This is a genomic window from Bilifractor sp. LCP21S3_A7 (assembly GCF_052118825.1).
Taxonomy (GTDB): Bacteria; Bacillota; Clostridia; order Lachnospirales; family Lachnospiraceae; genus Bilifractor.
The window spans coordinates 57672-115342 of record NZ_JBQKGL010000007.1 but is presented as its reverse complement, the minus strand read 5'-3'; the positions used below and the strand labels follow the sequence as shown (position 1 = coordinate 115342).

47 protein-coding genes and 2 pseudogenes (2 of these 49 cut by a window edge) are annotated in these 57671 nt (G+C 51.8%); 13 read left to right on the top strand and 36 right to left on the bottom strand.

All coding sequences use genetic code 11. The features are described from left to right. On the bottom strand, positions 1–1404 hold the 5' portion of the coding sequence (locus ACTQ1O_RS08145; protein WP_441486849.1) for a flavin reductase. The gene continues 387 nt to the left of window position 1, outside the view; only the first 1404 of its 1791 coding nucleotides appear in the window; the start codon lies at positions 1402–1404; its stop codon lies beyond the left edge, outside the window. A gap of 373 nt (positions 1405–1777) precedes the next feature. Here ACTQ1O_RS08145 and ACTQ1O_RS08140 point away from each other — a divergent pair, with 373 nt between their 5' ends. The 3 genes from ACTQ1O_RS08140 to ACTQ1O_RS08130 all read left to right on the top strand — a co-directional run bounded on the left by ACTQ1O_RS08140 (position 1778) and on the right by ACTQ1O_RS08130 (position 6216). Next, on the top strand, positions 1778–2911 hold the full coding sequence (locus tag ACTQ1O_RS08140; protein WP_441486848.1) for a cation diffusion facilitator family transporter: 1134 nt from the start codon (positions 1778–1780) through the stop codon (positions 2909–2911). Between the two features lie 264 nt (positions 2912–3175). Next, the gene (locus ACTQ1O_RS08135) at positions 3176–4045 is read left to right on the top strand and encodes a LytTR family transcriptional regulator DNA-binding domain-containing protein (protein WP_441486847.1); all 870 of its coding nucleotides are present in this window, start codon (positions 3176–3178) and stop codon (positions 4043–4045) included. 227 nt (positions 4046–4272) lie between these two features. Continuing rightward, positions 4273–6216 (top strand): hypothetical protein, encoded by a 1944-nt coding sequence (locus ACTQ1O_RS08130; protein ID WP_441486846.1) that lies wholly within the window; start codon positions 4273–4275, stop codon positions 6214–6216. Positions 6217–6340: 124 nt separating this feature from the next. Here ACTQ1O_RS08130 and ACTQ1O_RS08125 read toward each other — a convergent pair whose 3' ends face one another. From ACTQ1O_RS08125 to ACTQ1O_RS08050, 16 genes are all read right to left on the bottom strand, one after another. Next, complete coding sequence (locus tag ACTQ1O_RS08125) at positions 6341–7483, bottom strand: ABC transporter substrate-binding protein (protein ID WP_441475696.1); 1143 nt, start codon at positions 7481–7483, stop codon at positions 6341–6343. Positions 7484–7505: 22 nt separating this feature from the next. Next, on the bottom strand, positions 7506–9098 hold the full coding sequence (locus ACTQ1O_RS08120; protein ID WP_441486845.1) for a sensor histidine kinase: 1593 nt from the start codon (positions 9096–9098) through the stop codon (positions 7506–7508). 154 nt (positions 9099–9252) lie between these two features. Beyond that, positions 9253–10902, bottom strand: a complete 1650-nt coding sequence (locus ACTQ1O_RS08115) for a response regulator transcription factor (protein WP_441475694.1) — start codon at positions 10900–10902, stop codon at positions 9253–9255. Positions 10903–11301: 399 nt separating this feature from the next. Further along, positions 11302–12354 (bottom strand): ABC transporter permease subunit, encoded by a 1053-nt coding sequence (locus ACTQ1O_RS08110; protein ID WP_441475693.1) that lies wholly within the window; start codon positions 12352–12354, stop codon positions 11302–11304. Beyond that, positions 12351–13400, bottom strand: coding sequence for an ABC transporter permease (locus ACTQ1O_RS08105; protein ID WP_441475692.1), 1050 nt, complete (start codon positions 13398–13400; stop codon positions 12351–12353). Before ACTQ1O_RS08105 ends, ACTQ1O_RS08110 begins: the two co-directional genes overlap by 4 nt. Beyond that, positions 13397–14920: a sugar ABC transporter ATP-binding protein gene (locus ACTQ1O_RS08100; RefSeq protein ID WP_441486844.1), complete on the bottom strand. Its 1524-nt coding sequence runs from the start codon at positions 14918–14920 to the stop codon at positions 13397–13399. The genes ACTQ1O_RS08105 and ACTQ1O_RS08100 overlap by 4 nt, the downstream gene beginning before the upstream one ends. Before the next feature lie 328 nt (positions 14921–15248). Then, positions 15249–16409, bottom strand: coding sequence for an ABC transporter substrate-binding protein (locus ACTQ1O_RS08095; protein ID WP_441099412.1), 1161 nt, complete (start codon positions 16407–16409; stop codon positions 15249–15251). A gap of 261 nt (positions 16410–16670) precedes the next feature. Beyond that, entirely contained in the window at positions 16671–17417 is a 747-nt protein-coding gene (locus ACTQ1O_RS08090; RefSeq protein WP_441486843.1) for a metallophosphoesterase, read from the bottom strand. 203 nt (positions 17418–17620) lie between these two features. Then, positions 17621–18604, bottom strand: a complete 984-nt coding sequence (locus ACTQ1O_RS08085; protein WP_441099410.1) for an alpha-hydroxy-acid oxidizing protein — start codon at positions 18602–18604, stop codon at positions 17621–17623. Positions 18605–18767: 163 nt separating this feature from the next. Beyond that, entirely contained in the window at positions 18768–19697 is a 930-nt protein-coding gene (locus tag ACTQ1O_RS08080) for a site-specific integrase (protein ID WP_441486842.1), read from the bottom strand. A gap of 49 nt (positions 19698–19746) precedes the next feature. Then, a complete protein-coding gene (locus ACTQ1O_RS08075) occupies positions 19747–22929 on the bottom strand; it encodes a type I restriction endonuclease subunit R, EcoR124 family (RefSeq protein WP_441486841.1) in 3183 nt (1060 codons plus the stop codon). After that, positions 22930–23478, bottom strand: coding sequence for a restriction endonuclease subunit S (locus ACTQ1O_RS08070; RefSeq protein WP_441486840.1), 549 nt, complete (start codon positions 23476–23478; stop codon positions 22930–22932). Then, a complete protein-coding gene (locus ACTQ1O_RS08065; protein WP_441486839.1) occupies positions 23453–23998 on the bottom strand; it encodes a restriction endonuclease subunit S in 546 nt (181 codons plus the stop codon). The genes ACTQ1O_RS08070 and ACTQ1O_RS08065 overlap by 26 nt, the downstream gene beginning before the upstream one ends. A gap of 161 nt (positions 23999–24159) precedes the next feature. Continuing rightward, on the bottom strand, positions 24160–25395 hold the full coding sequence (locus ACTQ1O_RS08060) for a restriction endonuclease subunit S (protein WP_441486838.1): 1236 nt from the start codon (positions 25393–25395) through the stop codon (positions 24160–24162). After that, entirely contained in the window at positions 25388–27979 is a 2592-nt protein-coding gene (locus ACTQ1O_RS08055) for a type I restriction-modification system subunit M (RefSeq protein ID WP_441486837.1), read from the bottom strand. Before ACTQ1O_RS08055 ends, ACTQ1O_RS08060 begins: the two co-directional genes overlap by 8 nt. A 248-nt stretch (positions 27980–28227) precedes the next feature. Then, complete coding sequence (locus ACTQ1O_RS08050; protein WP_441486836.1) at positions 28228–28503, bottom strand: hypothetical protein; 276 nt, start codon at positions 28501–28503, stop codon at positions 28228–28230. Between the two features lie 222 nt (positions 28504–28725). On the opposite strand from ACTQ1O_RS08050, the pseudogene ACTQ1O_RS08045 reads away from it, so the two are divergent. From ACTQ1O_RS08045 to ACTQ1O_RS08030, 4 genes and pseudogenes are all read left to right on the top strand, one after another. Continuing rightward, a pseudogene (locus ACTQ1O_RS08045) lies at positions 28726–29246 on the top strand (terminase TerL endonuclease subunit); the annotation flags it as partial. Positions 29247–29307: 61 nt separating this feature from the next. Beyond that, on the top strand, positions 29308–29589 hold the full coding sequence (locus tag ACTQ1O_RS08040; RefSeq protein WP_441099407.1) for a type II toxin-antitoxin system RelB/DinJ family antitoxin: 282 nt from the start codon (positions 29308–29310) through the stop codon (positions 29587–29589). 7 nt (positions 29590–29596) lie between these two features. Further along, on the top strand, positions 29597–30022 hold the full coding sequence (locus ACTQ1O_RS08035; protein WP_441486835.1) for a putative toxin-antitoxin system toxin component, PIN family: 426 nt from the start codon (positions 29597–29599) through the stop codon (positions 30020–30022). A 69-nt stretch (positions 30023–30091) separates the two neighbouring features. Next, positions 30092–30217: a hypothetical protein gene (locus ACTQ1O_RS08030; protein WP_441486834.1), complete on the top strand. Its 126-nt coding sequence runs from the start codon at positions 30092–30094 to the stop codon at positions 30215–30217. 249 nt (positions 30218–30466) lie between these two features. Here the strand turns inward: ACTQ1O_RS08030 and ACTQ1O_RS08025 are convergent, their stop codons facing one another. From ACTQ1O_RS08025 to ACTQ1O_RS07990, 8 genes are all read right to left on the bottom strand, one after another. After that, the gene (locus tag ACTQ1O_RS08025) at positions 30467–30772 is read right to left on the bottom strand and encodes a hypothetical protein (protein ID WP_441486833.1); all 306 of its coding nucleotides are present in this window, start codon (positions 30770–30772) and stop codon (positions 30467–30469) included. Continuing rightward, positions 30769–31179 carry a peptide deformylase gene (locus ACTQ1O_RS08020; protein ID WP_441486832.1) on the bottom strand — a complete coding sequence of 137 codons (411 nt, stop codon included), beginning with the start codon at positions 31177–31179 and terminating at the stop codon, positions 30769–30771. The genes ACTQ1O_RS08025 and ACTQ1O_RS08020 overlap by 4 nt, the downstream gene beginning before the upstream one ends. Beyond that, positions 31176–31619 (bottom strand): Rrf2 family transcriptional regulator, encoded by a 444-nt coding sequence (locus tag ACTQ1O_RS08015; RefSeq protein ID WP_441475198.1) that lies wholly within the window; start codon positions 31617–31619, stop codon positions 31176–31178. Before ACTQ1O_RS08015 ends, ACTQ1O_RS08020 begins: the two co-directional genes overlap by 4 nt. Positions 31620–31729: 110 nt before the next feature. Beyond that, on the bottom strand, positions 31730–32578 hold the full coding sequence (locus ACTQ1O_RS08010; RefSeq protein ID WP_441486831.1) for a protein-ADP-ribose hydrolase: 849 nt from the start codon (positions 32576–32578) through the stop codon (positions 31730–31732). A gap of 48 nt (positions 32579–32626) precedes the next feature. Continuing rightward, positions 32627–33577 (bottom strand): SIR2 family NAD-dependent protein deacylase, encoded by a 951-nt coding sequence (locus ACTQ1O_RS08005; protein ID WP_441486830.1) that lies wholly within the window; start codon positions 33575–33577, stop codon positions 32627–32629. Between the two features lie 44 nt (positions 33578–33621). Beyond that, a complete protein-coding gene (locus ACTQ1O_RS08000) occupies positions 33622–34428 on the bottom strand; it encodes an ABC transporter ATP-binding protein (protein ID WP_441486829.1) in 807 nt (268 codons plus the stop codon). A gap of 3 nt (positions 34429–34431) precedes the next feature. Further along, complete coding sequence (locus ACTQ1O_RS07995) at positions 34432–35970, bottom strand: ABC transporter permease/substrate-binding protein (RefSeq protein WP_441486828.1); 1539 nt, start codon at positions 35968–35970, stop codon at positions 34432–34434. Between the two features lies 1 nt (position 35971). Continuing rightward, complete coding sequence (locus tag ACTQ1O_RS07990; RefSeq protein ID WP_441486827.1) at positions 35972–36637, bottom strand: 4Fe-4S binding protein; 666 nt, start codon at positions 36635–36637, stop codon at positions 35972–35974. 138 nt (positions 36638–36775) lie between these two features. Here ACTQ1O_RS07990 and ACTQ1O_RS07985 point away from each other — a divergent pair, with 138 nt between their 5' ends. Then, positions 36776–37288 carry a class I SAM-dependent methyltransferase gene (locus ACTQ1O_RS07985; protein WP_441486826.1) on the top strand — a complete coding sequence of 171 codons (513 nt, stop codon included), beginning with the start codon at positions 36776–36778 and terminating at the stop codon, positions 37286–37288. 66 nt (positions 37289–37354) lie between these two features. Then, positions 37355–37510 (top strand): annotated as a pseudogene (locus ACTQ1O_RS07980) (ATP-binding cassette domain-containing protein); the annotation flags it as partial. A gap of 162 nt (positions 37511–37672) precedes the next feature. Here the strand turns inward: ACTQ1O_RS07980 and ACTQ1O_RS07975 are convergent. The 11 genes from ACTQ1O_RS07975 to ACTQ1O_RS07925 form a co-directional block, all read right to left on the bottom strand. Next, a complete protein-coding gene (locus ACTQ1O_RS07975) occupies positions 37673–38401 on the bottom strand; it encodes an MmcQ/YjbR family DNA-binding protein (protein WP_441486825.1) in 729 nt (242 codons plus the stop codon). A 136-nt stretch (positions 38402–38537) separates the two neighbouring features. Beyond that, on the bottom strand, positions 38538–39104 hold the full coding sequence (locus ACTQ1O_RS07970; protein ID WP_441486824.1) for a flavin reductase family protein: 567 nt from the start codon (positions 39102–39104) through the stop codon (positions 38538–38540). 397 nt (positions 39105–39501) lie between these two features. Then, complete coding sequence (locus ACTQ1O_RS07965; protein WP_441486823.1) at positions 39502–41700, bottom strand: family 78 glycoside hydrolase catalytic domain; 2199 nt, start codon at positions 41698–41700, stop codon at positions 39502–39504. A 15-nt stretch (positions 41701–41715) separates the two neighbouring features. Further along, positions 41716–44118, bottom strand: coding sequence for a glycoside hydrolase family 3 N-terminal domain-containing protein (locus tag ACTQ1O_RS07960; protein ID WP_441486822.1), 2403 nt, complete (start codon positions 44116–44118; stop codon positions 41716–41718). Between the two features lie 304 nt (positions 44119–44422). Next, positions 44423–45127, bottom strand: a complete 705-nt coding sequence (locus ACTQ1O_RS07955; RefSeq protein ID WP_441486821.1) for an SGNH/GDSL hydrolase family protein — start codon at positions 45125–45127, stop codon at positions 44423–44425. Further along, the gene (locus ACTQ1O_RS07950; RefSeq protein ID WP_441486820.1) at positions 45117–45380 is read right to left on the bottom strand and encodes a hypothetical protein; all 264 of its coding nucleotides are present in this window, start codon (positions 45378–45380) and stop codon (positions 45117–45119) included. Before ACTQ1O_RS07950 ends, ACTQ1O_RS07955 begins: the two co-directional genes overlap by 11 nt. Further along, positions 45377–46618: a helix-turn-helix domain-containing protein gene (locus ACTQ1O_RS07945; protein WP_441486819.1), complete on the bottom strand. Its 1242-nt coding sequence runs from the start codon at positions 46616–46618 to the stop codon at positions 45377–45379. The genes ACTQ1O_RS07950 and ACTQ1O_RS07945 overlap by 4 nt, the downstream gene beginning before the upstream one ends. A 108-nt stretch (positions 46619–46726) precedes the next feature. After that, a complete protein-coding gene (locus ACTQ1O_RS07940; protein WP_441486818.1) occupies positions 46727–48094 on the bottom strand; it encodes an MFS transporter in 1368 nt (455 codons plus the stop codon). 110 nt (positions 48095–48204) lie between these two features. After that, complete coding sequence (locus tag ACTQ1O_RS07935) at positions 48205–50301, bottom strand: hypothetical protein (RefSeq protein WP_441486817.1); 2097 nt, start codon at positions 50299–50301, stop codon at positions 48205–48207. A gap of 96 nt (positions 50302–50397) precedes the next feature. Continuing rightward, positions 50398–51246, bottom strand: coding sequence for an alpha/beta hydrolase fold domain-containing protein (locus tag ACTQ1O_RS07930; protein WP_441486816.1), 849 nt, complete (start codon positions 51244–51246; stop codon positions 50398–50400). A 3-nt stretch (positions 51247–51249) separates the two neighbouring features. Then, complete coding sequence (locus ACTQ1O_RS07925; protein WP_441486815.1) at positions 51250–53589, bottom strand: alpha-L-rhamnosidase-related protein; 2340 nt, start codon at positions 53587–53589, stop codon at positions 51250–51252. A 195-nt stretch (positions 53590–53784) separates the two neighbouring features. Here ACTQ1O_RS07925 and ACTQ1O_RS07920 point away from each other — a divergent pair, with 195 nt between their 5' ends. The 4 genes in view from ACTQ1O_RS07920 to ACTQ1O_RS07905 are tightly spaced (at most 16 nt apart) and all read left to right on the top strand, a layout consistent with a single transcriptional unit that may run on beyond the window. Further along, positions 53785–55359: a family 43 glycosylhydrolase gene (locus ACTQ1O_RS07920; RefSeq protein WP_441486814.1), complete on the top strand. Its 1575-nt coding sequence runs from the start codon at positions 53785–53787 to the stop codon at positions 55357–55359. Next, complete coding sequence (locus tag ACTQ1O_RS07915; protein ID WP_441486813.1) at positions 55356–56219, top strand: SGNH/GDSL hydrolase family protein; 864 nt, start codon at positions 55356–55358, stop codon at positions 56217–56219. Before ACTQ1O_RS07920 ends, ACTQ1O_RS07915 begins: the two co-directional genes overlap by 4 nt. 16 nt (positions 56220–56235) lie before the next feature. Next, the gene (locus ACTQ1O_RS07910) at positions 56236–57201 is read left to right on the top strand and encodes an alpha-L-rhamnosidase N-terminal domain-containing protein (protein ID WP_441486812.1); all 966 of its coding nucleotides are present in this window, start codon (positions 56236–56238) and stop codon (positions 57199–57201) included. Further along, on the top strand, positions 57202–57671 hold the start of the coding sequence (locus tag ACTQ1O_RS07905) for a family 78 glycoside hydrolase catalytic domain (protein ID WP_441486811.1). 1168 nt of this gene lie beyond the right edge of the window; the window shows 470 of its 1638 coding nt (coding positions 1–470); the start codon lies at positions 57202–57204; its stop codon lies off the right edge, out of view.

Genomic DNA, 57671 nt, shown 5'->3' with positions numbered 1-57671 from the left:
CGGTGCCTCCACAGACAGACAGTTCACATTCAGCTTTCCAGTCTGCTTGATCACGTGATAGGTGTAGTTTCTCTTGTTGATATTCACGGCAATCCGGTTCGGCGTATCTGTCAGCTGCGTCACCGTATTGCAGATCATTCCGTTATCCTTCTTGCCGTCGTTGGTGGTAATTACATACAGGCCGTATCCGATCCGGAACAAAGCGGTCATATCGTTCTTCGCTGCTTTTTCCGTAGACAGAGCCTTATAATCCATCGTCAGCTCCTCCGCCATCTTCTTCAGCGCATCCTTGCTGTCCGCCTTCAGTGCGGAATGGATCGTGACACTGGTATTGACATATGTCATCTTCTTGCAGCCAGCCAGCTTCTCTTTCATCAGCTTCAGCGCAAGCGGAGACCAGGTTCCGTTCTCGATAAAAGCAACCGTGCGGTTCTGGAAATTTCTCTCGGTCAGATGATCAATGAACTGACGCATGAACGGGAAGAGCTCCGCATTGTAAGTCGTCGTCGCCAGAACCAGCTTGCTGTAACGGAACGCATCCGCAACGGCAAGAGACATATCCGTTCTCGCCAGATCGTGAACCACAACCTTCGGCGCACCGCCCTCACGAAGCATCTCGGCCAGCTGCTCCACCGCGGCTCTGGTGTGACCATAGACGGAAGTGAACGCAATTACGATTCCCTCTTCCTCCGGTGTATAGGAAGACCACTTGTCATACAGATCAATATAATGTCCCAGATTCTCCGACAGAACCGGTCCGTGAAGCGGGCAGATCATCTGGATGTCAAGCGTCGCAGCAGTCTTCAGAAGCTTCTGAACCTGCGCGCCGTATTTTCCGACAATGCCAATGTAATAGCGGCGGCTTTCATCATCCCACGGCTCCTCCTCATCGAGAGCACCGAATTTGCCGAAACCGTCAGCAGAGAACAGAACCTTATCCGTACTGTCATAGGTGACCATAACCTCCGGCCAGTGTACCATCGGCGCAAACACAAAGGTCAGAGTGTGCTTTCCAAGGCAGAGCGTTCCCCCGTTTTCTACTTCTTCCGTGTGAATGGACGGATCCATGTCAAAGAACTGATTCATCATCGCGAACGTCTTCTTGTTCGCCACGATAACGGTGTCCGGATAAATCTTCATGAAATTCATGATGTTCGCGGAATGATCCGGTTCCATATGCTGTACAATCAGGTAATCCGGCTTGCGCTCTCCCAGCACCTCCGCCAGATTGTCCAGCCACTCATGCGTGAACCTGATATCCACAGTGTCCATGACCGCAATCTTCTCATCCATGATAACATATGAATTGTAAGACATTCCGTGGGGAACTTTATACTGCCCCTCGAAAAGGTCAATCTTGTGGTCATTGACTCCGATGTAGCGGATGTCCTCTGTAACCTTCATTTCAGTAAGCCTCCTTCATTCAGAATGCAGAATTTCAGTATAATATACAACTTCGTTCATTTTTTATCATACTATAGAAAGCTAGGTTTTTCCACTGGAAGAATAAATTTCAGCACCGCACTCAATATCATTCTTCATTTTCCAACTTATGGGACCATGTCTCAATCAGATACAGCGGAATTTTGCCCCGCAGGCGGGGCCCCACATGCTGTATTGGCTACGGATTGCTCGCTGCTCTGCATTTTTGCCATCAAAGGCGTTACGATATAACTCGTTGACGAAAAAACAGATAGCGCGATGATTTTCAAGATGCTATAGTGGGGAAGAACTAATTGGGAAAGAAAAAAAGATAAGAAATGGAGCGTTTTTATATATGACCCATCAGAACACAAGAACCCGGGAAATCGTCCGCGTCGGACGCACAGCCATCCTTGTCAGTGTTGTCCTGGCACTCCTCGAGGCATTGGAGGGTGTCTTTTCCGGATCTGTTTCCATGATCCTCGACGGCCTGAGCCATATCACCGAAGCAAGCAATGCCGTCATCACGGTTCTCGGCGCAAAGCTTGCCGGAAAGCCCGCAGACCGCAAGCACCCCTTCGGATATGGAAGAGTAGAGTATCTCAGCGGACTTCTCATTGCCGGCCTGACAGCCTATGCGGGAATCACCGGTATTCTCGGCGGCATTCAGTCCGTCCTGCATCCGTCGCGCCCTCGCTTCACCGTTTATTCCTTCTCGATTATTATCATCAGCATGATCGCACGGATTGTTGTGGGGCGCCATGATATTCACACCGGTCAGCACACAGACTCCAGAGCTCTCACACAGACCGGAAAATCCGAGCTCAAGCATTCTCTGCTGTCCCTGGTAACCGTCGCCGGAATGCTGGTTTACACCGTTTTCCATGTCTCCATTGAGTCCTGGCTTGCCATCGTGATTTCAGCGGACATTCTGTTCGGGGGCCTGATCATGGTGCGGGATATGCTGTCCTCCATGCTCGGCGAGAGAATGGAAGAAGAACTGGCTCAGGACGTCGAAAGAACGATTCTCGAAGAAGAACAGGTCCTTGGCGCATATGATATGTCCCTCAATAATTATGGTCCGGGACGTCACACCGGTTCAGTTCATATCGCAATCCCGGATACTCTCTCGGTGGTCGAACTGGACAAGATCACACGCAGAATCACACAGCGTGTATATCAAAAGCACGGCGTATTCCTGACCGGCATCGGTATCTATACGCAGAACACGACAGATCCTGAAGTCATCCGGATCCGCGAGGATATCACCGCTCACGCCATGAGCCATCCCTATGTCGAACAGGTGCACGGCTTCTATCTGGATCCGGACGAGAAGAAAATCCGCTTCGATACCGTCGTGAGCTTTGACGCGCCCGACCGCATGCAGGTAAGAGACCAAATCCGCAGTGAAACCGCCGAAAGATACCCGGAATACTCCGTTCAAGTATCGCTCGACACCGATTTTGGAATGCTCCCCGCTAAAAAGTAAGGCACCTGTGAAATCCTTCAGGTAAACCACTCCCCTGATTCGTGCGAAACGCTGTCACAGAAAACAGATGCGCAGAGAACCGCTCTCACAGTTCACGGTCCAGGTTTCCCACCCAGCTGACATTTTCCTCCTCTTACCTTCGAAATCTGAAAGAATAAGATCAGAAATTAATCTGCCCCAGCTGCAATCGGCATCGCATATTCCGGAAGCCGGCCCGGTGGTATCGCGAGCTTCGGGTAATCCGTGAAAAGGAGAAAGTAATAAATGAAAAGACAGGAATTGATTCAGCGATCAATATCCATCATCACCGAATATTACAAGAACAATCTCGAGCCCTTCTTTGATTGCCTCGCCGAGGATGTGCTGTGGTTCGGTCCCAGGAAAGACCAGATCCTGCGCGGCAGAGAAACGATAATCCGCACATGGCGTTCCGTGGATCAGCATCCAACCTTTTCCATGGGAAATATCACGGAACACAGCGTCTCCATCGGAACAAACGTCCTGGAGGTCATGCTGGAATATGACGTCTACACCTACTTTGAAAACGGTGAGGTTGACCGTCACCATCAGCGGCTGCACATGTCCTGGGGATACCGGAGGGAGCAGACTGACAGCGGAAACCGGGAACTGATCCCCCGGGTTTACATGATCCACATATCCAATATCATTGAGGAGGAGCCAGCGGCACCTGAAAGCGGCAATGCTCAGAACCGCTCTGCCCTCCCGAAAGTCTACGCCGGCTCCTCCTCCGAATCTCATATCGATGCCGCCGGTACCGGCTATTCGGGGCTCTCCTTCCGAAGCGTCATGGGAAAGGGTGACAACATCATCACATACATTTTCAACTCCGCTACGGTTCTGTGGATTGAAAGCACGGACAACGGACGTCATTCTCTGATCCATGCCCTCGACGGCACCTACAAATCCATTGAGCCGCTCCGGTATTATGAGTCGGGCTTCTCGGGCTCACTTCTTCGCGCACACGTGAGCTACCTGGTCAACCCGCTGTACGTGCGTTCCCTGAAGCGCTTCGAAATAACAATGACCGACGGCACCATTCTGCCGGTGCCCGAGAAAAAATACACCGCCTTCCGCGACCGTCTCCTGAACTGGAAACCGGAGGTTCCCCGGTGAAGCGCTCGTCCCGAACCATCCCCGGAGGTACCTTAACCGCATAATACTCAAACTGCTTCCGGCCGGCATGAATTCTTATTCTGCCTCACAAACCGGACACCAGGATGTGTGAAAATTTTGCGTTATGAAAGTACTTCCTTCTTTCGTATTGCTATAGTGTCTGATAGAATAAAAGAAAAGAAAAATCTGTCGCACATCTTACGATTGAATCGGGAGGAGGGAAAGAAATGAGAAGATGGTTTTACGTCATGACATCCGGCATGCTTGCTGCTGTCTTTGTGATGGGAGGATGCGGCGCGGCGCAGGATCCGGCAGGCATTTCTGCCGGCAGTTCCACAGACGCGAAAAGTGTGAAGCCTGTTCACGCCTCTTCCACGGACAGCCGGCAGGCTCTGTCTGCTTCCTCCGCGGAAACTCTCACGGCATCGTCTTCCTGTTCCGCTTCTTCCACAGGTGGCAGTGAGAAGGATCCTTCCGCTGTCCGTGACCCATCCGCTGTCTATGACCCGGTCTCCGGGCCGTCTGCAAACCCTGCGGCCGTTTCCGATCTTCAGCTGGTCTGTGAAACAACCTTCAATGGTGTCTGGGACGGGGATGTGACCTGGGTAGATGCATCCTATCAGCAGCTGTCATTTGACGAGACCGATTACAGCGGCCCCCTGACCGGCACGGACGATCTCTCCTCAGCGGCGGAATCCTTGCTCAGCCGCGCCGCAGACACCCTGAACCGCGATGTTGCGGCAAAGGCAGACAGCGCGGTCGAAGATCTGCGGGTCATGGCACAGAGCGAGTATGAGGAGCCTGCGCCGGAGGGCAGCGACCCATATTACCATAATTACGAGAAGCTCTATGTCCAGCGTGCGGACGCATCCGTGCTGAGTGTGCTGTCGCTTACAGATGTCTACAGCCACGGCGCGCACGGCAGTGTCATTCTCAGGGGATGCAATTACGATCCTGCAACCGGAAACGAGCTGAAAATCGATGATGTCTTCACGGATAAGAACGCGTTGCCGGACATCATAGCCTTCGCACTCACAGATCAGTACCCGGATCTCATTCTTTTCTCGGCAACGGATTCAAGAGATACCGCCTCACTGATCCGAGAAATCATGAACAATACCGACAGCTATGGAGGTCTTCAATTTACTCTCGACCCGAAGGGCGTCACCTTCTGGTTCAGCGCCGGAGACATCACAGCCTATGCATCCGGCGCCCAGACACCTTCTGTCAGGTATGCGGATCTCTCCGGCATCATTGATCCGTCTTTCGTACCGGAGACGGACGACAGCTATGCCGTTGCCGTTCCGGAATACGTGCCGATGAGCATCACGGACGACAGCGGCCGCGGATTCAGCAGCTTTCAGGTTGAGTCTGATCCTGCAACAACTGAGGAAGGCTATGATGCCGGGGCAAGAAATATAACGGTTTTGGTGAACGGGCAGTCCAGAACCTTTGAGCTCCCGGGCCATTATGCACCCGATTATTATCTGATCACGCGCGGCGAGAGGCGTTTTCTCCTCATCAACACACATCAGGAAGACGACTGGGAAACTGTTCACCTCTATGAACTTCCGTCCGCCTCATCCGACGGCGTTGCTCCGCACATGGTCTGGACCCCGGATGATACAGATTCTGTGAATGATACAGGTTCGACCAATCACGAATCTTCAACATATCCGTCATCGACGGATACTTCTGCACATGACAGTTCCGACGATGGCGGCATGACGGCTGAATATTCATGCGGGCTTTACTATCATGTTCTTCTGAACCCCGACCGTTTTCTCCTGTCCACGAGATCGCAGCTCCTCGGAACCACTGCCTGCGCAAATCTCTTCCGGCTCGACGATGACGGAAACCCTGTCGCCGGAAGCGCATGGTACACTGCATCTCCCATATCGGAGGATGACATCATACTGCGCGAAACACGCACTCTCGACACTGCTTCCGACCGGTCCGGATCCCCGGAGAATCTGACCTTCCGCCAGGCGGAGATCCCGGGCGGTACTGTGCTCCAGTATTACCGGACCAATCTGACAGACAGCGTCGATTTCCTCACACCCGATAACCGGATTGTCCGCATCCGCGTCGACAATAGCGACGCTTATCCGCAGACAGTAAACGGCATCGACGCTGAAAATATGTTCACCGGCATTGCCTATTCCGGATGAACAGCACCGCCAATTACGGATGATCCGGAACGGTATTGTCCTGATCGCGTAAACGGACCAGCGGTATCGCTGGTCCGTAAAAGCCGGTCACAATATTATGCGTCCTGTGTGGATTAACAAATCTTTAATAGACTCTTTTCTCCAGAAGATCCTGTGTTACCGGCGTCACAGGATAGGTCTTCCCATCTACAATTACAGAGTGAATCTCCTGGTTTCCGGCATATATTCCTTCATCTACATACCGGATCTTCTCGACGCTCTTTCCCTCTTCCAGAGCGAGGATCATCTTCTCAATTTCCGGCCCGAGAAAAGGATTGCACTCACCGTCACAGGCAATGAGTCCCTTTCTTACATACGACAGTGCCTTCTTCGCCGCGTCAAATGCGACAATCATGATCTCTCCGTTATTGATGTCTGTTCCTATGGTTTTCCCTGCGGCCTCCAGTGCCTCAATCGCGCCGTAAGCCTCATTGTCATTGTCGCAGTAGACAATATTCAGATCCGGATATTTTCCCAGCAGCGCATCCATTGCCTCTCTGCCCTTAGCCTGCGTAAATTCACCTCTTTCTGAACCCACGATCGACCATCCATAGTCCGACGCCGCCTCACGAAGTGCTTTTTCACGACCGATCTGCGGACTGGACCCGATTGTTCCCTGAATGATCCCAACACGAAACTGTGATTCGTCCAGTCCTCTTTTCTCTGCAAGAGCGTGCAGCCAGGCACATACTTTATCCCCTTCCAGTTCCGGATCGGAGCCGACCCAGGCTGTATAAAGCGAATCATCCTCCAATGTCAGCTGCCTGTCGGCAACGATAACAGGAATTCCTGCTTTTTGCACATCTCCCAGTACCTTATCCCATCCCGTTTTCACAATTGGTTCCAGGACAATATAATCCACACCCTGCTGAATGAACCGGCTGACCGCACTCACCTGTGCGTCCGGGTCGTTCTGTGCATCCTCAAACAGCAGATTATATCCTCTGTCCGTTGTAAAGGTATTACGCACGGAATCAGAATTTGTTCTTCTCCAGTCCGATTCCTCACCGACCTGCGCAAATCCGATGGTGATCGTATGCCCGTCATCTGCGGCAAACTGGCCAGTGCTGTCATCCTGGGAAAAAGAGATGGAAGTTACCGCTTCATTGTGTTCCGTGCCGCAGCCCGTGAAGCCGCAGAGAGCAGCCAGCAGAAGTCCGCAGAATGGAGCAATTCGATGCTTATTGCGTTTGTGGTACTGCTTATAGCATGACAATTTATTTTGCATAATCACCCCTGTCCCTTCTTTCCTAAATCCGGAATTTTCTGATACCTCTCTTATGGATAATTTCCCCAGCTCCGGACTGATCTGAATTTGTATCCGGATCCGCTATTCTGGATAATTCCCCCGGTCCGGGCAGATCTGAATTTCCCGGTGACGTCAGCGCCGGAATCCTCACGCGCACACAAGTACCTTCTCCATACACGCTCTCCACCGTGACCCCGTATTCCGGACCGTATCGCAGCTGAATCCGCTGCTGTACATTGGCAACTCCAAACCCATGATCAGATTCATCCCTGGCCCGCCCCGAAATCAGTTCACGCATATGCTCCAGCTCCTCAGGCTTCATGCCAATGCCATCATCCTTTACGGTGAATACAAGATCACCGCCATCCTTCTCCCCTATGACAAGAATGTGACCCATTGCGCGGCGGTTTTTAATACCGTGATACAGCGCATTTTCCACGATCGGCTGCAGCATCAGCCGCATCATATAATATCCACCGATTTCCTCCGGAATTCTGATTTCATAGCTCAGGATATCCTGATAGCGAAACTGCTGGATCTCCAGGTAGCTCCTGGTATGACTTTCCTCATCCCTTACCGTGATCCAGTCCCGCCCCTTCGAGAGACCGGTCCGGAAAAATGTCGACAGCGAACTCACCATCTTCACAGCAAGCGCATTTTCCCCTGCCTCTGCCAGCCACATGATGGCATCCAGCGAATTATACAGAAAATGCGGATTGACCTGCTCCTGCAGAAGCTTCAGCTCGAGATCCCGCATCTGGCGCTCATCCCGGTGTATGTTTTCCACGAGAAGCGAAATCTCCCTGACCATATCGTTAAAACTGTCCGCCAGCACGTCGATCTCATCGTGAGAATTGGATTCAAAACGAACGGAAAAATTTCCCCCAGAGAACATCTTCGTTGCCTTAACCAGTCCAAAAATGGGATCTGTAATCTTATGAGTCATCCACCGGGAGAAGGATACCGTCGCCGCAAAAGCAAACGCAATCAGCACGACGATGATCCAGGTAAGCACACGCACGTTGCGTGCTATTTCCTCACGGGATTGCTCCATAAGGGCCGCTTCCCGATAGATATACTTCTGGATATTCTCCTGAATCATATCTGTCATGACATAAATATCCGTCTTCAGAATCTCAATATTGTCGTCGTAATGACCGCCCTCTCGGATATTATCCGCAACCTCATCGACACATTTTTCCAGATTGTCAAGAACACGGAAAATCATATCCAGATTATTCTCAACTTCTGAATCATCATTGTCGGCGGCAAGGCTCTTGAAATGGCTTCGCATATCATCGATCAGATAATATGGATTGTCCGCATTCTTCTCCTTAATGATCTTATCCCAGTCATTGGCCTCCACTATGAGATAATACATGGTACTGTTCATGTCTTTCTCCCAGTCGAGATTATAACTGTTGACTGCCGTAATGTTCTGTACGCTTCTGTCATACCGGGTGTATATCATATTCAGCAGAACCAGACAGACAACGGACAGTGCCGTCAGCGGGATCGTAATAACGAGTATGATTCTCCAGATCCTGCGTAAAATACTGGTTCTTTTCTCGGTAACGCCTTCCGCCGTTTTCACAAAAGTCCCCCTCTTCTGCCTGTTCCCCTGCTTGTACCTGCAGACCTGTCCTAAAGATCTCCTGTTTCATGCACACGCTTATTTCCTGACTCGCCAGATTCCACTTTCTGCTGTTTCCGGTATCTCCTGTCCCGCGCATACGTCTATTTTGCGTTCATGGCTCCTCAGCCTCTGTCACGCGGTTCCGATACTCCTTCGGCGTCATATCCAGCGTCTTCTTGAAAATATAATAGAAATAATGAGCATCGCTGTATCCTACCTTCATGCCGATCTCCGCGCTCGTGAGGTCCGTGGTCTTCATCAGTTTTTTTGCCTGATCCATCCGCAGCCCTGTCAGATACTCGATAAAGGTATGTCCTGTCTTCTGGCTGAACATATGACTCAGATAATTTGACGAAACGCCGATTGCGCCAGCCACCTTTCCCAGCGACAGGTCATTCTCGCAAAAATGCTTCTTGATGTATTTCTGTGCTTCCTGCGTTAACGAAAGAGACTGTGTTTCCGAATACTTGTCCCGGAGCGCCAGCGTCGCCGAAAAACATTGCTTCAGCTGTCTTTCCGCCTCTTCCATGGAAGCTGAAAACCCTTGTGAATAAAAGGCACCGCAGGCTTCCTCAATCTCATCCTTTGTACACCCGCAGTTTCCCAGAAAGCCGGCACAGATGAGATATACATCCATCATGATATACTGACGGAAAAGCAGAGACGAAAGATTCCGGATCCCGATATTTTTCACGATTGTGTCACAGAATACATCGATATCATCGACGTCTCCGCTTGCCAGAAAATTATGAATGTATGTCCTGTCCATCTGCCAGAACTCCACAGCGTCACGGTCCGACAGACTTCCCCGGCCGCTGTCCCGGCTCTCAGAACCCGGCCGTCTCGAAGACGCATCCCTGTCATAGACAAATTCGCGCCCCTCATCATACAGGAAGCGCTGCGCGAACATCCGTCCGGCCAGATGATAGGAATCGGCAATCTCACTGATATGTTCCACAGCCGGTCCTGTAGAAGTAAAATAAATGTAGCCGTCCGCATCTGCCATGCCCCGTCTGATCGCCTCCATCACGGAAGCCCGGTTCTGCTCCATCGAATCCGCATCCGATCCGGTAACCAGTATGCACACAGATCCGCCCACCTGCTCACAGCAGAAAACATCCCGCAGCGCATCCAGCATATCCATCACACCGTCGCCCGGATTGTTCCTTCGGCCTGCCCGCCTGTCCTGGCTCACCAGACACTGAAACAGAATGATCTGATAGAACGCTGCTGAAAGACGGATGCCCAGCTCATGACTCATTTCCATCAGGCGCGTCATAGAATATCGTCCGCTGATCACATTTTTCAGGAAAGCAGAACGTTCCAGCCGGATACGCTCCTCATGTTCCTTTTCATAAATCGCGCGATAGTTTTCCCTCTCCCGCTCCGCTGCAATATCGGTCCCGATTTTTTTCATCGTCTCCAGAAGCTTTGCGCCTGTCACCGGCTTCAAGAGATATTCCGTCACCCCGATACTGATCGCTTCCCTTGCATAGGAAAAATCGTCATAACCACTCAGAATGATGATTCTCGTGTGCGGAAGACTGCTGCACACCAGTCTGGAGAGTTCCAGCCCATCCATAAACGGCATACGGATATCGGTGATCAGAATATCCGGTCTGCTCTGCATGATCATCGGATATGCCTTTTCTCCGTCACCTGCCTCACCGGTCAGCTCAAATCCCTCCTGCTCCCAGTTTATCGTTTTTCGGATTGCCTCACGAATAATATATTCGTCTTCCACCAGAAATACCTTCAGCATATCGAACGCCTCCTGTACGGCACAAACTCACTCTATTAAAACACATCCTGCATCTGTCGTCATCCCCGCGTCCATACGCACATCAGGATAGAATCTGACAACGGACACCCCGTTGAACAGTGATCGTCTTGCTTCTATACACGCATCATGAACGAATCCGACAACGAACACCCCGTTGAACAGTGATCGTCTTGCTTCTATATGCACATTATGAACGAATCCGCCACACTTCGAACCTGTTTATTATACAACACGTCCGGATCCATTGCTCCCCATAAACGGATCAACGGATCCGGGACATATCAAAGGTACTCTGACTGCATCCTGATTCGAGATCACAAAGAGATTCAGACAGAGCGGACAACTCTGCCTGAATCTCCAATATACCTGCTGTCACCCTCAGTTTTCTCTTCGTCTCTTGATGTAGGCAAAAATGGCCTGCAGCAGAATGAAAACGCAGAGAAGCGCTGCCGTCATGATGTTCGCCCAGCTCGACAGGAGCTTTCCATTCGTCATGACCAGCGAATTGATGGTACCTGTGATCATTACGCCAATCAGCGTCCCCCATACATTGCCGAAACCTCCGGTAAGCAGCGTGCCGCCGATAACCGCGGCAGCGATGGCATCCATCTCAAATCCCTTCGCCTGCTGGACCGAACCGGTCATCGTGTTCAGGCAGTACAGAATGGAACCAATGGAACAGAGCACAGAAGAAAGAATATACGCCTCCATCTTCGTCTTCCGGACATTCAGTCCCATCATCCTGGCACTGCTCTCGTTTCCTCCGACCGCATAGAGCACCCGCCCGAACTTGGTATACTTCAGGACAAAAAAGATAACGAACACAACGGCAAGCGCGATGATCACCGTAGGCCGGATGAACGGCGCGATCATCTTCTTTTTGCCCATGTACCCCAGAAAGGATGGAAGCAGAATCTTTGCATTTGCCCAGCCGTAAAACAGACTGCTTGCGTCCTTCGTGATCGGAACCTGTTCTGTGTTGATCACGGCTGTCATTCCTCTTCCGAAGAACATGCCCGCCATCGTTACGATAAACGGCTGAATATCCAGATAACCGATCAGGAATCCCTGCACACAGCCCCACACCACACCGACAATCATTACCAGTACGACAAGCAGAACCGCATTCATATGCTTATTTGCCATACCATCGGCAAGGATCATGCAATTCATCGCAATCAGGGAACCGACAGAGATATCGATCCCTCCCGTAAGCATGACGCAGGTCATGCCGGAAGCCACACAGATCAGACCCGCATTGGTAATGAACAGATTCAGGAAAGTCTGAAAATGAGTGAATCCTTTGCCCGCGTAAATCACGCATCCGATGGCGTACATGCCGATAAACAAAAGTATCGTGATAAACAGAAGCAGATTGTTGCTGTTGATTGCCTTCTTCTTTCTCACACTCTGAATTTGTCCAGCCATCATTCTGCCTCCTTTCCTGCCTCAGCTCTTTTTGTCCGGCGCATTGCAGACCATTCCTTGAAAACCGGAGACTGGATCACAACGATGATCACAATGATCACAGCCATAATCGCCGGAGACTGATCTGTAGACACGCCCATGGCAAGCAGCGTCGTCATAATTGCCTGGATTGTATAGGCTCCGACAATAGATCCCGCAAGATTAAATTTGCCGCCGGCAAGGCTGTTCCCGCCGAGAGCGACTGCCAGAATGGAGTACATCTCATTATTCAGTCCGATATTATTCGAATCCGCCGAATAAATTCTGGAAGAGGCAATCATACCGGCAACACCTGCGCAGAGACCGCAGATCGCATAACAGATGAAGCAGATCTTATCCGAGTTGATACCGCAGATCCTGGAGGCCCGGCTGTTGATGCCGACAGACTGAATATATGTCTCCAGCGCTGTTTTTCTGAGAACCAGCTGTGCTGCGGCAATCACGATGATCGTCACGATGATCGGCGTCGGTATGGGAACACCCGGAAGGAAATTTCCCAGATACTGATACGGCTCATATCGGATATAGATAATCTGATTGTTGCACAGAAGCAGTCCAATAGCACGTGCAGCCGTGAACAGAATCAGAGTCGCCACCATCGGCTGAATCTTCAGTTTGGCAACCATCGCGCCGTTGACACAGCCGCTTCCGAAGCCGAACAGCATACCGACGATAATTCCTACGGCAATCGGGGCCACAATACCCGTTACCGAGGTATTCCCGTAACCTGCCAGCACCATGCAGCCTCCGCAGGCCGCCAGTGACATAACTGATCCGACCGAGATATCGGTTCCGGCGGAAACAGCGACAACGAGCGTCTGTCCTACCGCAAGAATGGCGATTTCACTTCCGCGGTTCAGCACATCAATCAATCTTCCGTACAGCACACCGTTCTTGATTGCAATCGCAAAAAAAGACGGATCCTTGAACAGGTTGATCAAAAGCACCAGGATCAGCATCAGGATCGGCATGAAGAGCGGATGTTTTCTCAATTTTTTCCAGATATTCATTCCGTTTCACCTCCAGCGATCGCACCCATGACGCTCTCCTGCGTCAGTTCAACTTCATTGGAATCCAGTTCCCCTACCTTGTGACCGTCACGCATAATCAGAATCCGGGAGCAGGTTCGCAGCATTTCATCGATTTCCGAAGAAATAAAAATAACGCTCATGCCCTGCGATGCGAGCTGCAGAACCAGCTTCTGAATCTCTGTTTTTGTACCGATATCAATACCTCTGGTCGGCTCATCCAGGATCAGAAACTTCGGATTCGTCGCCAGCCAGCGCGCCAGAATCACCTTCTGCTGATTGCCGCCCGAGAGCTGACTGATCAGCGTTTCACGGGAGGCTGTTTTGATCTGAAGCATCTTGATATATTTGTCTGCAATCTCATTCTGCTTCGCCGTCGGAATCCGATGAAACACTCCTGCCCTTGCCTGCAGTGCGATACAGATATTTTCACGGATCGACAGGCCGGCGATGCAGCCATCCAGCTTGCGATCATCCGGCAGATAACCCATGCCCACCCGAATCGAGTCCAACGGCGTATGGATCTTCAGGGTCTTCCCCTCCATCTCCGCATATCCGGTCTGTGAATTGTCTATTCCGTAGATGCACCGCACCAGCTCGCTTCGTCCGCTCCCGAGCAGCCCTGCCAGCCCGACAACCTCTCCTTTTCGGATTGAAAAATCAAACGGCTTGATTGTCCCGCGATGGCTCAGATTCTCCGCCTTATAGAGGGTTTCATCTGAGACAGTATGTTCTCCTTCCTTGCGGATGGAGGCGAGATCATCAAAATCCTTGCCCAGCATCGCGGCCACGAGCTTTACCCTTGGCAGCTCAGCCACCGAATAATCACCGACAAATCCGCCGTTTCTCATAACGGTGATTCTGTCGCACACCTCATATACCTGTTCCAGAAAATGTGTGACAAATATGATGCCAACACCTTTTTTCTTCAGCGTACGCATCATATCAAACAGTTTTTCCACCTCGTGGTCATCGAGAGATGAGGTCGGCTCATCGAGAATCAAAACCTTTGCGTCCATGTCGACCGCACGGACAATCGCAACCATCTGCTGAATGGCAATGGAATAGTTTTCCAGCGTTCTGGTTACGTCTACCTCGATCTTCATACGCTGCATAAGTTCCTTCGCCTTACGGTTCATTGTCCGCCAGTCGATGGTATTCAGCTTTGTTCTCGGCTCACGTCCGATATAAAGGTTTTCTGCAACAGAAAGATTCGGACAGAGATTGACTTCCTGATATACTGTCGCAATACCGATCTTCTGGGCATCCATCGTCGAATGGCAGTGAACATTGCCTTCGACGCCTTTCACATACACATCGCCGCTGTCCCTTTCATACACACCTGTCAGGCACTTGATAATTGTAGACTTGCCGGCGCCGTTTTCTCCCATCAGCGCATGGATTTCTCCGCTCCGCAGCGTAAGCGAGGCATGATCAAGTGCTACAACGCCCGGAAAGGTTTTGACGATGTTCTTCATTTCCACAAGAACATTTTCTTCCATAATGATCCGCTCTCCTGTTATCCCAATTGTTATCTCAATGCAATTGTCTTCCGGCTGATACCTTCCGTCACGCGCGTCATGTACATAAAGGCGATTGCAGAAGGGATTTCTGCCAACCTGAAGTTCCGTCTTGCACGCGTCATGCACACAAACACGATTGCAGGAGGGATTTCCGTCAGCCTGAAGTCCCGTCTCGCGCACGTCATGCACACAAAAGCTATGATGGCATGTCACTCCACGCAAAAGGGCTGCTGCTCGAAAAGCGACAGCCCTTCCAGAATTCAGCTGGTGCAACTGCCGGACTTCTTAAAGTCCGTACGTCTGACCATCAGTATCCTGCATCTACGATGCTCTGATCAACTACAATGATATCCTCTGTGACATCCTTGCCTGCTGCGTTGGTGTAACTTACACTCTTAACCGTATCATCATGTGCGTACCACGGCTCAGCCATGTAGGTCTTTTCCGGAACATCTTTGCCTGCTGCAAGCTCAGATACGATCTTTGCGCAGTCAGGTCCCTGCAGCGGGTTGCACTGGAAGTCTGCGTTGATATCGCCGTCAAGAACCATCTGAAGTCCTGCCTTGCATGCATCAAACGAGATGACAATGACATCACCGTCAACACCGTAGGAAACGCCTGCTGCTTTCATCGCATCTACAGCGCCGAACGCTTCGTTATCATTCTGACATACTACAACATTGAACTTTCCTTCGTAGGACTTGCAGTAGGACTCCATAACCTTCTGGCCGCCGTCCTGTGTGAAATCTCCGGTCTGCTCATCCAGCTTGTTCCATCCCTCAGATTCTACATACTGATCAAAGCCCTCGCTTCGTCCGATCTGTGCTGAAGATCCGGTTGTTCCGGAGATAACAAGGATATTGAGATCCTTAAGACCCTTTGCCTCTGCATAAGCCTTCAGCCATGCTCCTGCCGCAAGGCCTTCGTTCTTCGTCTCTGTTCCGATCCATGCTGTATACTTATCGGAATCATCGATTGTACGGTCAATGACGATAACCGGAATATCTGCATCCTGAGCCTCTGTCAGAACAGTGTCCCACCCGGTTGCAACAATCGGGTCAATAATGATGTAATCAACCTGCTGCTGAATGAAGTTTCTGACCGACTCAAGCTGTGCCTCGGAGTCATTGTCGCAGTCAACAAACTGAAGATCAAAGCCATTTGCCTCAGAGAAGGCTTCCTTGACGGAATTCGTCGAAGCGGTACGCCAGTCTGACTCATGTCCTACCTGAGAAAATCCTACGGTAATGAGATCTCCGTCCGTATTTCCCGCATCAGCGGAAATCGAGCTTGCAAGCTCCTCCATATCCTCTGAAGAATCTGCCGCTGCCGCTTCTTCTGAAGATGCTGAAGATGCCTCAGATGACTCTGATTTTGCCGACGTTGCTGAACTCGCAGATGATCCACATGCCGCAAGTCCTGTGGCCATTACCATGGCAATGATAGTTGCTACGACTTTTCTTTTCATTTTTTTCCCTCCCTTGAAAGAACAATGAAATAAATTTTTGACACCCCGTGTCAATGATCTTGATGCCTATATCATAGCCAAGGTATCTTGTCTGGTAAATTCAATATCTTTTTGAAAATGTTGTCAAACTACCTGATTTTATCCGAAAAAAAACAAGAAATCGCATCTCCGGCACATATTTTCATACCGTGAGTACGATTTCTTATTCCGCATGTTTGTTTTATTGTATAAGCTCTTCGAAAACGCAGACAGGATCGTCGCTTAATCCATCACCTTCCATGGCTTCCACCGCAGAAAATCCCCTGACACCAGATGATACTGCCTCCCGCGATATTCTCCCTGTATGCTGTCATGGAACCGGCTCTCCCCATGACAGTGCGCGTAAATCACCTGCTCCGCGCCATATTCTTCCGCCATATCCGTAAATCCGCTTCGTTCCTCCAGAATATTTGTCGGCGGGTAATGAAGGAACATGATAAACTTCCGGTACCCGTCTTCTTTCGCCAGCTCAAAGGATTTTCTCAGACGCTTCAGCTCCCGGTCCACCAGCTTTTTCGCATGCTCCTCCGCCGCCTCGTCCCATCCCGCGATTCTTCCGCGGCGGTCCACATAAAAGGGTCCTTCAAAAGTGAATCCCTTTGTCCCGACAAGCGCATAGTCCCGGTACGTCTCATAATTATCCTGAAGAAAGGCAAGCTGTGGCTGATATCTTTCATTCAGCTGCCCGGTTTTCTTTGCATCCCAGAACATATCGTGATTGCCGCGGGTCAGGATTTTCCTGCCGGGAAGATCACAGATATACTGAAGATCCTCTTCACATTGCGCAAGATTCTTTCCCCAGCTGTGATCTCCGACCAGAACAAGCGTATCCTCGTCCGTCAGCATCTGCGCGCAGTTTTTTTTGAACTTTTCCTCGTGCTTCTTCCATACACGGTCATGCAGCTGTCCGGGCGCCTTCAGCTCAGACTGAAAATGAAGATGCAGATCTCCAATCGCATATAAAGCCATACGCAGAAAATTGCCTCCTTCCTCCTTCAGGCATATGGTAATTTTTACCGGTTAAATTTTCATACACCTTTTCCAGAAGCCCCGAAGTGATTTTCGTCACTGCGGGGCTATGTGAGGTATCGATATTCATTGTTCTGAAGAGCGTAAACGGAGCAGCGGCAAACGCGGCAAACATGTACCAGGCAAATGCTCTCGGGAAATATCTAAAACTCCGATTTTTCCAAACATGCAAGGAGGTGTCTTCCGTGGTACCAGAGGACCGTTGGATCAAATGCACCCAGCGCTGCCACACCGGTATACCCCATCAGCTCTTTCAGCTGTCTGTTCATCTGCTGCAGCTTTTCCCTCACAGCCGGTGTCCCGTTTTTCAGCAGCCCCGGCAGGATGGCACGCCCGGTCGAAACAGCATCAGCTCCCAGCGCCATGAGTTTGTATGCATCTCTTCCATCATCCACGGAACAGTCCGCGAAAATCTTCATTTTCCCTGAGACTTTCCTGATATCTGGAAGTATCATCGCCGGCGGTACGGCAAATGGCAGTCTGCCGTGATGATGACTGACAACGATTGCATCCACGCCTGCCTTCTCACAGATGGCGGCATCCTTTATGCTGAGGACTCCCTTGGCAACAAACGGAACTCCCAATTCATGTGCAGTCTCTGCAAATCCTTCCATATCCTGATCCGTCAGTGTGCCCATTTTTTCGCCATCGACCACATCTACATTTCCATCATTTCCGATGCTGTGATCGATATCAATGCCAACCGCAAATGCCTGATGTTTCACCGCGAAGGCCATCTGCCTCCTGATCTTTTCATGATCGGCAAAAGGCTTGATGATGCGAATTGTATCAGCGCCGACTGCGGCAATGTCCGCATAATCCGCGTCGGACTCCATGCCGACCCAGTTGACGAGTCCCAGATCCTTTGCCGCCTGCGCATACTCTTCCATTGGCCGGTGATCGAGCCCTGCCTTGTTTAAATGCGAAAATGCCGGCATCATGATCGGAGATGTAAATTTCCGCCCCCAAAGCATCATCGAGATATCTGCCGTATGCGTTCCGATGATGCGCTCTTCTATGAGAATTTCATCCAAAAAATGCCTTGTGTGCCAGCTTGCGTTCGATGCATCTTTTGGCAGCGCCGGAATAAGCCCCTCCGGTCCCGGCCAGTTTGCTTCTTTCTCCATCTGTCAACCTCCATATCGCGAATCCGAATCTTTTAAGAATACAATCGCTGTAACAATATGTAAACCTTTATAACTATAAGCATGAGCACTTACCTCAATAGCCCATCGTTCTTTGATGCTTCCGCTTTAAAAATCCTCCATCGGCACCTGTACTATACTTTTGTTATGTCAAATTTGACAGTGATCTCATGACGAGATCTACATCCTGATTTTCCAGTTCCTGAATAACGTGCAGGTATGTCTTTTGCGTTGTTGTCATACTGGCATGCCCAAGCCTTCTTGCGACACTGGCAATAGAAACCCCGGCATAGAGCAGTATCGATGCGTGCGTGTGCCGCAACCCGTGCACAGAGATCACCGGGATTTCCAGTTTTTTGCAGTACCGCTCCAGCAAATCATTCACGGTAGAATTGTACACCTTCTTATCTGTCGCAAAAATCGGCTGATCTGCAGGCAAATCTTTTACGAGTGTTGCAAACTGCATTACTACCTGCCAGTCAATCTGGATCTTTCGGACAGAGGAACGGTTTTTAGTTGGGGCAAAGCCTCCTCCCTCCTTGTAATTCCACGTCTTGCTGACAGAAATAGTCTGATGGGCAAAATCAAAGTCCGCCGGGGTGACCGCCAGTGCCTCCGAGAAGCGCATGCCGGTCTTTGCCACAAGAAGAATGAACCAGTCCCAGCTGATCGTTTCTCCAAGCGTCAGATTTGTCAAAAGTGTGTGAAGCTCAAACTGGTTCAGATATTTTCTTTTTTTCTCAGCAGGTGTCTTTCCCTTGATAATAACCTTTCGCGTCGGATCGTGAGGAATCAAGCCTTCATCAACAGCATCCAGAACAGCTCCCTTCAGCTGATGATGAAAATCCATCGTCGTCTGCCGCTCATGTTCTTTTGCGTACTCATTTATGATCTGCTGATATACCGTCCGTGTAACATCGCAGAGCTTCAGATCCGGCACCAGTTTTTCAATCCAGACAAGGCTCATCTTGTACTTGGACAGGGTAACATCACGAATTGCGCCCTCCTTGTACACAGATATCCAATTCCGATAGTATTCCTTCAGCTGATCGGTCGGTTGAAATTCATAAGGCATATTTTTCTCCTTTCATTGCTATGCCGATGAAGGACCGACCGCCTTCTGTTTATTTTCCATCTTTCTGTTCCGGATCTGGGATGTCGAACCCATCTGCCAGAATAAAATCTGTAAGGAGCTTATCCACCCGGTTGCTCACCAAAAACGGCGGAAGTTTCTTTCCATCCACCTGTGAGAAATACGTCTGTGCTTTGTCACGCACAACGGTCGCCTTCAGCGCATCAAAGCGGCCGTACTCGTTCAGCTTATTTTTCGTCAGATGGGCTTTCATCATATCTGTAAGCTGTGTCTCTGAGACGCCAAGGTACTTCACCACGCGCTTTACCTGTTCTGATTTCGCATTTTTTTCATACATGACGATATAATCCCGGAAACTTCTGTCCGGAACGAGATGAACATCTCCGGTCTGCACATCATGCAGGAAAATGTTGGCGTATTTCTGATCTTCCTGAGAGAGGAAGGCATAGGACTTGTGCAGATCTGCCAGCATCTTCTCTTTTTCCTCCTGCGGGACACTTGGGTCACTGAGAGGTTTCTTCCATTTTTCGAATCTGGCATTCATATAATCGTTGTCGATAACACCGGTATTCTCTTCCGTCAAATAGGGATCTATCGGGAAGGTGATTTCCTCCTCCTGATCATCCACGCCTCTGCCACGCTGCAGTTCTCTGTACCTCTGCTGAAGAATGTTGTATTGCTTCACCGTTGGAATCAACGTAATCGTCTCCTCCCTGCTCTCATCTTCCGGATCGATCCGGGAGGAATACTCCCGTCTGTCCCAGCGCATTCCCTGGATCCTGGCAGCCTGCAGATAAGTGGAGAATTCCCGGTACAGCTTCGCGAACTTTGCCTTTGACGGAACATCCCCTGGCAGACGGTCCATATCCGGAATCCCTGCACTTCGGAATATTTCCGTCATGTCCCGGAAGGTTACATTCATATGGGTGATATTATCCGGCAGATGATCTGCAAAAAGGCCCTGCGGGCGGTCGCCCGAATAGAGCCGGACGGCATCCGCGATGTTCCGCTTCATGGTATGTGGCATCCGGTAATATCGAATGATTCCGAACGGTTTTTCATTAATGTTGAATAAACGGTTCGTCCTGGAAAAAGCCTGAATCAAGTTCTGATAGACAAGCACCTTATCCAGATACAGCGTGTTGATCCACTTGGAATCAAATCCGGTAAGCATCTGATTGACGACAATCAGAAGATTAAGCTGCTCTTCCGGCCTTACCCGAGCGTAGGGTTTCTTATGCGCCAGCCTTGCAGAAACATCCTTCTTGAATGCAGCATAACCGCCAATATCAAAGTTCTGACCAAAGGTGTTGTTGTAATCTGTCAGCATCTCCTTCAGCCCGTCTTCCTTAGTAAACACTTTCTTTCCACTCTGATTGTCGATTGTCGGGTCAAAGAGTCCCGTCACCTTCAGTTCCGGGTATTTTTCGCGGAAGATCCGGTAATATTCGACCGCCTCCGGGATACTGGATGTGGCAAAAATAGCATGGAATTTACCATTTCTGCTGAGCGTCCGCCAGTTCTCCATGATGTCATTCACCACGGCATTCTGATACACTGGTGTCTGCCAGGCTTCCCTTTCAACATAATCTTCGATGCCCTTCTCGTATCTGCCATCTTCTCCTTTACGCCCTGCCATCGGAACTTCCGATGCGGACATAAAGTGATAGTACTTCTGACTCATCACCGGATCTGTCACAGCTTCTTCTTCTGAAAGAGCGCCGGATTCCTGTTTTGCAACCCTCTTGCGCAAATCCTTATCACGGTACACCAGCACCATTGTCGGATCAAAACCCAGAACATTTTTATCTCGAATTCCATCTGCAATACTATAACGATGCAGTTCATCTCCGAAAATATCCGCCGTCGTGTTCATTGCCTTTTCATTTTCCGTAAACACAGGTGTACCAGTAAAACCGAAAAACAGTGCCTTCGGAAAAGTTGCCTTGATCGTTGATAGCATTTCGCCAAATGTAGAGCGGTGACATTCATCAATAATGAAGACGATTTTCTTGCTCTGCATCTCTTCCAGATCTCTGGCGCGCATTTTTGCAGTTGCATCTTCGCGGATGTTGCTCATCTTTTGAATAGAAGAAACGATCAGTGTGTTTCTTGGATCATTACTCTTCAGTTTGGAGATAAGGGTAATCGTGTCTTCCGTTGCCTGCACATCATCCGTATCATCCGCAAACGCCCGGTACTCCTTCAACGACTGAACTCCAAGCTCGATTCGGTCCATCAGGAAGACCACCTTATCGGCATCCTTAGAATTGGCAATCAGCTGCGCGGACTTAAAGGAAGTCATTGTCTTTCCGGAACCAGTTGTGTGCCACACATATCCGCCCAGCTGATTTCCCTCCATCCAATCATTTTTTGACACACGGTCAGAGATCTTGTTCGCCGCATAATACTGGTAGCTGCGCATTACCTTCAGCACACCATCGGAATCATCCGCAACCGTGTAGAATCCGATCAGCTGATGCGCCATCGGAATAGAAAGCAGCTTCTCCGCAACCAGCTTCCAGTTGTTAACCGGCTCGTTATTCACATCCTCCCAATGAAAGAAAAAGTCAGCATTGAACCTGCCATCCGGTCCGGGATTGGCAAAATACAGTGTCTCCTCCGGGTTCATGGCCACAAATACCTGCACAAGAGAAAACAGACCGGTAAACACGCCTTCATGCGCATACTTCTGGATCTGATTCACCGCCTCCTGAACCGGTACTCCGGAACGTTTCAGTTCTATATGAAACACCGGCATTCCATTGATGAGAAGCATAAGGTCTCCGCGGCGGTCCTGCAGCACCTTTTCATGTCTCGGAAAAAGCGGCTGCTCTACGATCTGGTACCGGCTTTGTCCGGCAGCGATCTCCATGCGGTCATAGATCTTCAGGCTGACCTCCTTCCCATAGTGATCCTTATCTTTTGGATTTTTGCGGGTAATGGAAACTGTTTTTCCGTTAATAAATCCATTCAGAGCAAGTGGAGTCCGCGCTTCTCTGATCTGCTCCAGCAGCTCATCCATTTCCTCCGGAATCAATGGGCAGTCATTCAGCCTGTCCTTGCCACGATTGTTCTCAAACAGAATATCTGCCCAGTTCTGGATCAGGTCTTTCTCTGTCGGATGGTCAATTACCTTCTTCTCCCATCCATATCCCTGAAGTGCAGCGATAAGCGCTTTCTCAAAATCAGCTTCTTTTTCAAAATGATCCATTTATATGCTCCTGAAATAACAAATTTTTATGCGTTTTTGCTTTCGATGATGAAGGGTGATAAGGTTGTCGAGTCCTTGAAAAAAAGCCCCAATTTTCTGCTGTTCAGGATAAGACGGCACCACGAATGTTTCCTGCAAAAAATCATTTGCTACAAGGTTCGTCATCATTGTTGACGCTTTTGTACTTCTCAAAAGTATGCCACCCATAAGTCGTTCATTGTTGATAGCGTACTTCCAAAACTGCAAATCATAAGGCTTCATTATTGGCTTGAATACATCAAAAACGTGTGAAACTATGCCGTTTCCGATAGTATTCTCAACAAAACGACCGTGAGCATAGTTTTTGCTTTTATTTCCCTCAAAAGCAATATCGCCAAGCTCAAAAATATTATATGTGAGCAAGTATCTTTCATCCGTGATGTATGAATCCGGTTTGAAGTACATATTGGCAACCGAAATAATGTCATATTTTCCGTAGGTCAAGTCATTCTTTCTACTTGCCTTTTCGTATAATTCGGAAAACTTACGCTGTTCCCAAGAAAAATCCATCTCGTGTAATTCGTATCATTCTTACGAAAACCGACATACTCTGATGAAGGGTGATAAGCTCGTCGAGCTGGTGAAAAATGTCAGTGATTTTCCTCTGCTCATCAACAGATGGCATCATGATCGTGACTCTAGTAAAGGGTTCCCAATACAATCTTTTTCTGAAGTCAGTTACACCATAAGAAAGATTATTGATCTGATTAATTATGCGTTTTCGACGCAAACAATAATCCATAAACTCTGGGAAAACGCTGTCATCCGGAATTGCGGAAATATACGCGGGGCTTACCATTCCTTCATTTTTTACAACTCCAATTGCGCCTTGCCAAGCACGCATCATATTAAAAACTAAATCGCCATAATATACATGTTTATACAATGATTTGTCATCACTACGTCTTACACTCTTACCTAATTCATCCGTATCTAATTCATTTTGTGAGATACCATGATGAATGGATACAGATAGAATATCAAGTTCTACATTTCCCCTTTCATTCCGTTCACTATAGACATCACCCAACTTACGCTGTTCCCAAGATATCCTTAGTAAATACATAAAAAGCAAAGAGAATATATACATCAAAATCTTCATTTCCGTTAGTGTGATGACTTACTTTGTACCTGAGAAACAGTTTATATCCCACCGAATCAACATTTATATCCATTAACAATATTAACACTCTATACAAACATAGATCGCAGCAACGATTTCTTAATTGTTTGCAATTTTTCCATCTTACACTGATGAAGGGTGATAAGGTGGTCGAGATTCTTGAAATAGACGCTTATTGCTTTTTGCTCATCGGTGTCCGGAAACATAAATTCAAGCTCTCCGAGCTTCTTCCCGGAGATTTCTGCAAAGGTTGAACCTGCCGCAACGCGCTCAGCTTTTACCTTAATACTGTCGCCCATGGAGAACATGAAATACGGGTCAATATCATCATGACAAACCAGTGACTGAAAACCCTGATTTGTAGCCGCCGGACGCTTTAAAATAGCCATATTTCCAATCCCGGCACGGCTTGTAAAAAGAACGGTTTTATGTGCCGGAAGAATCTTTGCGGAGCTGTGAATCAAACCCTCTTTTGTAATCTTCCGAACACTTCCATATGCAAAAATCTGTTCTCCAATTTCTACTGGAGCATACCAATCAATGTCGCCATCCCAGTAATCCGGATTCGACGTGCTTGGTGTTCCGCCTCCTATTATTTCCGCAACGTCCGCGAGCTTACGCTGTTCCCAATCTCCAGTGAAGCCTCCGAACCTAACTCTTGGCACAGATTCACCCTTTTGAGGGAAACAATTTTCTAGCATCGTTTTTTTCAGAATTTTCAGCTTTTCCAGCTTACGTTGATGAAGGGTGATAAGGTGATCTAAGCTTACAAAAAAATCTCCGAGTTCTCTTTGTTCATCAATCGATGGCAATCTTACTGGTGTGTCTTTTACCTGTTCAATCGTGTAATGAGGGATCGTACCCATATGAGAAATACTGGCGAGATATTCTCTGAATTCTTCACTAATGAAATATGTATACAGATATCTGCTATCAAAATTAGCCGAATGCTTTATCCATATGAGATCGGCATCTTTGGAGTACAGAGGCTTATTGTCCGGCACAATATAAGGTATTCCGATACTGCCACCACCTGTTATCAAGATATCATTTTTCTCTAATTTGCCAGACGACTTTGCCAACTGCTCATAAAGTTCAATCGAGATAAATGCCTTCTTATTTTCTGTGCCTTTGAAAGCAGAAACCACATCGCTTGACCTAAAAAACGGAATACCATCTTCAGCCCATTCTTCCTTATGGACGCGAGAAGCTGAAAGGACATTTGTCAGTTCACCAACCTTACGCTGTTCCCAATCATTTTGATATCCCTTGAATCGGATCGCCGGTGTTTTCCGCTTATTCATCTTCGGAACCTCCTAACAGAATACGTAGTTCCCGGATACCCTGCATATCCGACTCTGATCCGGTGAGATCTCCCAGCATATCACACAACTCTTTTTCTGTCTGATGAATCTCTGCTTCAAGATCATTCATGGTTACCGAATATTTATTTGCAGCCGCTTCTACATCCTTGGAGAACTTTTCCAACATGGTCTCGGAAAGAGACGCGATTCCATCAAGCACGGGCTTTGCCCATTTCTGGTGAAGCAGTATGCGGGCCTGCCCATCTGTCAGATTTTCGATTGTCTTCTTTGTGTCCAGATGCAGCCTTTCTGCCTTTTTCCTGATTTCACTCTTCAGAGATTTCTCTTCATTATTCAGCCGCTCCGCCTTCTGCAAGGTTGAAATCAGCTGAGGGCTGGCGTCGCTGTCTGCCTTTAGTGTTTTCAGAACAGTCTTAATATTTTTAAACACAAATTCATCATTGCTATCGTTGAGTGCGTCCGAGATTGATTCTTTTTCCTCTTCACTTAACGCATCCAGCAGTTCCTCGTAGGATGCTGGGATCCCCGCAAGCTGTTCCTCCTCATCCGATAAATCCTTCCTTTCAGCAGCCAGGCAGTTTTTCTGAACGAGATCAAAAGGCAGAATATGTCCCTTCCATCCCTCCTGGACCTCCACATCTTTTCCATTCTTTTTCTTCACTACCATGTTGGGATCCACCTGGCTCACTGCTTTCCATCCTTCTGTCTGGATCAGTTCCAGATCACCGCCGATGACAGAGAACTGGTCCTCAAAGATCTCGTAAGCCTGGTATGGATCCAGAAGCGGAATGTCGTGGAAGCGACGGAAGATTTCCCCTGCCAGATCTTCCTCTATTTTTGGCACAGAGAGTGTTTCGGCCTGGTCTATGATGGCAGTATCCATTTTTTCACCAAGATCCTCAAAAGCCTCCCTGAATGTGTCACGGAACCGGCAGACATCTGCATTCTTCCGGATCGTATCTTTTATATTTTCTGTGCACAGATGAAGATACCCGTTCTCCCCTGCAAACAGCTCGTCCTTCAGCGTCGGGAATACCTTCCAGAAACTGTCAAAACAGTGTAGCTCCTGCTCCGGAATACCTCCGAACATGGCAGCATAGATGTCGTAGCTCTCTGCTTCCTCAGAGGAATCCACATAGCGCGGAATATTCAGATTGTAATCATTTTCCCGGATTTCTTCGCGGCTCACCACACGGGAATATTTCGGCGTTGTCCTGCGTGCCCGCACCGTATCGGCAATCCTTCGGATATCAGATGCACGCAGCTTGTTATTTTTTCCCTCTTTGGCAAATCCTTTAGAGGCGTCAATGATCAGAACGTCTGTGCTTTCCCGCTTCTGACGCAGTACCATGATAATCGTCGGAATGCCGGTGCCGAAGAAAATATTGGCAGGAAGACCGATGATGGCATCGATATTGTTCTGCTCGATCAGGTTTCTGCGGATAGTACCTTCCTCACCGCCGCGAAAAAGAACACCATGGGGAAGGACAATGGTCATGATGCCATCCGGCTTGAGGTGATAGAGATCGTGCAGAAGAAAAGCGTAGTCCGCCTTGGATTTGGGAGCCAGACCGTAACGGGCGTATCTGGCATCATTTTCCTTTCCGGAAGGATCCCACCGTTGAGAATATGGCGGATTGCTTACGACCGCATCCACATATAGCGGCTCATAAGTTCCCTGTGGATCCGATTCATCGAAATAGGGCCAGTCTTCTTCAAGGGTGTCGCCATTTCTGGTCACGATATTGTCCGGAAGGATGCCTCGCATGACAAGGTTCATACGTGTCAGATTGTATGTGTTGGCTTTCAACTCCTGCGCGTAATAACGGATCCTGTTCGGGTCTTCCATATATTTAGACGCGGTCCTGCCGATGTTTATTAACAGACTTCCGGAACCAGAGGTGGGATCATAAATTTTAATTTCATCGCGACCCTTCAGGTGGTTTGCTATGATCTCAGACATGAGCAGGGACACCTCATGGGGTGTGTAGAATTCTCCGGCCTTCTTCCCTGCGTTGGCTGCGAAGTTAGAGATCAGATATTCGTAAATGAAGCCAAGCACATCATAGTCCTGTCTTCCATTCATGGGGATTTCATTGATCAGCTGGATCAGATCACTGACCGCCTTGGTCTGGGATTTTGTATTCTCACCGAGCTTGGAGAGTCCGGTCTCCAGAGTATTGAAGATGCCCTCAAAAACCTTCTTATGCGATTCTGAAATCAGACGGTTGAACGAAGACAGCCCTGTGCGGACGTTATCAACGGAAAAATCTGATCCCATTTGGATCCAGGTCGAGAACAGATCTTTCCAGGCAATAAAATAGCCAAGACTCTGCTGTGCACTTGTACGGCTGGAATAGGCATCGTCTGCCTCTTCATTGACATATTCACGAATACTTTCTGCGTCATATCCTCTCTGCAGGAGCCAGTGCTCCTCTTTATCAGAGAGGTATTTATAGAAAATAAATCCAAGAATGTAATCCTTGTACTCATTGGCCTCAATCTTTGACCGCATACGGTTCGCGGATTCCCAGATCTTTGCTGCCAGCTGCTGCTTGTTCATCTCGTATTGTCCCCTTTTGTGCGTCAATTATAAAATGACGTGGTCATATCAATAAAACCGGGAAACACTGCCCTGTCCCCGGCTGTATCTGAATCCATCATGCTTCTTTTTTCTTGAAAAATAGAAATAACCTCTAAACAGGAAAAGCTGACGTCACTACTCGCTTTTCTGCTCCAGAACAGCACCTGCTGATCCCATAGCAGCCGCAACTCCGATAAATAGTAAAGGTAATGGCATATCCGACCTCCTTATAACGCAATCAGATCCTTGACGCTCTCAGAGTTCACTTTTTTCCGGTCAGTGATCTCATTAACCATAGCTTCTATCGTGAGATAAGGACGATCTGTCGTCTTAATCCATTGCAGCTCTTTCTCAAGATCAAGAAGCGTAACGATACTGTTTTCCAATTCCAGGAACACAGCTTTATCGATGTTCAGCTTACGAACTACATATTTCAGTATACGACGCTCAGTCTCATCATAATTCCCGTCGCTGTTCTGCATCGATATTACTGCTGCCGACATTTTCTCCTTTTGTCTCAAGTGAAATCTCCGCGGCAACTATTTCCTTCTCTTCCCTTTCAGCAATCATATCTTTCTCGTGTTTCTCCGATGTGTATAAACCATTAATGATTCCGGAAACCACTCCTATCTTGCCTAATTATAACATTTGTAAGCTAATATGTAATGGCCTCACATTTGGAACATCTCGGATTTACCTATAAACTATCATTGTCACAAGCAAGATCCGGGGACGCCAGAACCCAGCCGCTTTACTTTCTTATCACGACCGCCGGGACGGATACGAACAGTATCTGCTACGAAGTCCACCAGAAGGCGCTCGACATCATCGAAGGCAGGAAAATCGACCCGACATTCTACCCTGTGATCTACGGGGCGGAGGAATCCGATGACTGGACAGACCCCGCCGTCTGGAAGAAAGCGAATCCGTCCCTTGGTATCACAGTAGGAATCGACATGGTGGAAGCTGCCTGCAACTCAGCAAAGCAGACCGCCGGCGAGGAGAACGCCTTCCGGCAGCTGAGACTTAATCAATGGGTGAAGCAGGCCGTCCGGTGCTCCGCTTGATGATGGATAACATCTTCATCCGCCGTGACCCTGCAGGAAACATCAAGGCTGATAAGGAGAAATCAACGGAGAAAATCGACGGCGCGGTCGCCATGATCATGGGGCTTGACCGGGCGATCCGCTGCGGAAATGACAGCGGCGAATCGATTTATGATGACCGGGGAATTCTATTTTTGTAATCATATGATTGCATTTGTATTTGCTTTGTGCTAGTATGAAATCAGAAAAGGAGGTGTTCTTATGGCAAACACACTTGTTCAATTCCGTACAGACGAAACCGAGCGAACCGAGGCAACTCAAATTTTAGATCAGCTGGGTCTGGACATGCCATCCTATCTGAGAATGTGTGTCTCCAGACTGGTCAGAGATCGGGGCATCCCTTTCAGCATGAAAATTGATGAGGCATCTGAAAACAAGGGCGTCTCTGCTATGAAGCGTGCCAGCCGGATTGCGGAAGAAAATGGTATCTCGGATATGACGCTTGATGAAATCAATGCCGAAATAGCAGAAGCCAGAAAGTGAGGTGTCTGTGAAATATTTTGCAGTGATTGATACCAACGTTCTGGTTTCCGCAGCACTAAAATGGAAATCCGTCCCCGGAAGCATAGTAAACCTGACATTCAATGACGTAATTGTTCCTCTGGTAAATAAAGAAATTCTTGAAGAATACCGTTCTGTTCTTTTACGACCGAAGTTTCATCTTACAGCGAAAATTGTCCAAGATATCATCGATGAGTTTGTTTCTCATGCACTGGATATTTCTGAAGAACACCTGGATATTGATCTTCCGGATTCGAAAGACAGAGTGTTCTACGAAGTTACGATGCAGGCCAGAAAAGATGAAGATGCATATCTCGTAACCGGAAATATCAAGCATTTTCCTATAAAACCATATATAGTAACTCCAAGGCAAATGCTTGATATTATACTGAATGCCACAAATGATAACGAATAAGTGCTTTTACCAGCACCAATCCATATCACGGATCGGTGCTTTTCTTATGTCATTTTTAGGAGAAATCAGATGAGAGTATTTTCGAAGCTATTTACAAGAGATAAGCCCAGGGATTCAACGAACGGCTCCGGCATTCGCTACTACTTCGGCGGCACAACTTCCGGCAATACGGTAACGGAACGGTCTGCATGCTGATTCCCACTGTATAATCGTCTAAAGCCCTGCACTCTTATTTTTGACCTTGCACTCTTTTTCTCTGCTGCTACACATTAACAAATGGCAATACCCTCTCACTTTTTTCTGCGGTCTCTGAATTCTATATAAGTGAGCAACGCACCCCCTCAATTCCTCACTGAATCCGTCAAAATCCGTGGCAGAAATTGCCCCTTCGTCCAAAAGATTCATCAGGATAAATTTCATATTGTGCAGCGGCATCACATGCAATCAATCATCTTCGTCACCTTCACCGAATCCATAGTTAAGAAACTCATTATATCTGGCGTTGGCTGTCTCCGCCTCTTTCTTTGCGATCCACCGCTCACGGTTGCTCATGATTGCCAGCATCTCATCAGCGATTTCCTCCGCTGTCCTCGGCTTTGCGGCATACAGATATGCCGTCATGCGGCGCATTGTCTTTTCCGATCCAAGGTTCTTTGCGATTGCCTTGCCGAATTCCTCCGGGTAGCCCATACGAATGATTGTGTCCAGCAGCTCGCGATAAGCCGTTTTCCATGATTCCGGCGCACTCATATAATAATCCCCGCGAGATGGTCACACTCATGCTGGATGATCTGTGCCGTCCACCCGGAACAGGTCTGGCGGCACTTCTTCCAGCTGCTGTCATAGTATTCGACTTCGATATTCTGATACCGCGTGGTCTTCCGTACGCCGGGCAGCGACAGACAGCCTTCTTCCGTCTCATACGGCGTGTCTTTTCTCACAATGACAGGGTTATACATCACGACATTCATGAAGCCCATGTTGACAATGATGATTCTTTTCTTCACTCCAATCATGTTGGCCGCCATGCCGACGCAGTGATCCTGGTTCGCCTGCAGGGTATCCATGAGATCCTGTCCGACGGACAGATCCTGCCTCGTTGCTGCCTCAGATTTCTGTCCGAGAAAAAATACATCCTTTACTATCGGTTTAATCATTCTGCCTCCTCCATCTCTATTTCTTTGTAGAGATCAGAGATCACATCACTGAGCCTATGCTTTTTCAGGCTTTCTTCAAAATCTTTCTGAACATCCTGCAATTTGCCATACAGCGCGGCGTGAATATTCCTGCCGACCGGACACAGAGGATTCGTATTATCATGGAAGTGGAAGAGATCTTCCTTGTTCTTCTCCACAGCTTCATACACATCATAAAACGTAATCTGATCCAGTGATCTTGTGATCGCAATGCCTCCCGGACCTCTCTTGATTTCAATCAGCCCGGCATTTTTGAGATCCGACATAAGGTTCCGGATGATCACCGGGTTGCTCCCGATGCTTGACGCAAGAAAATCACTGGTCACCTTTTCCTCTTTGCCAAAATATTCCACCGCCGCCAGGATGTGAATCGCAATCGTGAATTTCGTTGATATCTGCATAAAAATTCCCCCTCTATCGTACCTCTCGTTGATATCTGCACAAAGCCTCTCCCTCTATCGTACCTCTCGTTGACCTCTGCACAAAACCTCTCCCTTTATCGTATATTACATCACTTTTGATTTTGCCCCGTCCGGGCATTTGTACCCGATGGATATAAAATCTCCCGGTAAATTTCACGGTCGCTCTCCTTAAACACATTGAAAATGACGCGATGCACGGAGGTCTCCGGATGTTCATCAAGCCAGCCTCTTACCGTACTCACGGCAATTTCTGCCGCCTTGTCCTGCGGAAAATGGAAAACGCCGGTGGATATGCAGCAAAACGCAACAGATTCCAGCTGATGACCGGAAGCTGTGGAAAGAACCGACCGATAACAGGAGGCCAGCAGCTCCTTATCCTTCCCCGTGAGCCAACCGGACACAATCGGTCCAACCGTATGAATCACATAGCGCGCGGGTAGATTATAGCCCGGTGTGATCTTTGCCTCGCCAGTAGGCTCCTCATGCCCCTGCGCTTTCATGATCTGATAACACTTTTCCCGCAGTTCCACACCTGCCATGGTGTGAATCATGTTGTCTATGCAGCCATGCAGCGGAGAGAAGCACCCGAGCATCCGGGAATTGGCAGCATTCACAATCGCATCGGCCTTAAGCGTTGTGATATCACCCTGCCATAGAAAAAGACGATGATCCAGCCCGGCCGGCGGCAGGTCCGCTGCCTCAGTGATTCCCTTCTCCACGGTGATGCCTTTTAAGACTTCCGACTGCACCGTATAAAAATCATCCGGTAATGTATGCCCGGTATCCCCCGACGGCATACGGACATTGCAGAGTGCCCGATAGAGATCAAATGCCTGCTTCGGGTCATCTGGAAGAGCATATCCCGCATACTCCGGCATTTCTGCTTCCAGACACTTAATCAGAAAATGAAGTTTGTCCATCTGTTCATTATCATTCATATCATCTTCCTCCTGTAACCGGAAATCTGACCTCGTCAGATTAACAAATTAAGTCTGTATGTCAAGCATATTCAAAACTTCTCCGATTCCCTTATCAATGCAGACACTCCTCTTCACGATCTCCCGGCTGCAGCCAGCTTCGCCCAGGTTTACGCACGCATAGAAGGCATTCGGATTCTTCTTTGTGTATTCCCAGAATGGAAATTTTATGATGACGGGCGTATTCATGCCGACCCCAAGTTCCAGATACAGAACGCGAAGCCGTTCGTGCCGGCGCAGGAATTCCTGATACCGCTCTGCTGCCTGATGCCAGCCCTCATCCTCCACAAAGCTGTCGTCGCAGCGAAGATTCGTAGTCATCAATTTTCCATCATCCGGACACACCGGAACAAGATCAGACGGCACCGTCATTCTGACCTTCGTGTCTTTCGGGACTATCAGTTCTCCATTCTTTTCGATCTGATATCCTTCCGAAAGGATCATCCTGCGGATGACCTCGTAGTTATCGTAGGTCCTTTTCTTCGCCTCTTTTCCAGGGGAACTGCTCTGGAACAAGCCATAATCACCCTGTGTATAGAAAAGGCGCTTCTTATCGAAACCGCTCCTCTGAAAGCAATGATCCACATTGGTCGTCAGGACAAAATAATCTTTATCCTTTACCAGTGCAAGCAGCCGCCCGTAGAGATCTGACGGGATTGGTGCGTACCGGTTGATCCAGATATTCCTGCACCAGTATCCCCAGAATTCTTCCATCGTCTGATACGGATAGAAACCTCCGGAATACATATCCCGAAACCCATATTTTCTCTCAAAATTGGCAAAATATTTCTCGAATCGTTCTCCCGAGTAGGTATATCCTGCCGCAGTCGAAAGACCGCTCCCCGCTCCGATCACAACCGCATCCGCGTTTGCAAGCTGTTCCTGCAGCACAGAAATTTTTTGATCAAAGCTCATTTTCGAATCATCTGTCATGATCCTATCTGGATTAAAAAAATACATCAGGTGCTCCTCCCATAATATAAGGAAAACTTTTTTCCGCCGTCTCAGCCTGCGACTTCTCCGCATGCCGCGCCGCAGTACTCGCAGTCCTTCAACTTCCCTTCCGGAAGGAAGCACATCCTGCGCTGTTTCTCGACCAGCTTCTTCACAAAATCTGTCGCCGGTTTCTCGAGCAATTCCTTCGGCATCCCGAACTGCTGGATTTCTCCGTGATCCATCACCAGTACCTTTGTACCGAGATTCAAGGCTTCTTCAATGTCATGCGTGACAAAGAGAATCGTGATTCCTGTTTTCTTATGAATCTCCTTCAGCTCCTTCTGGAGCTGTTCCCTGGTAATCGCATCCACCGCGCCAAAGGGCTCATCCATAAGCATAATATCCGGAGAGGCCGCAAGCGCTCTGGCAATCCCGACCCTCTGCTGCTGTCCGCCGGAAAGCTCTGAGGGGTAGCGCTCCTTCATAGATGGATCCAGTCCGATGATCTGCATCCATTTGTCCACTGCCTTTGCTGTCCTTTCTTTATCCTTCTTATTCAGAAGGCTCGGAACATAAGAGATATTCTGCTCTACCGTCATATTGGGAAATAGAACACTTCCCTGAATTGCGTAGCCGATCCTGCGGCGCAGCGCAATCAGATCCTTGTTCCGGATATTTTCTCCATCGACCAGAATGTCACCGCTCGTCGGCTGAATCAGACCATTGATCATTTTCAGTGCCGTTGTTTTGCCACATCCGGAGGAACCGACGATGGTGATAAATTCGCCTTTACCGATTTTAAGATTTAAATCCGGGATAATGACGGTATCCCCGTACGATTTCCGGACATGCCGGAACTCAATTGCTGTATTCATCTTTTATTTCACCAGCCCCTTCTCCGTCAGAAATGCCTTCGCAACATCTGCAGGCTCCTTCTTTTCCGTTTCTACTTTGTAATTCATTTCCTGCATATCGGATTCTGTCAGAATTTTGTCAAATTTCTGCAGTGCCATATCCAACTCCGGATACTTGTCAAGGATCTCCTGGCGAACGACAATACCGCACTGATAAGACGGATACATTTGTTTGTCGTCATGAAGCACTGTGACATTCGCCTGGGAAAGCTGCCCGTCTGTCGTATTCACAGGCATGATATCGATCTTTCCGCTGTTTATTGCCTGATATTTCAATCCCATGTCCATGTCACTGGTCGATTTGAAAGTAAGTCCGTAGGTGCTGCAAAGCTTGTCATAGCCGTCCTGCCGCTCAAAGAAATCGTACTCAGCGCCGAAAACCAGCTTTCCGTTGACTTTCTGCAGGTCGGAATAAGTCTTAAGTCCATACTGGTCCGCAATCTCTTTCCGGACTGCAATGCCGTAGGTATCGTTGAAGCCCAGCATCACATCCCAGGTAAGACTCAGCTTGTCCTGATATTCTTTCTGCAGTTTCTCGAACTGATCCTCCGAATACAGGCTGTCCCGCTTCAAAACCATGTTCCAGCCGGTTCCGGTGTATTCCGGATAGAGATCAAATTCCCCGCTCTCCATAGCCGGTTCAATGTTGGATGTACCGCCGCCGACACCCTGCGTCAGGTCTACGGTCAGATCCGTATCCTGTTCAATTACCGTTTTCAGCATCTCTCCGAGGATGTACTGCTCGGTCATCGGCTTCGTAGCCAGATGAATCACCTTATTGCTCCGGCGGGGAATCGCGATGCCTGCAATCAGGCAGGCAATCAAAGCGACAGCTGTCACAGCCATGATCCGGTTTTGTTTTTTTGCCTTCTTTCCATGCAAGTTCAGTCTCTTCTCCGCAAAGCCTAGAAGAAAATCCACTATAAGGGCCAGAATGGCAATCAGAAGGCTGCCCGCAATCGTCATTGCCGCATTATTCGTTGTAATGCCGCGGTAGATCGCGACGCCAAGACCGCCGGCGCCGATGAAAGACGCGATACCTGCAAGAGCGATTGTCATCGTAACCATGTTCCGGATACCGGAAAGGATCACCGGCATCGCCAGCGGAAGCTGCACACGGAACAGAATCTGTTTCTTCGTGCTGCCCATACCTTTTGCCGCTTCCAGGATCGCAGGATCCACGTTGGTCATGCCTGTATACGTATTCCGCACCATCGGGAGCAACGCATAGATGGTCAGTGCAATCACTGCCGTCGCATTACCGATTCCGGAAAAAGGGATCAGAAAGCCCAGCATCGAAATCGAGGGTATGGTATAGAGAAAGTTAATAACGCCAAGTGTCGGCTTCGCGCTCTTCTGATATTCACTGATCAGAATCCCGACAAGTCCTCCGAACACAATGGCAATCAGAATTGCCGCGATCGAAATCGCGATATGCTCTAGGAGCAGTTTTCCGAAAAAATCCCATCTTGTGGTTAGTAAGATCCAAATATCCTTCAGCATCTTATTCTCCTCTGTGCACGATTGCCTGAACCGGGCAGTTCTCGAAGCAGAGTCCGCAGTGCAGGCAGTTCTCCTGATGGATCAGAAATGGTGTTCCCTTCGTAATGCACTGCTGCGGACAGCCGCGCATACACTTTCCGCAGCCAATACAGGCGTCGGTGATCAGGAAACCCTTTTCACGCGGTGCACGACAGCTTATTGCCTCTTTCCCTTTTTCCTGCAGCGCCTCGTCCGAAGCTTCCTCCCCGCCAAACACAAAGCTTTCGCGATAAATCGGGCTTTTTCCGAGATCAAAGAATTCCAGTTCTCCTTTGCTGATACAGAACGGTTCCAGAATATAGCGGCTTTCTCCCGGATACACGCCGTTCATCACCGGATTTTCCTCGAAAATACGGTCAATCCACTGTCTCTGATCCGCAAGTTTTTCTGCCTTACCCGACAGCCGGACCATTTGAAAATCCTTGTTGAGGCCGGTGACAGCAACGTCCGGGTGTTTCAGGAGCTGACGGTAAAAATCTTTTCCGCGCCCTGTGCAGAAATACAGCTTATCCTGCTCTACGATCATCACGTCGATGATCCGGACCTCCGGTTTTCCCTCATCATTCACCGTGGCAAAGGCCACATCCTTGATTCCCCGCAGAATATTAAGACAGCTTTGAGCATCCATATACTTTCCTCCTCGCATACCTTACATCACCATCATCTGTTAAAATTTTCCGCCTGCAATTTACGCTCTTTAGTTGTAATATATATTATTACATTAATTCTGTCAAGCTTTTTATCTGGAATATCAGGATAGAATCGTTTGCCACTCCTATCTGAAGTTACACCAGAGGAAATTATTGAGCTGGGATGCGGTGCGGGGCGTAACGCCGGAGAACTGCTCAGACGCTATCCGGATGCCCGGCTGACGGCGATCGACTACTCGCCTCTTTCCGTGGAAAAAGCGGCACAATATAAAAAAGTCATGATAGTCAGAGGACGCTGCACGGTGCAGCAGGGCGATGTGTCGAACCTGCGGTTTGAAGAAAACAGCTATGATCTTGCCACTGCCTTTGAGACCATTTACTTCTGGCCGGGGATCGAAAGATGTTTCGCGCAAATAGCGAATATTTTGAAACCGGATGGCTTCTTCCTTATCTGTAACGAATCCGACGGCAAAGATGCCGCTGGCAAGAAGTTCGAGGGTATTATCGACGGCATGGCCTGTTATACCCCGGAGCAGATCGCGAGGGCACTTAATAAGGCAGGATTCCCGGAGGTCACTACAGACCGTCATCCAGGTAAACCATGGATCACGGTCCTGGCAAGAAAATAAGGTCAACTACCCACGACTTAAAGGCCATGGGCTTGTAACTGCCCAGTCGTACTAACGACTTACGTTCTGGAGGAACGGGTAGACCAGACGACAAAAGATTTGCAAATAGAGAAACTTCGGGCTCGTAATATTTTTCAGCTGTCCGGCGGAGAAAAGCAGAAAATCGCGTTTGCGTCTGTCTATGCCATGAACCCGGAAATCTATCTGCTGGACGAACCATCCTTAATTATGGGTTTTCCCGCAACGCTATATGCAACACTGATTAGCTTTAAATCAGCATAAAGCAAAAGACAGTGACCGTAAAAGCCACTGCCATATCAGTCCCGCTTCTTTATCAATTCAGAAAATATGTTTTTATGAAATGCTTTACATCTGCCTCGCTTTCTATACATCGCAGCAGGATTTCAGCGCCTCGCTTAAAGAATACGGCACACCTCTCGGCCCTCTGACAGCATAAATGCCATATTCATTTTTCAAAACATGAAATGTGAACCTGTCCGGCTTAAACCGCTCAAGAAGTTCGATCTTCATGATTGATCTGATCGTAAGATGATCATCCGTATAGTCGTAAGGGATATTTGTCCGCGTAACCCTACATTTATAGAGAATAGCCGATACCGGGGCGGTTACGTACATAAACACGATGTCACCCGTTTTGATTCCTGTCCCCTGCTTCCAGTCTATTTCGCTTTTCTCATCAAACGCGTGTTTTGTATCGTAATACTTCGGATTCGCCGGAATAATCCATTCTTTTGGTGGACGATACTCCTGCTTTCTCTGTTTGGAAGCCGTTACGAGGAAGCTTTCATCAATCCATCTGCAGATATCTTCGAAAGGAACCGTTCCATCAAGAAGGATGGAGATCCAATTTCCACGGTTAAAATGATATCCTTTGAAATATCCGTCCTGCCGCGTCACTACATCCACAAGCAGAGCATCACTTAGTTTTACATTGATAACATCCACCCTCTGTTGTCCGGTCAATCCCAGCTTATCCTTCGGAACATCCATGATAATCGCAAACCACTTGCGGGTGTCTGGATGTCTCATTACCGGAAAAGTCGGAGCAGTTGGCAGAGGATAATCCTCCACCACTTCATATTTCTTTTTCACATATTCGAATATCTCTTCACGCCTGATCATTGTTTCTTTGCCTTTACAGACTTCTGTCCCTCACATAACAATTACCTCTTCTCCATTTTCTGGTTGGTATTTCCCTTTGGTGCAATCCGGAACTGATACGAATGCTTTATTTCATCAGAGTTTTTCCAATAGAAAAAGCCTTACCGGCAGTTTCTCCCATCATAATGTAATCTTTGCTTGTATCTTCAAACCACACAATATTCATTTTACGAACTTGAGGAATTCCATCCTTCCCGATATATTGATCATCAATGGTAGTTTCCTTGATTCTGCCCACGATTCTGGTATTACCAAATTCCTCTTTGATCGAAATCACCTCGCAATGGAAGGTCATCGGATATTCTTCAAATTCCGGAGCATTTACATAAGGGGATTTGACACAGGTCAGTCCGGATCTTTTGATTTTGTCCGGTACCGTGGCTGCCGACACAAGGCCAACATAATCCGATGCCACCAAAGTCTCTTTGGTCACAAATGCCATCGTAAACGCCTTATTGATCTTCAAATTGTCCAAAGTCTTATGCTGGATAATGTTGATTGCAACTTCCTTTGAACCAACCTGCATAGCCCAGCCCACATTCATAGCATCCGGGTTGTTATTCTCATCATACGTTCCGATAATCACTGACGCATACGGTACAAATCCAATTTTTGCTCCAAACGTCTTCTTCATTTTCTTTTCCCTTCTTGTAATTCATGATCGTTGTTTTGTTCCTGGTATTTATATCGTACCGTATTTCAAATTCATATCAAGTACGCAGATTTTTCTAACATAGTATCTTGCGTGATACCATAACATAAAACGTCTGTATCATCAGCGGGTAGACCAGACGACAAAAGATTTGCAAAGAATTAAAAGAACATCTGCGGCTGATAAAAAAACAGAGAAAGGAGATGTGAAATGATGGAACAGAAAAAAGAAAACAGGATTACACTGCTGCTTCAATGGGCCGGTGAGCAAAAAATCTGGTTGCTCATGATCGACGTGCTGACGGATGGACAGATGCGAGAAATCTGACGTACGATAAGAGCCTGCAGGGTTTATAAGGCCTGCAGGCTCTTTTCTGTTCTCAGCTGCTTCTTTCCGAAAAGCCTATTGTATGCTCCTTTTCGGGAATTGAATGGATACTCCAAAATGTATAGCTGCCGGACATGACATACCGATCTTCACCGCCAAGGCGTACCAAGGCAGGAACCGGCGTCTCCAGCTCATACCGAATGCCGGTATCTTCATAGCGCCAGCTTGCACGGATGGTCCCGTGCCGGGTCTCCAGCTCCGCCTTGAGAAATCCGATCCGGGGATCGGGATGCGGCTCATAAACAAGAGCGGCAAAGCCGGGAGCATTCTCCTCATGCCGGATGCCGGCGGCCTTTTCAAAGATCCAGTCCGCCACTGCGCCGTAGGCGTAGTGATTGAAGGAGTTCATATCCGTGCTCCAAAAGCTGCCGTCTTCCTTCGCGCCGTCCCAGTGTTCCCAGATCGTGGTAGCGCCTTTCGTGACGGAGTAGAGCCAGCCGGGATAGGTTTTGCGCAACAGCAGGTCCCAGGCCAGATCCGCGTGGCCGTAGTCGGAGAGCGCATGCAGCAGATAGGGCGTGCCTACGAAGCCGGTGCGCAGCTGCTTCCCGTCATCGCGGACCAGGTCAGCCAGCGCGTCGGCAGTTTTCTGCGGATCTTCCGCAAGGCCGAAATGAATGGCCAGCACATGCTCCGTCTGGGTGCGATAGTCGGGATAGTCTTTCCGGAAGCGTTCGATAAAGGCCATGTACGAGTCCTGATAGGCATGAACCTCCCTGCCCAGCAGACGTCCTGCCTTGCCTAGCAGCTCGATTGCGTGGAGACGGAAAGCTGCGGCGATGAAGCCGTCCCGGGTGGAGCCCTTGTAGCTGCCGCTGGGGGCGTCCAGGCCCAGCCAGTCGCCAAAGTGGAAATGCTTCTCCCAGCCCTCGCCGGAAATGTAATCCACCCACTTTTTCATGCTCTCGAACTGTTCGTCCAGAACGCTCCGATCGCCGTAGGTCTGGTAGATCGTCCAGGGACAGATGACCGCCGCGTCGCCCCAGGCGGCGCTACCGGGGTAAGTGGGCAGCATATCGGGAATCACTTCGCCGACCTCGCCGCTCTCGCGCTGGTCAGCGGCCAGATCCCGCAGCCATTTGCGGAAGAAACGCTCCACATCGTAGAGATAGGACGCGGTACGGACGAAGACCTGCGCGTCGCCCGTCCAGCCCAGACGCTCATCCCGCTGGGGGCAGTCGGTGGGCACGTCCAGGAAGTTCCCGCGCTGGCCCCAGACGATGTTGGAAAAGAGCTGATTGAGCATCGCATCGCCGGATTCCAGCCAGCCCGTACGCTTCATGTCCGAGTGAACGACGACGGCGGTGAAGTCTTCCACCTTCACCTCTCCCGGCCACGACAGCAGCTTGATATAGCGAAAGCCGAAGAAGGTCAGGCGCGGGTGCCAGATCTGGTTTCCTTCCCTGCAGCGGAAGAGCACCTCTGCCCTGGCGCTGCGGTAATTGGCGTTATAGAAATTGCCCTCCGCGTCCAGCATTTCCCCATGAGTGAAGCGGACTTCGTCGCCCTCTCGGGCCGTCACGGCGAACTCCACATAGCCTGTGACCTCCTGGCCGAAGTCGATCACCGTCTCTCCGGCCGGGGTATGCAGCACGGCCCTGGCGGCCACGCGCTCCGTCTCCCGGATCTCTTCGCCCTCCTGGGGGATCAGGATCTCCTTCGTCCAGTTCAGCAGCCGGGCCGCCTCCCAATCTTTGGGGGCAAAGGCCGCGTCATAGCGCTCGCCGTCGTAGATCTCGCTGAAACGGACCGGGCTCTCGGCAAACTCCCAGCTCTCGTCGCTGCTGAGAACGCTCTCACTGCCGTCTGCAAAGTGGACTTCCAGACGTGCGATCAGGCCGCAGGGCTGATCGTACCGATGCTGTTTGTCCTCCGAATCCACAAAGCCCGGCATGGGAGAACGGAACCAGCCGCGCCCGAGCGTAACACGCAGTTCATTTTCTTTCCGGAGCAACTCTGTCACATCATAGGTCTGCACCTGCAGGCGGTGATCGTAGCTGGTCCAGCCCGGGGCCAGGACGAAGTCGCCCACACGCCGTCCGTTCAGCTCCGCCTCATAGACGCCGAGGGCAGTAATCTCCAGGGCGGCGGAGAGGATTTCCTTCTCCGCAATGAAGCGCTTACGGAACACCGGGCATACGTCGCCCAGGTCCCGCGCTGTGGTGATCCACTGGCTGTTTTTCAAATTCATGAGAATACCCCCGTATTATTTGATTTCGACTTTGGCATAGAAGGCGCGGTCGCGACCCTCGAGCCAGGCGTCATTTGTCACAAAATAGCTGCCCCGCAGCCGGATATCCTCGGAGGAGGAGCCGAGCTGCACCTCGATCTCGCCCTTCTCGATCTTCCACTTGCCGTCCTCGTCCACAAAGGCCATCTGGCTGGGTGCGACAGTGAAGCTGACGGCCTTCTCCTCGCCCGGCTGCAGCTCCACGCGGGCAAAGCCCTGCAGTTCCTTGCAGGGACGGGTCATGGTGGCGTGCACATCCCGCAGATAGAGCTGCACGATCTCCGTGCCGGCGATACTGCCGGTGTTTTTCAGCTTCATCGAAACCGTCAGTTCCTCAAGGGGGCTGACTTCTTTTTTGCCGATCATGAGATCGGAATACGCAAACCCGGTGTAGCTCAGGCCATGACCGAAGCACCAGCGGGGCTTGTGGGAGCAGTCCACATAGTCGGAAAAGCCGATGCTGGGACCCTGGTGCCAGCCGGAGCCGTTGGGGTGGTTGTAATAGATGGGGATCTGTCCGGCGTTGCGGGCAACGCTGAGAGGCAGCTTGCCGGAGGGATTATACTTGCCCAGCAGCACATTAACGACAGCCTCCGCGCCGAACTTGGCGGGGGTAAAGGCCTCAATCAAGGCGTCCAGCTTTTCGTCCGCCATATCGGAGGACACGGGACGGCCGTCAAAGTGTACGCCGATCATGGACTTACCGTATTTCGCCGCTTCGCGGATAAAGGCGTCCTGGCAGGCGGGCAGATTGATGTCGGTGCCGTCCACGCCCTCGGCCATGGTGGCAATGGAACCGGAGCCGTTCTTGCCGCCCAGGGTCAGAATGACCACGTCGGCCTGCTTCACGAGCTCCAAAGCCTCGGGGAAAAGCGACTCATCGGCGCCGGCCTTGTGGTAGCCTGGAGCGTAGAGGATTCTTGTCTCAGGCAGCTCGTCGCGCAGCACCTGGAGGAGATTGCGGCATCCAGGCTCCAGCTTGCGCAGCACCTGGTTAAATTCTTCGGTCTCGTCTGCCTGCACGTTGGTGCCGGGGACGCGCTCCATCTCGGCCTTGCTGCTGTCTCCGCCGCCGCCCGTCCCGGCCATGGAGTTCATGGCGGCATACATGGCCTCCACCATGCTCAGGTGGGTGTAGCCGCCGAAATAATAGCGCGCGTTGTTGGCAGCCGGGCCGATGACCGCGATGGTTTTTTCCTTGCCTGTCAGCGGCAGGACGCCCTTGTTCTTCAACAGGACGATGCTCTGCTGCGCAGCCCGGAAGGAGACCTGGTCGTCATGGCTGTGGTGGATCGTGCTTTCCAGTTCTGTGCCCTCGAGTGCATAGGGATTTTCAAAGAGACCCATGCGGAACTTGGCCTCCAGCACCCGCAACACGGCCGTGTTCAGAACGTCCTCTTCTGCCTCACCCTTTTCAAAAAGCTCCTTCATCGCAGCAAAAGCCGCAGGCATGGGCAGCTCCACGTCCAGACCGGCCTTCAGGCAGCGGTAGCCGGCCTCGGCCAGGCTCTCGCTCGTACCCTGCACGTTATAGGTGTTTTCCGCCCCGCTGTAGTCTGATACTGTGACACCGTCAAAGCCCATTTCCTCCCGGAGAAGCCCGGTCAGGATCTTTCGGCTGGCATGCACGGGCAGGCCGTTGATGGAGCAGTAACAGGGCATCACGCCGCGAAGGCCGGCTTCGCTGATAGCGGCCTGGAAGGGCTTGGCGTAGACCTCCCGCAGAAGGCCTTCACCGATCTCCACATCTGCGCCGTGAATGCCCGCCGCGCCACGGTGGAAGCCCAGGAAGTGCTTGGCGGCGGATTCGGGCTGACGGCCTGCCGTCTCAGTCTTTTGAATGCCGCGGGTGTAGGCGGCGCCCAGCGCGGCTGCCAGAGTGGGATCCTCGCCATAGGCTTCGGACTGGCGGCCGAAGCGGGAATCCCGGGAGATGTCCAGCACCGGGGCCAGAATCTGGGTGAAGCCGAAGGCCGCCTCCTGGCGGGAGACGATCTCGCCGATCTCCTGCTCCAGCTCCGGGTCAAAGCCCGCGCCACGGTTGACCCCGGAGGGAAAGGCAGTGGTATCCTGCAGCAACGCCCCGTTCACGCCTTCCATATGGAAGACGGCGGGGATGTGCAGACGACTCGACTCCATCACCAGAGTCTGCAGCTGCCGCTGCCAGGCGGCAGCCTCCTCGATGCTCTCGCACATGCGAAAGCCCAGCGTGCTGATCTGCCCAATGCCGTTTTTAAAAAACGCGGACATCTCTTCTTCCCGGCCCCTGACAGCGAACACGCCTGTCAGCTGGGCGATCTTCTCGTCCAGGGTCATTTCCTTCAGCAACAGCTCCGCCCGCTCCCGGGCACTTAAACTCGTATTCATGTAGTTCGTCATCGGATTCTCCCCTTACGCATCTTTTCCAGATTCATTATACGGATTCTTCGGGAAGAAGATAGATACAGATTCGCTTTTCCATGTCATTTTTGGTGTGAGACAGAGACCTGATAGAAAACAGACTAAGATTTGCGAGGCAGATTTGTGTCAGACGAGGCGAAGCCCGCAGAGCATAATGGAAATATATGGTCAAGAGCTTCAACGAAGCATGGTGCAAATCTGGCCGCAAAGATCGTCTGACTTTTTACTGGGTATCTGTATAAAAAATAGCCCGGCCTTCGCTCGGCCGGGCTGATTTTGAACATCATACAAGATAGGGCTTGAGGTTCTCGAAAACGATGCGATAAGCGCTGGCATACATGTGAACGCCGTCAATGGCAAACTCTTCTTTCTGCTCCCCAGTTTCATCGCAAAGTCCTTGGTTCACGTCGATGTATCGACAGCCGTATCGCTCTGCAAGGCCTTTGACGCGAGCGTTGCACGCTGCGATATTCTCCGCCGTTCGCTCCTTGAGCATGGAGGACTGCCATTCGTTCTGCCCCGACAGATGGCGGTTCACGGGATAATAGGCCATGCAGAAGATTTCCGCCTCGGGCAGCTTCTCCCGGGCGATACGCAGTATGGTATCGTAGTTATCACGCAGATGCTCCATCCAGTGCTCACCGTAGATCCGGTCGGTCATGTCGTTGGTGCCGATGTTCAGAAACACCTTGGACGGCTCCAGATTCAGCAGCACCGTGTCGATCTCTCGCAGGAAATCGTCGGTGGTAGTGCCGCCAATGCCGCGGTTGTATAACGGGAGCGTGATCCCGGCGTCCATGGCCAGCTCGCAGACCGGAAACTGCTCCATCAGCGAAGAGCCCGTGAACAGGATCCCACCCCTTTTCGCGCAGGTGTTGAGGATCCGATAGTTCTTTACCTTGTCCGCCTGTTCCTTTTTCATCCGCTCCTGCATACCGGCGCCGATGAGACGCATCAGTTCTTCCGGGATTTGGGACTCAGCCTTCATTTTCTGTTCTCCTTTCGTCTTCACTTTCCACCAGATAGGAAGAGAGCCTGTCATAGTCGGTGCTGTTCTGGCACCGGACGGTTCCACCCCTCAGATAATCCCGGTCTCCGCAAATGCTGGCAAACAAAAACTGTGACAGCGTGGATTTCAGATTCAGCCGGTCACCCTCCTCCGAGCAGAAATACACATCTGCCGCGCAGGTCTGAACGGCTTCGATAAAGTCGATGTATTGATCGAGTGGCTTAAGCTTCATGTCGACTCCTTTGACAGTTGAATTTGCCCGCCCTGTTCGCGGAATTTTGCCGGGGATACGCCCACATGCTGTCGAAACACTCGGTCAAAATGACTGCGATTGCCAAAATGCAGCAGATCGCTGATCTCCTGGATCTCCCGGGATGTGGTTACCAGCAGAACCTTTGCGGCGTCAACGCGCACGCTGTGGATATAGTCGTTGATCTTCATGCCGGTTTCCTTGGCAAATTTCCGGGAGAGATAGTATTCCGCGTAGCCGCAGTGCCGGGCTAGATCTTCCAGCGTGATCTCGTTCATGTAATTGGCCTGAATGTAGCTGCGGCAATCTCGCACCGCCTTGGAAAGACCGGTGTTCTCCCGGGTCTGCCGCACCTGGCGCAGGAACGCGTTATACATGGCTTCACGAAGCCGATGGGCCTCCGGGAAGCTGCGCGCCGCCTCGATCCGGCTGACCCATTCGCTCTCCAGCTTTTTTGCGGTATAGACCGGCACGCCGCTGCGGATGGCGGTGCGGGCGCAGAGCCCCGTGAAAATCAGCATGTTGTCCTTGATCAGACGAAGCGTGTCGCGGATATCGAAATCCTGCAGTTCCCCGGAAAAGGAAGGCGATTCCTCCGGGGGCTGCGTCCCCTCTCCCAAATGCCGCAGAAGTATCTCCTCATAGGCCGCCATGCGCTGATAATCGTTCCGGCTTCCAGCCTGAGCAGCATCGGCATTTTGCTCATTGGTCGGGTCCTTGCCATGTGCCAGCATGACCGGGCTTGCCAATTCCAGGTAGCAGGTATAGTGGATCATGCAGGCGTATTGCCGCAGCATATCAAAGCGCAGCACCGGCACGTCTCCCAGAACGTTGAGATACTGCCGCCGCAGATGCTGGGAGATCCCCTGGCGGTCCAGCGCCTGGAGGCTCTTCTCTACCGAAGTGTTTTTCAGATAGACCGGGCCGAGGATCACAAGATAGGGTCCGCCCTCCTGAAGGTGCACCCACTCCGCGACCCAGACGAGCCCCAGCGTGCCGCCGAGAATATGAGGAACGGGTTCTGCATCTTTCAGCCCGATCGCCTGATCCAGAACGCCGCCCGCACGCAGGAAGAGATGGTATTCCTCCTGATGGGGAGCGGTGCTGATATACAAATCTTTCTCGTCGTTAAAGCACCAGGCACCCATACGGCAGGCGGCAAAGACCTGGCCCTGCAGGATCGCCAGGGTGGTTTCCACATTTTTCTGCGCAATTTTCATCCCGGATCACGCTCCTTTGGGAGCATTATATGCCATTTTCCTTTTTTCGTAAAGAAACAGCGGTGGGCAAATGCTCACCGCTGATTCAAGTCGAGGAGTGAAAAGGGATCAGGCTTCGGCGCGCCGGGCCTCGTTCTCCGCGCGGATCTGAGAGATATTCTTATCCAGGTTGTACAGGCGGAAGACCAGGTACATGACCACGTTAAGCGCTGCGGGAATCAATGAGTACAGCAGGCGGATCATGGTAATGGCAGAGTCGGGCTGTACGGCCAGGTTGCCGTCATAACCGGCCAGGCCGATCAGAATACCGAGGATGCCCGCGCCGATGCCGGCGCCCACCTTGCCGGCAAAGCCGTTGACCGCGCCGAGAGAGCCCTCCATACGGCTCAGACCGATGTGCTCGTTATAATCCGCGCACTCGATGATCATCAGCGCAGCGAGCATGGTGACGGGGACAGAGCCAACGCCGGTGAGAATCGCGCCGATCACCAGCAGGATCATATTGCTGCCGGCGAAGAAGTTCACGATACCGGCGGCCGCGCCCACCAGCAGGCCAATGCGGACCAACTTGGCAACGGACATCTTTTTGAGCATCTGGGGGAAGATGAACATAAGAGGAAGAACGATGACCTGGCTGACGGCCAGCACACTCATCAGCTTCACATTGCCCACAATTTCTGTGAAGTAGAAGACGCCGGTGCCCATGTTGGTAAGCAGGTTAATGACCAGAGTGGCCAGCGCAATAATGTAGATATAACGGTTTTTCTTCAGAAGCTGAAAGACTTCCTTGAGGTTCACCTTATCGCCTTCGGCGCTCACGTCCACGTCGTTGGTCTCCTTGATGACGAAGAAGCGGAGCATACCCAGCACCGTCAACGGAACAGCGAAGATCAGCACCAGCTTGACCCATCCGCCCTGGCTGGTGGCCATGGTGCCCATCAGCGTGGGGAAGAGGACGTTGAAGATCAGTACGATCAGCATCGGGACCACGCCGCCGTAGGTAGACAACTGAACATATTCCTTCTGGGAGGAGAAGGCGCGCACCATGTAAACGGTGCTGTTGGCGTTGAGGAAGGTATAGAAAATGGAGTTGGCGAAGAGATACATGACCAGAATCCAGATGCTCTTGACCACCACGGTGGCGCTCTCAGGCACCATGAACATTAGCACGGTGGTCAGCCACATGCCGATCACGCACAGCTCATAGGGTCGGCCGCGGCCCATCTTGGTGTTGGTGCGGTCGATGATGAGACCGGCGAAGAGGTCGGTGACGCCGTCGATGAACTTGCTGGCCAGCAGCAGGCCGCCCACCAGAGCGGCGGGCATTCTCATCGTTTTTACCGCAAAGATGGTCAGATAGCTAAGGATCAGCATGGCCACGCCCGTGGAACCGCCGCGCAGGGACCAGGCTATCAATTTGCCGAAGGGTACGCCCTTTTCCTTCACGGGAGCGGGGTTGTTGATTTCTTCGTTCATGGGAAAGCTCCTCTCTTTTATGCGTTTCTGATTTGATGTGCTTTCATTATATTTGGATCAAATCCACAAGGATACATCTGAAATAGCGAGTTTTTGATCAAATTGAACAATTATTCTTCGACGATCACACGCACGCGGTCCAGATTCTTCACCTGCGTGAAGGGATCATGCGCATCGCCGTTTCTCTGGCTGGTCACGCGCACGGAGACGAAATAGGTGCCGGGCTCGTCGAAGCGATGGGTGATCTCGGACACAGCGAGCTGCGCGCCGCTTTTCTCGCTCTTAACAAAGCTGCCCTCAACCGGGAAGAGATTCTCGGGCGGCGTGGGATAGCTCCAGCTGTCGTTGAAATCATAGCGGACAGAGGTGATCTCGCCCGCGCCCTCCGGTACGGTCATTTCCGCGCGGAGCACGAATTCGCCACCGGCCTTCACATGGCAGCACTTCTGCCCGTTTGCCGTGAGCGTCACGCCCGCCTGCATGCCCTTTCTCGCGATGGGGTCCGCTTCCTCGATGATCTGGCCGCCCACACGCTCATAGACGGTGGAAGGCAGGGGATCCCTACCCGTCTGCAGCCAGTCGGCCATGTCAAGCAGCGCCTGCAGCAGCGCGCCCTTGTAGTTGACGATCATGTTGTTGCCGAGGGCGTCGATGTCGCCGTGCATACAGCGCTGCATGTAATAGATGCGGAAATCCTCCTCGCCGCCCTTGCTCTCGCGTACCTTGCCGCGATACCAGTCGCCGCACCAGGGGCAGGTGGATTCGTCCATCAGGGACTGGATCGCGATGACCTTGCCCTGGGCATTTCCGTCCTGCACGGTACCGGTGCCGGTAAAGGCGTAGCCCATGACGTTCTGCCGCTGGGGCAGAGCCGGGCTGCCGTCCGCATTGCGGAACTGATCCCAGGCATGGAAGCTTAAGTCCGCAGGCACCTGATGGCGGTAGTAGGACTGGATGGCGATGTAGTCGGAGTTGTCCAGCATCAGCTCATCGCCTGGCCTGACCTTGCCGACAACGCCGGGAATATCGTCCAGGCCATAGCACATGCCGATGGTGAGAAATCCACCGCCGTTTACGCGGTCGCGCTCCATGCCGCCCAGTAGCAGCTGCTTGCCAGCGGCTTCTCCGCTGAGGAAGGTGATGTTCACGCCGCGCAGATAGAGATCGTCCCCTTCGGGGAGCGTCTCCATCTCGATCCAGGCATCCTTGCCGTCCGAAAGCATCTTTTTCCAGGCGTCGTCCACACCGTTGCGGCTCTCCAGCTCGTTCTCCTCATCCGGAGACTCCGGAACGCCGGGCAGATGCACGCGGCGCACTTTCCCCTTGAACTGCAGGCGGTCGCGGCGGGCGTTGCTGCCCGCTTCCGCGCCGAGATAGCCGGGCACCGTCCAGAAATCCGCGAAATAGCCGGGGTCGGTCATCTTCACAGAGGGAGCCAGAACGGGCAGCGAGCCATCGTCAAACTGGCCCCGCGCCTCGGGGTACCAGGCCAGGGGTGGGAAGCCCATATCGGTCATCTCCCGCAGCATGGCGGCCTCGTCCTCACTTAAACCGGCGTACATGTCCCCGCTGCCGCCCGAATCCAGGGCGTCCAGGATCTTGGGGAAGGCATGGCGCAGCACGCGCTCGCCCTGAACATGCATGGTAATGGTGTTCGGCAGGCTCACCGGGGAGCCGATCACATAGGGCACCGCGCCGTCCCAGGCGTCGGTATTTTCAATGCAGGCCATGGTTTTGTAACCGCCGCCGCTGCCGCCGTAAACGATGCCCGCCGGGCGGGGGCAGGCGTAGATCTCCATGGCTTTTTTGCGGGAGAATTCTGCCACGGCCGCACTGGATTTCCAGCGGTCTTTGTCATCCCCGTTGGGGCCGAACATGACCTTGCAGCCCATGTTGCTCTCCACGAAGTAAGCGCCGTTCAGGAGCGAGAAGCTGATGACGTCGTCGCCGCCGCTCTTGCCAATGCTGGCCATCTCCTCGTCCGGTCCGGGGAAGGGAGAGAGATACTGGAAAAAGCGGCCCCGGAAGCTGTCCCGCTTCGGAAAGTGGATGCTGAATTTGACGCCCTTCTGCTGAAAACCGCCGTGAAGATAGCGATAGGTGATCTCCTCGCCGTTGGGCGCTTTGCGGGTGCGGATCTCGTCCACGTCCACATACACATCCTGGTAGTCCGGATCCAACAGTGCGTGATAGATTTCTTTACCCATAGTTCTGCCTCCTAATAATTGTTTGGAAGGTTTATCATGCCTCAATAGTAGCAAAACGAGAGAACCGCCGGTATCTCTCGTTTTGAGCATTTTCTTCTATTTTAGTGTTCTTTGCAGAAATTGAAGCACCCGGTCCTTCACTTCATCCTGGAAAAAGAGGTCATCGCCGTGCTGGGCGCCTTCCAGCTCCAGAAGCTCCGCCGTGACGCCGTTTTCCCTTAGCTTTTCATAGTAGTTTCGGCTCTGGCTCGGAGAAACCACCGCATCGTCGAGTCCCTGCAGGATCAGGTGCGGCGGAGCGGAAGGACTCACACGCTTGACAGCGCTGGCCGCCTCGGCCTGCCGACGCGTGTAGTGAACGCCCAGCGTCTCCTCCAGCATCCAGGGCGGCACGTCGTTATTGCCCTCGAAGTCCTTCAGGGAAATCGTCATGTCCGCAAGACCGTAATAGTCCACCACAGCGGCAACGCGGCTGGACTGCTCCAGCCAGTCGCCCTGATCCAGTGACTTATCCTCCCCGGTGACGCCCAGCAGACAGGCGATGGCTCCGCCAGCGGATTCGCCCGCGGAGACGATGCGCTCCGGGTCGATACAATAGTCTCCGGCGTGGGCGCGGAGAAAGCGGACGGCCGCCTTGGCGTCACAGAGCGGTGCGGGGAAGATCGCCTCGTTTCCGGTGCGATACTCCACGCTCGCCACCACAAAGCCCGCCTCGGCAAAGCGCAGCAGCTCCGGCATCCAGACAGCGCGATCCATCACGCGAAAAGCCCCGCCGCAAAACCACACGATGCAGGGGCATGGGGCGTGGCCGACCCGGTTTTTTGGCACGATCAGGTCCATGTGCAGATCCCGACGCGTGGCGCCGTACCAGCTGGGGACATTGGCGTAGGTCACGCCTGTAATCAGGGAGTAAACCTCCCGTTTCTTTTCCACTGCGAGGTGCATCCTTTATTCCTCCTTCAAAAGCTGACCGCCTTCGTGCAAGCTGATCTCCCTGCCGTCCGGGAAGCGGAACAGGCCGCTTGTCCCCACGGGCAGCGTCAGGGCGTATTCCCATTTGCCCGCATCATTTTTCCGGTAATCAAAGGAGACGGGGCCGTTTTTTGCCGCCGCCTGCCCCCGGAGATCAGGAAGATCCATGGTGTGCGGCGCAACCGTGACGCTGCCGTCCTTTTCCGGGTGCACGCCCGCCGCCGTACGCATCAGCTCATAGAGCGGCAGGGCGCTCCAGGCGTGGCACTCGCTGCGCGCGCCCTGCGGCGTCTCGGGGCAGGTGGTGCAGTCCAGATCCAAAAGGGCGATCCAGGGCTGCAGTTCGCGCCGCATTTCGTCATAAAGCCCGGCTTTTTCCAGCGCGCGGAACCACTCGTAGGAGGCGGAGAAGCTGCAGCGCAGAATATCCTCGCGCCTGAGGGCGGTCTTCAAAAGCTGCGCCGCGTCTGCTCCCTGTTTCAGTCCGTTCAGCACGGCCCAGGCCTGGGCGTGACGGCTGAACTGCTGAAAGGCCGGGCCCTCGCGGTACAGTCCCGCCGTCTCATCCCAGCAAAGCGTTTCCACGGCGGAAAGAATGTGGGTACGTCGCTCCCGGTATTCGGAGGCCAGTCCGGCCCGCCGCTGATCGTCCATGAAGTCCGCCGCGCAGCCGAGTGCATAGGCGTACATGAGGTTGATGATCGCGGACGGGCCGCTCTGTAGGGCGGCAGGAGCGCCGGCCGTGTCGTTCCAAGCGTCGTTCCAGTCCACGAAGTTCCAGAAGTCCAGTTTGCCGACCAGACCATTTTCCCCGATCCGACTGTCAAACACATCCAGGATCCGGTCGATATCGCCCCGGCACAGGCGCAGCAGCGCCGCGTCGTCATGGAGCGCGGCATACTCGCAGAGCAGGAAGATATAGTGCAGAGAGAAGGTGGAGAGGATCTGCAGATAGGCAGACGGCGCCTTTCCGGCGTTCAGCCCCTCCGGCTGCATGCCGTAGTGGAAGTCCAGCAGCGCCTTGCGCACCAGAGCGGTGTCACGGCTCACGGCATAGGTGTACTGCGCCTCCAAGCGGGTGTCCATGCCGTACTGGAGCTGCTCGTAGTAGGGGCAGTCCATATAGGTCTCCAGCATGCAGTTTTCCAGCGTCCGCACGCAGATGTCCCAGAGCTTTCCCACCCAGGGGGCGGAAGAATCCACAAAGGACTCCACGGTCAGCGGATAGCCGGTCTTGTTAAATTGCGGTGCAAAGACCGTGACCGGGCTATCGGCGGCCTCCACCGTCAGACGAATGAAGCGGAAGGTCCGCACCCAGAAGGGCTCAAAGCAGAGCTCGCTGCCGTCAAGCGTGATCGTATCGGTGATGCCCGTCACCTCGCCGCGCACATCGGAACGAACCGCGTCCGAGCCGGGGCCGCCGAATTTTTCGAAATAGGTGATCTGTACCTTCGCGCCCTTTCCTCCTACAAAACGGAAGCGGGGATAAGCGTTCAGGATCGCTCCGGCGTCCAGCAAGATCTCCTTCTGTTCTTCAACTGGAATCTCCATGCTGCCTTCGGAAAGCAGCGCAAGCGTTTCTCCCGCACGGTCGAAGCAGCGGGCAAAGCCCTGCTTCTTCTCATAGAGCAGCGGGATCTCCCGCTTAACAATGCGGAACATGGGCGTCACACCCACGAAGCAGAAGGGATCCTCCGCCACCCCCGGTTCCAGGATCTGGGCAGGGTGCCAGGAGCTGCAATCAAAATCGGCGTTCTTCCAATGAATCGGCGTCCGCGCGGCGTCAAGCTGTTCGATCACCGCGCCGAGAAACTGGGTATGCTCGTCGGACTTCAAAGAATAGCTGTGATCAAGCCAGACCCGCCAGTCGGCAAGGCCGGTATTGATCGTTTCTACGGTATTTCCGGCGCTGTCCAGAACGTCCCCCTCGATAGCAAGCCTGTGACCGCACTGACGGCCCACAACGCCGTAGATGGCCGCCCGCTCGCCGATCTCCCATTCCACCGTGTCCGGGTCGTTGTACAGCACCTGGACGCAGAAGGCATTGTACCCTTCCCGCAGCCGGGGCGTCACGTCCACTGTCTCGTAATACTGGCGATTGCGATCCCCCTTGCAGGGACCGGAGAGCACCGCCTCGCCGTTGATCCAGAGCCGGTAGCGGGAGTTTGCAGTAATGTCCAGCGTCAGAGAGCAGCCCTCCGGCAGCTCCTTGTCACATCGAAAGTACGCAAAGCGTCCGCCCAGATCGCCGTGGTATATCTCTTTTTCCTTGATTTCTCCCTGGGGGATCCCCAGCCATTTTGCTCGTTTCCACATCAAAATCACCTCAGCTTGAGAATAAGAAAATACTGTCCGTTTGTAAACGCACTCTTTTGCTTTTTTGTATCTGGATTTGTTTTGTTCTTCACCAAACAGAGTGAAAAAAAGCCAATCCGGACATAGACCGAACGGGCTTCGCGTGAAATAATGAAACCATATTCCCGTCAGTTTCCGATTGAGAGAGGAGTCCTAATGAAAATGAAAACGCAGGTGTTTAATCCCTATCTTCCGTCCTATGAGTATATTCCGGACGGAGAACCGCATGTGTTCGACGAGCGGATCTATCTCTACGGGAGTCACGACCGTTTCGACGCGGCAGGCTTCTGCCTGAATGATTATGTGTGCTGGTCGGCGCCTGTGGATGACCTGACACAGTGGCGCTATGAGGGCGTCATCTATCGGAAAGATCAGGATCCGGTGAATCAGAACATCCCCGCAGATGCGCCGCCCCAGCGGCTTCTCTTTGGCATTGGGCCCAAAAAGCCATCGGATCTCAATCCCCGTGGTGTCCACGCCCTGTGGGCACCGGATGTGGCGCAGGGGCTGGACGAGCGATATTATCTGTACTATTGCCTTGACTTTCTGCCCGAGATCGGCGTCGCTGTCTGCGACACGCCCTGCGGCGCCTATGAGTACTTGGGCCGTGTGCGGCATGCGGATGGAACGCCCCTGGGAGCCCGCCAGGGAGATCTGACGCAATTTGATCCCGGCGTCTTTGTGGACGAGGACAACCAGGTCTATCTCTATTCGGGAAACGCACCCATGCACCCTGAGCAGGATGACGGAATGCACCATTCCCAGGTGATGCGCCTCAAGCCGGACATGCTGACTTTGGACGAGGAGCCCAGACCGCTGCTGCCCAGTGTTACAGAGAGCTTCGGCACGGGCTTTGAGGGCCATGAGTTTTTTGAAGCCAGCTCCATCCGCAAGATCGGAAAACTGTATTATCTGATCTATTCCTCCGTGCAGAGTCATGAGCTTTGCTATGCTGTCAGCTCTGCGCCGGACACCGGCTATCGCTTCGGCGGCACGCTGGTCGATATCGGAGATGTGTTCCTTGACGGAAGAACAGAGGAACGGGCTGTCAATGCGCTGGGAAACACCCACGGAGGCATCGAGTACTGCGCCGGGCAGTGGTATGTTTTCTATCATCGCCAGACCAATCGCACCAACTACAGCCGTCAGGGCTGCGCAGAGAAGATCACGATCGCCCCGGACGGCTCTATATCCCAGGCAGCGGTCAGCTCCTGCGGTCTGAATCACGGCCCGCTGACCGGCGAGGGCAGCTATCCTGCGTATATCTGCTGCCATTTAACGGCTGAGAGCGGAGCGGCATTCTCCCATCCGGAAATCATGAAAATGGACTTCCCGTTTCTCACCCAGGACTGTAACGATCTGGAGCCGGGAGATGCCCGAGCGATCCGCGACGGAGAAGATCCGGTCCAGGTTGTCCGCAATCTCCTGGACGGCTCCACGATCGGCTTCAAAGAGTTCGCTTTCTCGGATCTGACGCAGATCGAGCTTGAAGTGCGCGGCAGCGGATGCGGGATCTTTGAAGTGCGCACACAGTCAAACGGCGAATGCCGGGGCACCGTCGACGTACATGACCTGGGTGCGATCTGGCGGAAGAGGGCCGGGCAAGTGAGCATCCCGAACGGCGTCTTCCCGCTGTATTTCACATATCGGGGCAGTGGCTCCGTCGATATGAAAGGCTTTCGTCTTATCAAACAGAAAGTATCAAACAGAAAGAAGGTTGAGTGTGAATGAAGACCACCTATCGGATCCCTGCGCCGTATGCGCAGCAGTTTTTAAAGCTGGCGGACAGCTTTGTCTGCAAATCCCCCGCACGTCCCGAACGCTTTATGGAAAAGATGAAGCGCAATCGCGGCGCGGTCGCCGGCTTCACGCAGAAGGGACTGGACGAAAACGGGCTGGAGCGGAAAAACCCCGTCATCGTGGCGCTGGGCGACAGCGTCACGGCCGGGCATTTCGAAACGCTGCTTCCGAAGGATCCTGAGGCGCTGCGCACCCATTTTGCGCAGATGCTGCGCGGAGAAGACGTGCTGGGAGAGATCACCGACGCCTGGGAGAGTTACATCGAGAAATTCCGGCTTGCGCTGATCGACAAGTATGAACAGACCTCCGTCAGCGTCCTCAACGCAGGCATCGCGGGCGACGTGCTCCCCATGATGTGCAAACGCGCCGACCGCGACGTGGTGCGCCATGACCCGGATCTGATCCTGATCAACGGTTCCCTGAACTGGGACGATGAGACCATGGGCGACGCAAGTGCCTACAAAGCCCTGCTGAAGGGTCTGGTGCAAAAGCTGAAAGCGGAAACCGCGGCGGATATCATCCTGCTCACGCCCAACGGCGATCTGCCGAACGATCTGCTGGAGCCCATCGGTATCCCCGCAAAAGAAGTGACCACCCCGGCGCGCTGCGAGGCCATCCGGGAAGTCGCCCGGGAGGAGCAGGTGTGCCTGGCCGATGTGCGCGCCGTCTGGGATCAGGCCAAAGAGGCCGGGATCCCCTGGGAGGCGCTGCTCTCCAACGGCGTCAACCACCCCAGCGTGGAGGGACATGAGGTATACGCAAGAGTTTTGATGAAGCTCTTTGAGGACTGAACCAGGAGGTATAAAAATGAAAGCTGTCAGCCTGCAATGCAATTACCGGGTCAACCCGTTGGGGATCGACGATCTGACGCCCCGGCTCAGCTGGATCTGTCAGGGCGGCAAAAAGCAAATCGCATATCAGATCACCGTGAGCGGCGAAGACGGGGATCTGCTTTGGACAAGCGGAAAGATCGAGACCGACCGGATGCACGATGTATATGGCGGACCGAAGCTGAAAAGCGCGCAGCGTGTGCATTGGGCGGTCCGGCTCTGGGATGAAAACGGACAGATCGAGGACTCGGAGAGCGCGTGGTTTGAAATGGGGCTGCTGGAGAGCTCAGACTGGACAGCCAAATGGATCGCTGGTGTGGACACAGATCGGAAAGAGCGCCTGAGCGCAGACTGCTTTCAAAAGCGCTTCGCGCTCCGGGGCGAGGTAAAACGCGCGCGGCTCTACGCCACGGCCTGCGGTGTCTACAGTGCCGTGCTCAACGGTGCGCGGCTCCCCGGCGTCCTCGCCCCCGGCTGCACGGAATACGACAAGCGCCTGTATTACCAGGTCTATGACTTGACTGCGCTTTTGAAAGCGGAAAATGAGCTGACTTTCACCGTGGCGGACGGCTGGTTCAAGGGCAAGCTCGGCAGTACCAACGAGGAATACGTTTTCGGCACCCAGCTCAAGTTCCTGGCGCAGCTGGTGATCGAATACGCCGACGGCAGCCGTGAGACCGTCGGCACGGACGAGAGCTGGCGCTGGAGCAACGACGGCCCGGTCCTCTATGCGGACCTGATGGACGGCGAGGTCTTTGACGCGAGAAAGGCACCGAGCTTTTCTCAAAACGCCGCCCTGACCTCGTACCCGGTCTGGCCCACCGCCTCCCCTGCGGACGGGATCTTGGAGCAGGAGGTCTTTTCCCCTGAACTGCGGATCACTCCCAGCGGCGCGAGAATTCTGGATTTCAAACAGAATCTGGCCGGATACGTCCGCTTCTAGGTGCGGGGGGAGGCCGGCCAGCAGATCCGCCTGCGTCTGGGCGAAGCGCTGGATCACGGGGAATTCAGCGACCTGACCTTGCAGATGGACCTGCCGGGTCTTCCCGTCAAGCGGCAGGAGATCGTCTACACCTGCGCGGGCGGTGAGGAAGTGTTCCGGCCGGACTTTTTCTACTCCGGCTTCCGCTACGCGCTGGTGGAAGGCCTCGACACGGTGGACCCGGCGGATTTTGAGGCGGTGGCGGTGTACAGCGCGCTGCGCTTTACCGGGAGCTTTGCCTGCTCCAATCAAAAGCTTACGCAGTTCGCCCGCAACACGCTGTGGAGCCTCAAGGGCAACTTCGTGGATATCCCCACCGATTGCCCCCAGCGCGAGAAAAGCGGCTGGACCGGGGACGCGCAGATCTTTGCGAAAACCGCCTGCTATTTTGCAGATCCCGCGGCCTTTTACCGTAAATGGCTGAGGGACGT

Coding starts and splice junctions, on each gene's coding strand:
- ACTQ1O_RS07925 (WP_441486815.1), bottom strand. CDS start 53,589: ATGTGGAAACGAGCAAAATGGCTGGGGATCCCCCAGGGAGAAATCAAG.
- ACTQ1O_RS08125 (WP_441475696.1), bottom strand. CDS start 7,483: ATGCAAAATAAATTGTCATGCTATAAGCAGTACCACAAACGCAATAAG.
- ACTQ1O_RS07950 (WP_441486820.1), bottom strand. CDS start 45,380: ATGAAGCTTAAGCCACTCGATCAATACATCGACTTTATCGAAGCCGTT.
- ACTQ1O_RS07945 (WP_441486819.1), bottom strand. CDS start 46,618: ATGAAAATTGCGCAGAAAAATGTGGAAACCACCCTGGCGATCCTGCAG.
- ACTQ1O_RS08075 (WP_441486841.1), bottom strand. CDS start 22,929: ATGGATCATTTTGAAAAAGAAGCTGATTTTGAGAAAGCGCTTATCGCT.
- ACTQ1O_RS08060 (WP_441486838.1), bottom strand. CDS start 25,395: ATGAATAAGCGGAAAACACCGGCGATCCGATTCAAGGGATATCAAAAT.
- ACTQ1O_RS08110 (WP_441475693.1), bottom strand. CDS start 12,354: ATGATGGCTGGACAAATTCAGAGTGTGAGAAAGAAGAAGGCAATCAAC.
- ACTQ1O_RS07965 (WP_441486823.1), bottom strand. CDS start 41,700: ATGAATTTGAAAAACAGCCAGTGGATCACCACAGCGCGGGACCTGGGC.
- ACTQ1O_RS08030 (WP_441486834.1), top strand. CDS start 30,092: ATGAGAGTATTTTCGAAGCTATTTACAAGAGATAAGCCCAGGGATTCA.
- ACTQ1O_RS08025 (WP_441486833.1), bottom strand. CDS start 30,772: ATGAGTGCGCCGGAATCATGGAAAACGGCTTATCGCGAGCTGCTGGAC.
- ACTQ1O_RS08050 (WP_441486836.1), bottom strand. CDS start 28,503: ATGTCGGCAGCAGTAATATCGATGCAGAACAGCGACGGGAATTATGAT.
- ACTQ1O_RS07960 (WP_441486822.1), bottom strand. CDS start 44,118: ATGACGAACTACATGAATACGAGTTTAAGTGCCCGGGAGCGGGCGGAG.
- ACTQ1O_RS07910 (WP_441486812.1), top strand. CDS start 56,236: ATGAAAGCTGTCAGCCTGCAATGCAATTACCGGGTCAACCCGTTGGGG.
- ACTQ1O_RS08070 (WP_441486840.1), bottom strand. CDS start 23,478: ATGGATTTTTCTTGGGAACAGCGTAAGTTTTCCGAATTATACGAAAAG.
- ACTQ1O_RS08015 (WP_441475198.1), bottom strand. CDS start 31,619: ATGCAGATATCAACGAAATTCACGATTGCGATTCACATCCTGGCGGCG.
- ACTQ1O_RS07990 (WP_441486827.1), bottom strand. CDS start 36,637: ATGGATGCTCAAAGCTGTCTTAATATTCTGCGGGGAATCAAGGATGTG.
- ACTQ1O_RS08100 (WP_441486844.1), bottom strand. CDS start 14,920: ATGGAAGAAAATGTTCTTGTGGAAATGAAGAACATCGTCAAAACCTTT.
- ACTQ1O_RS08085 (WP_441099410.1), bottom strand. CDS start 18,604: ATGGAGAAAGAAGCAAACTGGCCGGGACCGGAGGGGCTTATTCCGGCG.
- ACTQ1O_RS08105 (WP_441475692.1), bottom strand. CDS start 13,400: ATGAATATCTGGAAAAAATTGAGAAAACATCCGCTCTTCATGCCGATC.
- ACTQ1O_RS08095 (WP_441099412.1), bottom strand. CDS start 16,409: ATGAAAAGAAAAGTCGTAGCAACTATCATTGCCATGGTAATGGCCACA.
- ACTQ1O_RS08055 (WP_441486837.1), bottom strand. CDS start 27,979: ATGAACAAGCAGCAGCTGGCAGCAAAGATCTGGGAATCCGCGAACCGT.
- ACTQ1O_RS08115 (WP_441475694.1), bottom strand. CDS start 10,902: ATGCTGAAGGTATTTCTGGTGGAAGACGAATATATTATTCGTGAGGCA.
- ACTQ1O_RS07955 (WP_441486821.1), bottom strand. CDS start 45,127: ATGAAGGCTGAGTCCCAAATCCCGGAAGAACTGATGCGTCTCATCGGC.
- ACTQ1O_RS08000 (WP_441486829.1), bottom strand. CDS start 34,428: ATGAATACAGCAATTGAGTTCCGGCATGTCCGGAAATCGTACGGGGAT.
- ACTQ1O_RS08090 (WP_441486843.1), bottom strand. CDS start 17,417: ATGGCTTTATATGCGATTGGAGATCTGCATCTTCATTTTCAGTCTGAG.
- ACTQ1O_RS08010 (WP_441486831.1), bottom strand. CDS start 32,578: ATGAATGATAATGAACAGATGGACAAACTTCATTTTCTGATTAAGTGT.
- ACTQ1O_RS07920 (WP_441486814.1), top strand. CDS start 53,785: ATGAAAATGAAAACGCAGGTGTTTAATCCCTATCTTCCGTCCTATGAG.
- ACTQ1O_RS07995 (WP_441486828.1), bottom strand. CDS start 35,970: ATGCTGAAGGATATTTGGATCTTACTAACCACAAGATGGGATTTTTTC.
- ACTQ1O_RS08140 (WP_441486848.1), top strand. CDS start 1,778: ATGACCCATCAGAACACAAGAACCCGGGAAATCGTCCGCGTCGGACGC.
- ACTQ1O_RS07930 (WP_441486816.1), bottom strand. CDS start 51,246: ATGCACCTCGCAGTGGAAAAGAAACGGGAGGTTTACTCCCTGATTACA.
- ACTQ1O_RS07970 (WP_441486824.1), bottom strand. CDS start 39,104: ATGAAGAAGACGTTTGGAGCAAAAATTGGATTTGTACCGTATGCGTCA.
- ACTQ1O_RS08130 (WP_441486846.1), top strand. CDS start 4,273: ATGAGAAGATGGTTTTACGTCATGACATCCGGCATGCTTGCTGCTGTC.
- ACTQ1O_RS07940 (WP_441486818.1), bottom strand. CDS start 48,094: ATGAACGAAGAAATCAACAACCCCGCTCCCGTGAAGGAAAAGGGCGTA.
- ACTQ1O_RS08135 (WP_441486847.1), top strand. CDS start 3,176: ATGAAAAGACAGGAATTGATTCAGCGATCAATATCCATCATCACCGAA.
- ACTQ1O_RS08040 (WP_441099407.1), top strand. CDS start 29,308: ATGGCAAACACACTTGTTCAATTCCGTACAGACGAAACCGAGCGAACC.
- ACTQ1O_RS08080 (WP_441486842.1), bottom strand. CDS start 19,697: ATGCCTTATGAATTTCAACCGACCGATCAGCTGAAGGAATACTATCGG.
- ACTQ1O_RS07915 (WP_441486813.1), top strand. CDS start 55,356: ATGAAGACCACCTATCGGATCCCTGCGCCGTATGCGCAGCAGTTTTTA.
- ACTQ1O_RS08005 (WP_441486830.1), bottom strand. CDS start 33,577: ATGTATTTTTTTAATCCAGATAGGATCATGACAGATGATTCGAAAATG.
- ACTQ1O_RS07935 (WP_441486817.1), bottom strand. CDS start 50,301: ATGGGTAAAGAAATCTATCACGCACTGTTGGATCCGGACTACCAGGAT.
- ACTQ1O_RS08020 (WP_441486832.1), bottom strand. CDS start 31,179: ATGATTAAACCGATAGTAAAGGATGTATTTTTTCTCGGACAGAAATCT.